Source organism: Thalassolituus hydrocarboniclasticus, assembly GCF_025345565.1.
Lineage (GTDB): Bacteria > Pseudomonadota > Gammaproteobacteria > Pseudomonadales > Oceanobacteraceae > Venatoribacter > Venatoribacter hydrocarboniclasticus.
In genome coordinates this window covers 1672490-1730160 of the sequence record NZ_CP054475.1, presented here as the reverse complement: position 1 = coordinate 1730160, position 57671 = coordinate 1672490, and the positions used below count along the sequence as shown (strand labels likewise).

Sequence of the window (57671 nt, the reverse complement as noted above, 5' to 3'; positions counted from 1 at the left end):
CAGCAACATTACCGCCATGTTCTGATTGTTAATAACCAGCTTGAAGCCGTCATTTTTGTTCATAAAGATCTGCAGTTCAGTAACCGTCAGTGGCTGACCGAATGCTTTGCCCAGAGCGAACTGAGCAGCCAGCAGCGCCGTGCTCTGCTTGCTGGCCAACCGGCTGATGCCCCGAATCATGGTGCCATTGTGTGCTCCTGCTTCCAGATCGGTGAAAAACAGATTATTCAGGCCATTAATAACGGTTGCGATAGTAGCGACGCACTGGGCAAGGCTCTGCGTTGCGGCACCAATTGCGGCTCCTGCATTCCCGAATTAAAAACCCTGCTGGCCAGCCACAGCGCCGGTAGCGATACACAACCTGCAGCCCTGTTCAGCGACGCGGCCTGCACTGCAGTGGAATTATAATGATGACAATACAGGCAAAAAATCCGGTAAAACGTGCGTCCTCTTTGCATGCATCCAAACTGACCAATCCACCAGGCAGCAAAGAGCAGAAAGGTTCAGGAAAAGTCTGGCTGGTCGGCGCCGGTCCGGGCGATCCGGAATTGCTGACCTTAAAAGCCATGCGGGTCATCGCCGAGGCCGACGTGGTGCTGTACGACAGCCTGATTTCTGACGATATTCTCGCCCTGCTGCCGCGCCAGTGTGCGCGTATTCATACCGGAAAACGCTGTGGCGCGCATAAAATGACGCAGCAGGATATTAATAAAGCCTTACTATCGGCAGCCGGAAAATACCAGCGCGTGGTGCGTTTAAAAGGCGGTGACCCTTTTATTTTTGGTCGCGGCGGCGAAGAAATGGAATACCTGCAACAGCGCGGCGTGGAAGTGGATATTGTCCCCGGCATTACCGCCGCCGGAGGCTGTGCCGCGGCAGCCGGTATTCCCCTCACCCACCGCGATTACGGCAATGCGCTGGTACTGCATTCCGGCCACAGCAAATTTAACGAATTTTCTCCGTGCCAGAATCCAACCCGGGTATTTTATATGGGCCTGCGCCAGGCCGGGCCGATTACCGCCCAACTGCTGCAGGAAGGCCTGCACGAATCCACCCCGGTGGCTTTAATCACCAACGGTACGTTAGCCAACCAACAGGTTTTTAAAGGCGTACTGATGGATCTTGCGTATCTGGCCGAACGTTATCTGAAAAGCGAGAGCGATGGTCCGGGGCTGATTATTGTCGGGGAAGTGGCAGCGATGGCACGCAGCAATAAAGAACTGCAGGCTGAGTTGAATGCACAGGCGGTAGCCTGAGGTATAAAAACCCTTTACTACCGCTGCCGTCCCACAGTTTGGAGTGACATTGTGACACTCCAATCTGTAGGACAGCAGCCCTGCTCTGCAGGGCTTTGTCTGGCATTAATCAATATAAGCGTAATGACGGGTGCTTAATTAAGCCCAGCAGCTGCCGCCCGCGCTGCATGCAGCTTTTTATAACTGGCTATCAAACGCAGGTGTTTATCCAGCCCTTCAAGCTGCATATTGGTTGGTGTTAAGCCGTAAAAACGCACACTGCCTTCAATGGAGCCGACCACAGCATCCATACGCTCGTTACCGTACATACGGCGGAAATTGCCGATGTAGTCTTCAGGTTCCAGTTCGTCATCAAGCACCACTTCCAGCATCACGTTCAGCGCCTGATAAAACAGCCCGCGCTCAACCGTATTGTCGTTAAACTGCAGGAAGGTTTCGGTCAGCTCTTTCGCTTCTTCCAGACGATCCAGAGCCAGATAAATCAGCAGTTTCAGTTCCAGAATGGTGAGCTGACCCCAGACGGTGTTGTCATCAAATTCAACGCCGATCAGGGTGATAATATCGGTATAGTTATCCAGACCGCTTTCTTCCAGTCGCTCCACCAGATCTTCCAGTTGCTCATCATCAAGGCTGTGCAGGTTAAGAATATCTTCACGGAAATACAGCGCTTTATTGGTGTTATCCCAGATCAGGTCTTCCACCGGATACACCTCGGAATACCCTGGCACCAGAATCCGACAGGCATTAACGCCTAAATCGTTATACACCGCCATGTAGCTTTCCAGCCCGAGTTTTTCCAGAATGGCGAACAGGTTGGCCGCCTCTTCTTCATTGGATTTTTCGTTATTGGCAGAAAAATCCCACTCAACAAAATCGACATCGGCTTTGGCACTGAAAAAGCGCCAGGACACCAACCCGGTTGAATCAATAAAGTGTTCAACGAAATTATTCGGCTCCTGCACGGCCTGACTTTCAAAGGTTGGCTGCGGCAGATCATTTAAGCCTTCAAAACTGCGGCCCTGTAATAATTCAGTCAGGCTGCGCTCCAGCGCTACTTCAAAACTCGGGTGGGCGCCAAAAGAAGCAAATACACCGCCGGTACGCGGGTTCATCAGGGTAACGCACATGACCGGGAAGCGCCCGCCAAGGGAGGCATCTTTTACCAGCACCGGAAAGCCCTGCTCTTCCAATCCCTGAATACCGGCAACAATACCCGGATATTTCGCCAGCACGTCTTCTGGTACATCCGGCAGCGCGATTTCATTTTCCAGAATTTCGCGTTTTACCGCGCGTTCAAAAATTTCGGACAGGCACTGTACCTGTGCTTCCGCCAGAGTATTACCGGCACTCATGCCGTTACTGAGAAACAGGTTTTCGATCAGATTCGAGGGGAAATAGACCGTTTCGCCGTCAGACTGACGCACATAGGGCAGCGAGCAGATACCGCGTTCAACATTGCCCGAATTAGTATCGTACAGGTGTGAGCCACACAGTTCGCCATCCGGGTTATAAATATCCAGACAGTATTCATCGAGAATTTCCTGCGGCAGTTCATCGTTCGGGCCGGGTTTAAACCAGCGCTCCTGTGGGTAATGAACAAAATCGGCATTGGCAATTTCTTCGCCAAAAAACTGATCGTTATAAAAGAAATTGCAGTTCAGGCGTTCAAGAAATTCGCCCAGCGCCGAGGCCAGCGCACTTTCTTTGCTCGAACCTTTACCATTGGTAAAACACATCTGCGAATCGGCATCACGGATATGCAGCGACCAGACATTCGGCACGATATTACGCCAGGAAGCGATCTCGATTTTCATGCCCAGATCGGCCAGCTTGCCCGACATATTGGCAATGGTCTGTTCCAGCGGTAAATCCTTGCCCGGAATATAGGTCGCCGCGTTGTCAGCCGGCAGTGTCATCAACAGCGCCTGTGCGTCTTCGTCGAGGTTGTCGACCACCTCAATGACAAACTCCGGGCCGGTTTGTACAACCTTTTTAACCGTACAGCGGTCAATGGAACGCAGAATACCCTGACGGTCTTTCTCGGAGATATCTTCCGGCAGCTCGACCTGAATCTTGAAGATCTGGTTATAACGGTTTTCCGGATCGACGATATTGTTCTGCGACAGACGGATATTCTCAGTCGGGATATCACGGGTCTGGCAGTACAGCTTCACGAAATAGGCCGCACACAAGGCTGAAGAGGCCAGAAAGTAGTCAAACGGCCCTGGTGCGGAACCGTCTCCCTTGTAGCGGATCGGCTGATCAGCCACCACGGTAAAGTCGTCGAACTTGGCTTCCAGACGGAGGTTGTCGAGAAAATTGACCTTGATTTGCATGCGGGAATACCAGAATAAGCGGGTTGCAGCCGGGCGTTCAGCCTGCCCGGATCAGAATGAGCGCTATTATCCAGTTTTTACGCGCGGAGTCTTGCCCGGAGTTTGCGTTGCCCCTCACAATCCGCTGGCCCACATTATTATGTAACCTGTTCATAACCCCATTAGCGGACGTTATACTGGCGGGCCAAGTCATCACCGAGCCGGAATATGGACGTTACACCCGAGATCAGGACATCACTGGAAGATACCCTGCAACGCTGGAGCAACACGCTGCTGAGCCGTAACAATACCCCATCAACATTCAGCAACAGCGCTGGCTGGCGGCAGCATTTCTTTGTCTTTGACGCCATTGATACCCAGCATGCGGTGATTACCTTCGATGAGCATGAGCAGGCTTTTATTGCCAGTTACTGTTTTAATCAGGAACATTTTATATCCGCTGCTTTTCCCACCGAGGCAGAAGCACTCGCCAGCAAGAGTTTTTCCCTGCGTAACAGCAATCTGCATCAGCATCAGGCGATTTACCTTGGCAAACAATGGCAGGTACTGAACAGAACCTGCGACAGCAGCACCTTCCCTGATGATGCCCCGAGTGCCTGTGACCGCTTTGTGCAGCGCGCTGGCAATAAAGTATGTGTCAACGATTACGACTGTCGTGAGACCAACAATATTGCTCTTTCTCTGGGCAATAAAACCTATGTGCAACCGTCTGATTGCAGCATCACCACCGAATCACTGCCTGCGCGCTCGTCACCCGCTATCAAAGGCGATATGGCCTTTATCATCTGTGACCTGCCCGATGACGATGGCAAAAATGTTGAAATACAATTCCGCCTGACTTTCGATTTTAAAACCAAAGGCAAAGCCTATCGGGCGCACAGCGTTGTCCGCTTTTACGAAACGGAAAATATCGGCTGGTATGAAATTCCGGCAAAAGACCAGCTTAAAGCACAGATACATCTCTTGCTGAAGAGCGCCATCCTGCACAACAAAACAGAACTCGAAAGAAAGTTTGGCGGCGCCTTCAGAGAGGGACCAGCCTTTCCCACGGACGACGAGAAGATTGGATTGTTAGCGGAGGATATGTGGAGCCGGATTATGATTGACTATATCTGACGGTTTATTTTGCTATTCAGGTCCTGTGCTCACCGGGCAAGAAGGTGACCGATGAGTACAGGCCTGTCTTTATCATGCGCTGAAATTCACCCCGTACTTCGCAGTGCTTTTTCAATTAAGTCCGCCTCCCGCTGTTTGCCCATCGCCCTGAGCTCACGGACAAAAACAGGCCATGGAGGAAAGTTAGCCATAAAAGGATTCGCGTCTGCGCCGGTGTACAGCCCACCGCCCGGACCAGCATAGAGGCCACCGCCCGGGCCAGTGTATAAACCACCGCCAGGCCCCATATATAAACCGCCTCCCGGGCCAGCATAAGCACCTCCGCCAGGCCCGGTATACAATCCACCGCCGGGGCCTTTATATGCCCCGCCACCCGGTCCGCGGTACAGGCCGCCGCCTGGACCGACAGAAGCACCGCCTCCTGGGCCACGATACATGCCTCCGCCGGGGCCGGAATACGCACCACCACCGGCGCCGGTATAAAGATTACGAACCCACATAGCCGGTTCACTCATAGCAATGTCCTTATCTTATGTTTCCGTCCGTTAAACGACTGTCAGCTCCATATGCAACAGCGGGTAAGGTTTGCCCTGTCCGTCCTGCGGCGAGCGTCCGATAACCGAAAAACCCAGATGCTGATAAAACCCCAGCGCCTGCTCATTCTGTTCGTTCACATCCACTCTGGTAGCCTGCTGACAACTGATGGCATAACAGGTAAGCAGCTTCCCCACGCCCAGCCCCCTGGACTCTGGCGCAATAAACAGCATTTCAATATTGCCCTCACTGACGCCGATAAATCCCAGAATCTGAGCATCAGTATCTTTTGCCACCGTTAATTCAACTGCAGCAAAATACTGCTCCAGAATCAGTGGTTTTAACTCAACCAGATCCTGCTCGGCTAAAAAATCATGAGTTGCCCGCACCGATGCTTCCCATAGTTCTATCAGCTGCGGATAGTCCGCCTGTGTTGCCCGTTCTGTATACACAATGATTTACCACTCAATCCGGATTGTTGTTCCGACGCTGACAAGATTCATAAACTCATCCATTTCTGCATCGGTAAGTGCAATACAGCCGTTTGTCCAGTTGAAATACTGCACAAGCGGTGCGAGCCATCCCAGTCCGTTACGCTGACCGTGCACCATGATAAAACCACCCGGAGCGATACCATTTTTCTCGGCTTCAGCAACATCTGCGGCGTTCGGATAGCTAATGTGCATAGCCCGATAATAAGCAGAATCTTCCTTTTTATAATCGAGTGTGTAATCACCCTCAGGGGTTCTTTCATCACCTTCCTGCTGCTTATGACCTTGCGGGTTTGCTCCCAGAGCCACACGGTATTCTTTAACGATTTTACCGCCCGACAGCAGGTACATTTTTCTTTCCGACTTATCGACCGTTACCAGATCAACGGTTTGCAAATCAGTCGCTAGCAAATCAGCACTTGCATCAACAGATGGCGTTGCAAGCAGACAACAGAAAAGACCACCACCCGCACTTTTAAAGAAAAATCTAAGTGAGAATTTTATGACTGAAAACGCCCGTAAAATTATCTGTCGCACCATAAACGCCCCAATCCTGTTATTACATCCACGCTCAGATAAACCGTTCAGACAGCTATCAGCGCAATCAATCCGCAACGTATATCCCAGTAATCTTGGCAGCCAGTCTGTATTGAGCTGAGTACTTAGTCAATAAACCACAAACCAACAACGCACGGCTAAGCCCCCTTAATTCATCAGCAACCGCTATCCGCAGAATTATTCCGCTGCCAATCCTGATAACTCTGCCCTAGGATATTCATCAAGTGATGAAAACAGGCAATCAGCATGGAACAGTCCCCTTCAGAGAACACCCACAGCAAAGGTCCGGATGCAGCACCCAACGCTGCAACAGCCGATGCTAAAAAAACACGCCGTGGCCGCCCATTGGGCGATTCCGATGCCCGTGAGGCTTTACTGGAAACCGCCCGTGAACTCTTTGCCAATCGTCCCTACCGCACCGTGACCCTGCGCGAAGTCGCCCGTTATGCCGGAGTCGATGCCGCACTGGTGCGTTACTACTTTGGCGGCAAGGCCGGCCTGTTTGAGGCGATGATGCGCGAAACCCTGGCACCGGTGCTGGATGCTCTGCGTAAGGCCGGAGCTGACACGACGACAGCAGGCCAGCTCCCTGCAGCACAACAACAGGCCGAGCACCTGATGCAGACCTATTACCGGATTATGGCGCGCCATCCGCATCTGCCGCGGCTGGTGTTCCGCATTCTGAACGAAGGCGATGATCTTGAGCCTTTTGCCATTCTCAGCCGCGTCTTCGCCGATGTTGTCCAGGCGTCCGACAGCTGGCTGAAACAGGCCCTGCTGCTGCCCGGTCAGTTTGATCAGAATGTTAATCCACAGTTTGCCCGGCTGTCGTTTATCAGCCTGATGGTATTCCCGCTGGTCGCGCCCCCTTTAATTTTGCGCCGCCTGGGCATCAGCATTAATCCCGACACTCTGGCAGCACTGGCCGGTCATAACAGCCGCCTGTTCAGCCAGGGCGTATTCACACCGCCAGAATCCGCTGCCGATCAGAACACCAGCGGGGAGAACCTGAAATGAAAACGCTATGGCTTACCCCCTTTTACCTGTTGCTGTGCGCCTGCGGCAGCGACGATTCATCCGTTGCTCTGGGCACGCTGGAACGCGACCGTATCAGCCTGAGCGCCCCGGTCAGCGAAGTCATCCGCACCCTGAACGTGACTGAAGGTCAGAGCGTTCAGCCCGGCGATATCCTGCTGACCCTCGACAGCACACTGGCTGAAAGCCGTCTGCAGCAGCGTCAGGCCGAACTCGACAGTGCCCGCGCCACGCTGGATGAATTGCTGGCCGGTGCCCGCCGCGAAGAACGCGCCGCCGCAGCAGCAGCAGCTGAAGCAGCGCGCGCCAGTCTGACCGAAGCCAGCCAGCGTCTGAACCGTAACCGTACCCTGTTTAAACAGCAGATGATTGGTCAGGCCGAGCTGGATAACGCCGTCGCCCAGCACGATGCCGCTGCTGCCCGACTCGATCAGGCCGAAGAACAACTGCGTCAGCTAACCAACGGTACGCGGCCGGAAAAAATCCGTCAGGCCCAGGCCGCACTCAGAGCCGCCGAAGCCCGTCTGGCCGCTGAACAGAAGAATCTGGATGACTTAACCCTGCGTGCACCGCTGGCAGCACGCATTGATCTGATTGCTGCCGAAGCCGGCTCTCGGGTGAATGCCGGTACGCCCCTGCTGACCTTACTGGCCGATGCCGAACCCTATGTGCGGGTGTATGTACCGCAAAGCAAGATCGCCGCGCTGAGTGTTGGCACAGAGGTCGAGGTACGGGTCGAAGGCCTGCCGCAAACACTGCATGGCCGGGTGCGGAATGTCCGTGCGCAGCCCGCCTATACCCCGTATTTCGCCCTGAATGAACGCGACCGCGCACGACTGATGCATCTGACGGAAATCGTACTGAGCGATATGCCCGCCGGGCTCGCCAGCGGTCTGGCGGTTGAGGTTTTACTGCCAGACGACGCTTCAGCACAGGGAAGCAAACCATGAGCGATCTGGCGATTAACGTACAGAAAATGACCCGCTGCTTTGGTAACAATATCGCGGTCGATCATCTCGACCTGCAGATTCCGCGCGGGACTATTTACGGTTTTTTAGGCCCCAACGGCTGCGGTAAATCCACCTCGATCCGCATGCTGACCGGCCTGCTGACCCCCACTTCCGGCGAGCTGGAAGTACTGGGCCAGCGCCTGCCGGAAGAAGCCGAAGCCCTGCGCCTGCGCATTGGCTATATGACGCAGAAATTCTCGCTGTACGACAACCTCAGCATCCGCGAGAACCTCAGTTTTGTTGCGCAGATTTACGGCTTTAACAGCCGTCAGAGCCGTGAGCGGGTCAACGAATTACTCGCCCTGTATGCACTGGATAAGCGCCAGACGCAGCTGGCCGGCTCACTCAGTGGCGGTCAGAAACAACGGCTGGCACTGGCAGCTGCCACCCTGCATCACCCGGATCTGCTGTTTCTGGATGAACCAACCTCGGCGGTCGATCCGGAAAACCGCCGTGAATTCTGGGAGCGGCTGTTCGACCTGTGTAACGCCGGCACCACCATTCTGGTCTCCACCCACTATATGGATGAGGCCGAACGCTGCCATGCACTGGCCATTCTGGAAAACGGTGTTAAACGCGCCGACGGATCACCGGCTGAATTAATGGCCACCATGGGCGCGCATGTGCTGGAAGTGGAAGGCAACGATCTGCGTACCCTGAAAAGCCAGCTGGTGCAATGCCCGCAGGTGCTGTCAGCCGCGCAGCTGGGCACCCGCCTGCGGGTACTGGTACGCGATCAGACCGAACAACCACAACAGTGGCTGCAGGCTCAGGTCAATGGCCGCCGTATCGAAGCGGTACGCCCCAGTCTGGAAGATGTGTTTGTTGCCTGCACCGGTCAGCACTCGGCGCCCCCCGCATCCGTCATCAGTCCGGCTGCTGAGCAGGGAGAACGCCATGTCTGAGCTGCGTATACAACACAATCCGCTGCTGGCCACCTGGCGCCGTGTAGCCGCCATAGTGGTTAAAGAAATCCGCCAGCTGGCACGCGACCGCATGACCTTTGGCATGATTGTGATGATTCCACTGGTACAGCTGCTGCTGTTTGGCTACGCCATCAACACCGATGTGCGCCATATACCGGCCGGACTGGTCGACCTGAGTCAGTCGTCTTACAGCCGCGAACTCATTGCCATTACCGAGGCCAGTCAGACCGTCGACTTTGTACGGGTCTACGCCTCAGCCCAGGAAGCAGAACAAGCCATTGTCCGCGGTGATGTTAAAGCCGTGCTTTACCTGCCCGCCAATCTCGGTCAGCGCCTGAGTGTGCATCCGGCCTTTAACCGCGACAGCGGCCGCAGTAACAGCCAAACCCTGCAGCCTGTTGGCCAGTGGCTGGTTGATGGCGGTGATACCGTGATTGCCGCCAGCATCCGCAGTCTGCGTCAGCTGCCGCTGGATACTCTGGCCGGGCGGGCATTAAAAGATAACGTCCCCACCTTTGAAGTGGTGCAGTTTTTTAATCCACAGCAGCGCAGCGTAGTCAATATTGTGCCTGGTCTGCTGGCCATTATTCTGACCATGACCATGATTATGTTTACCTCCGCCGCTATCGTGCGCGAACGCGAACAGGGCAATATGGAATTTCTGATTGCCACACCGGTAAAACCGATGGAATTAATGATCGGTAAAATCGTGCCTTATGTACTGGTTGGTTTAATTCAGGTCGGCATTATCTTAGGCATCGGACACCTGCTTTTTTCGGTGCCGGTACGGGGTGGTTTACTGACCTTACTGGTGGCTGCACTGCTGTTTATTTTCGCCAGTCTGACTCTGGGACTGGTTATTTCAACCATTGCCAAAACCCAGCTGCAGGCGATGCAGATGACGGTATTTATTTTAATGCCATCGATTTTATTATCGGGCTTTATGTTCCCCTACGAGGCCATGCCGCAGCCGGCACAGGTAATTTCTGAAGCGCTGCCGGCCACGCATTTTATGCGCATGGTACGGGGAATTGTCTTACGCGATGCCTTGCTCTGGGATTTACAGCGCGATGCCCTGTGGCTCGCAGCCTTCACTCTGGGAGGTTTGGTATTCGCGGCATTACGCTTTAAAAAGCGGCTCGACTGATGGCGGTGACTTTCAGTCACCGGTTGGTGTAATACGGAACTGCTGGATCGAATCCAGTGTTTCCAGTGTGGTGAATAAGCGGCCAACACTGCTGCGGTCTGAGGTACGCAACACCATACCGTGGCGCCGCATCTGTTCTTCACCATCCAGCCGGTAGCTGAAATTGGCAATGCTGAAGCCATGTTCTTTCAACAGCGCACGCAATGTTGCTTCCGTCATATCCGATGTACGCGCGACCTTAACATCAAAATGGTAATAGGCCTGACTGGGCATAAAGGCTTCCAGCCAGCGAAATAATGACAGCGTACCCAGCGTAAGAACGATGGAGATAAGCATCGGTACATAAAAACCGATACCGGCAAGAATACCGATGGTCGCGGTAATCCAGATAGACGCCGCCGTGGTTAAACCACGTACCGAAATGCCGTCTTTCATAATCACACCGGCACCTAAAAAACCAATGCCGGTCATAATGCCCTGCGCCATACGGGTCGGATCAAGACGGATTAAATCAACCGATGTGCGCAGCCAATGCGCTTCATAAACGGTGACCAGCATCAGCATACAGGACGCCAGACTGACCAGACCATGAGTACGGAAGCCCGCCGGCCGGCCACTGTAAGAACGTTCGTAACCAATCAGAACTCCCGCCGCCAGCGCCGTCAGTAAGCGCACCAGCATTTCGGTTTCATCACTGCTGAGTATCAAAGGTCTGCTCCTTTACCCGTCTGAAAAATACAACCTGTTATAAAAACTGGTTCATATCAGCCGGTTCGTCAAACCGCTGAGCACTGATAAGCGCGGTTGCTGACAGAAAAAGAAGACAGATAAAACGGGGATTATGGTGGTGCCTGAGCGCCATTTTTGAGCGCTACTTATGGGCACCACTTATGAGCACTGCGAATAAACGCCAGATTAAGGACAGACTTTCTGAATAACCGCCTCAGCAAGGGGCGCAATAATATATTCCTGCGCCTCACCAGCGCTGATATCCATACTTTCAAACACCAGCCCCGGCCCGCTGACGCTCACCGTTGCGGCGTGACAGTCGACCGTCACAGGAACCGACAATTCGCCGGATTTACCGCTGCGCTGCAGTGTCAGCCGTTCCGGCCGGGCGATATCGCCGTGCAGATACCATTCATCAAAATACGGGCCGCCGACTTCGTCCAGATACACAAATATAGTATCGTCAGCGCTGCTTTTTTTCTGAGCAAAACCAAACGGAGTAAGAGCCATCAGCAATGCGGCGGCCACGGATCTGCAGACGATCATCAGAGCATAATTCCTTTTAAATTGAATACAAAAATACAGCATAACCCGCTTCAGCGCTGGTTATCCGGATGACAGGGACAGTCGGTCATATGGTCGTTCACCAACCCCATACTTTGCATAAAGGCATAACAGATGGTCGGGCCAACAAAGGTAAAACCGGCTTTTTTCAGCGCTTTACTCATGGCTTTAGCGGCAGCCGTCTCGGCCGGAACCTCTTTCATACTGGCAAAACGGTTAATCACAGGTTTGCCGCCAACAAAACTCCAGAGCAATTCAACAAAATCGATACCCTGTTTTTCCAGCGCCAGCAAGGCCAGAGCATTTTTGCGGATGCCATACAGTTTTAAGCGGTTACGGATCAGTCCGGTATCGGTCAGTAATGTCTCAATCTGTTCATCCGTCATGCGGGCGATTTTTTGCGGATTAAAGCCGTAAAAACATTGGCGGTAATGGTCGCGCTTACGCAATACGGTAATCCAGCTTAAACCCGCCTGCTGACCTTCAAGGCAGAGTTTTTCAAACAGTTTCTGCCGGTCGTAATTAGGGATGCCCCATTCCTTGTTGTGATATTCAAGATAATCATCCCCTTTCGCCCAGGCGCAGGGAGTGAGTGCTTTTACAGCAGAAGACGATGTATCAGACATATTTTTGCAGCACCAGCAGACGGTTATTGGCGGGCATGGCGATATCTTTCAGCAGACGCAGTTTTTCTTTACGCGCCGCCAGCACGATTTGTTCAAAGTCTTTAATGCCCGAGTCCGGATCACGCTCACGCAGCCACTGATCCAGAAGGCGGTTACCGTCACTGGTGAACTGACCGCCGTAATTAAACGGGCCGTAAAAAAATGCCAGACCGGTATGCTTCAGCACCCGGCCGATACCCGCCATCATGGCACGTACTTTAGGCCAGCCGATAAAATGCACCACGTTGGCGCTGAATACCGCATCCACCTGTTTAACCGGCCACAGGTCCTGCGCCACATCCAGCACCAGAGGCGGCAGAAAATTACTGTTCTGCGCGCGTTCGCGCCAGGCATTGATACCGGCAATACGGTCAGCAAGCTCAGACGGTTGCCATTTAATACCCGGCAAACGGCGGCTGATAAAGGCAGCATGCTGACCGGTACCGCTGCCAATTTCCAACACAACAGAGTGCGGTGGCAGCTCCCGTTCCAGCATATCGGCAATGGGTTGTTGATTACGCAGGCAGGCTTCAGATACCGGTGCTTCAGCAGAAGCTGTAACCTGCTTTGCCTGCATATTGTGCGCCGCACTGTGCAAATCGTCGGCCTCCGCCATGACATCACCTTTTACACGGACGAATGGACCGCGAGTATGTCATAGCTGAGTGACTGCACAAGAGCCCTGCGGTGAATTTTATATGTCAGCCCGGCAACGAACAGACAGCTACCGGGGTAGCACATTACAAAAGCCGGCCAAATGGTAAATTGCCGCCGGAGCGCGCAAGCGATAAAATCGCGGCAATCTCCTCCTATTCACTCATGTGGAATCCAGACAAAGCTTATGCGCGCCACCGAATTTCTGATTGCAACCGAAAAAGAAACCCCGGCCGATGCCGTTGTCGTCAGCCATCAGCTGATGATGCGCTCCGGCATGATCCGCAAACTGGCCGCCGGCCTGTACACCTGGATGCCGCTTGGTCTGCGCACCCTGCGCAAGGTCGAAGCCATTGTGCGTGAAGAAATGAACCGCGCCGGCGCTCAGGAAGTGCTGATGCCCGCGGTACAGCCTGCCGAGCTGTGGGAAGAAACCGGGCGCTGGTTCCAGTACGGCGGCGAACTGCTGCGCGTAAAAGACCGCCACAACCGTGACTTCTGTATCGGCCCGACCCACGAAGAAGTGATCACCGATCTGGCCCGTAACCAGCTGTCGAGCTACAAGCAGCTGCCGGTTAACCTGTACCAGATTCAGACCAAATTCCGCGACGAAACCCGTCCGCGTTTTGGTGTGATGCGCGCGCGTGAATTCATCATGAAGGATGCTTATTCCTTCCATGCCGACGAAGCCAGTCTGCAGATTACCTACGACAAAATGCACGAAGCCTACTCGCGCATCTTTACCCGTCTGGGTCTGGATTTCCGTCCGGTTCTGGCCGATACCGGCTCAATCGGCGGTGCGTCTTCACACGAATTCCACGTACTGGCTTCTTCCGGTGAAGACGATATTGCCTTCTCCAATGAGAGCGATTACGCCGCCAACGTCGAACTGGCCGAAGCCGTAGCACCGGCGGGTGAGCGTCCGGCGGCCACGGCTGCGCTGACCAGCGTTACCACGCCGGCGATGACCAGCATCGAAGACGTTGCCAGCTTCCTCAAAGCCAGCCCGGCTCAGGTGCTGAAAGCCATCGTTGTACGTGGTGAACACACCGAAGAAAACGCGCTGGGCGAACCGGCTCCTGTGGTGCTGTTCCTGCGTGGCGACCACGAGCTGAACGAAATCAAAGCCGAGAAGATTGCCGGTGTCGCAGCACCACTGCAGTTTGCTTCTGAAGCTGAAATCGCAGCCATTGGCGGCGTCAGTGGTTTTGTCGGCCCGCAGGGCATCCAGGCCAAGTGCTATGTTGACCGTTCTGCGGCGCACATGGCCGACTTTATCTGTGGCGCCAATGCCGCTGACACCCACCTGACCGGCTTTAACTGGGAACGTGACTGCGAGCTGCCGGAAGTCCGTGATCTGCGTAACGTGGTTGCCGGCGACCCAAGCCCATGCGGCAAAGGCACACTGGAAATCAAACGCGGTATCGAAGTGGGCCATATTTTCCAGCTCGGTACCAAGTACTCCGAAGCCATGAAAGCCAAAGTGCTGGATGAGAACGGTAAAGACCGTACGCTGGTGATGGGTTGTTACGGCATCGGTGTCAGCCGTGTTGTTGCTTCAGCGATCGAACAGAACCACGACGACAAAGGCATTATCTGGCCGGATGCGATTGCACCGTTCAACATCGGTATTGTGCCTATGGCTTACCAGAAATCCGAAGCCGTCACCAAGACCACCGATGAGCTGTACGCTCAGCTGACTGCTGCGGGCTTCGACGTGTATCTGGACGACCGCGACAAGAAAACCAGCCCTGGGGTTAAATTCGCCGATATGGAACTGATGGGCCTGCCACATCGTATCGTGATCAGCGACCGTGGTCTGGAAGCCGGTAATGTGGAATACAAAGCGCGCCGCCATGGCGAAGCTCAGGATATCCCACTGGCCGACATCCTTGATTTTCTTAAGCAGCAGATTGGTTAAATGCTGACCTCTGTGCAGACTCCGAACCGGGACTTCACAGCTGAAACCAGTGGACGCCTTGTGCGTTCGCTGGTTTTTTTCGCTCTGCTGGCTCTGATGTTGATCAGCCTGCCCTCCTATAGTGCTACGCAGAGCTCTGCACAAAGTATTGATCCGGAACTGCGCAACGCATTAAAAGATGCGGTTAACAGCAGCGAATCCTTTGAAGATAAATACGATGCTCAGGTCTGGCTGGTCGATATGTCGGCACGCCTTAAACGCTATATCAAAAATGATAAACAACGGCTGGAATTACTCAGCCTGATTCATAAAGAAGCCAGCCGGGCAGGTTTATCACCGGAACTGGTATTATCGGTGATTCAGGTCGAAAGCGCCTTTGACCGTTTTGCCCTGTCTTACGTCGGCGCCCAGGGGTATATGCAGGTGATGCCCTTCTGGAAAAAAGAAATCGGCCGCACCGACGACAACCTGATGCACCCTGCCACCAACCTGCGTTACGGCTGTACCATCCTCAAACATTATCTCGATAAAGAAAAAGGCGACTGGATTCGTGCATTAGCACGCTACAACGGCAGCCTTGGCCGCACCAAATACCCGGAAAAAGTTATGCTGACCTGGGAACGGCACTGGTTTGTGAATTATTGAGCCACCAATAAGCTGACTCACCAATAAGTTATGCTACAGCCATTACAGGCAACCACTCAGGACGATGCTGGCCCGGAACGACGGCCCAGCGCAAAGCGTGAATCGCACCCCGGAAAACGCCAGAGTTTATAAGCGGCCCAATAATAACTTCCGGGAAAAATGCAGAAAAACGATAACCGTATAAAGGCCGAAGCCGGTGGACGAATAGCGAACGTCCCAGACAAGAAATACAACGCCGAATACAAAAGAAGCAATCGCGCGGCAACGGAATCGGAAACGCCGGTTACGGAACTCCCGCTGAAATCCGTTCGTATATTTTATCTTTTTTCACACTCTGATCATCACTGACAAACCTCCCGGTTATCAGGTCAGCAAACCAAACCCCAGTGCCAGCGGAATCAAGCCGATCACATTGAGTGCTTTCCGCCGCAGGGCAATAAAACCCGCAATAACAAAAACAGCATCGGCGCCACTCAGCAGACTTGAGCTGGCCACCGGTGTGACCAGTGTCGCCAGCAATAAGCCTGTAACCGCCGCATTCACTCCCGTTAAGGCGTGCTTTAAACCGGGTTTAACCAACCACTGCGACCATAACGGCTGCAGCGCAACTAACAGAATAAAACCCGGTAAAAATACACCCAGCGTTGCCAGTAAAGCACCGTTCACCCGGGCATCTGGCAATAATTCAGCACCTAAAAACGTGGCGAAGGTAAACATTGGCCCCGGCACCAGCTGTGCAGCGCCATAGCCGGTCAACAGGGTTTCGGCAGTCAGCAGCCCGGCAAACTGCTGCTGTACCAGAGGCAACACCACATGGCCGCCACCAAACACCAGACTGCCGGTCTGATAAAAGGCGGCGAAAATGCCCATTGCGTCTGCCGTCTCGTTCAGGCTGAACAGATGACTGAGTAAATACAGACCCGCCCAGAGCAGCAGTCCGATAATCAGCACCAGACGTTTGCCCGGATATGACTGAAACGGCTGCACCTGTTGCTCTGCCTGCCCGGCAGAATCTGCCAGTCTGCTGCCCTGCCAGCGCGCATATATCCAGCCGCCGAACGCTGCCAGACTCAGCAACAGCCACACCGGCAGCGGCGTCAGCCAGAGCGCAACGGCGGTAAGAAGCATCAATACCCGGCTGAAGGCGGTGCTGCAGAAGGTCTTCGCCATGCTCAGTGTGGCATCGGCCACAATCATCACGGCCAGCAATTTCAGGCCGTGAATCAGCGCCGGAAACCAGTGATAAGTCAGCAGGGTATGAAGACCGCCGGCCAGCGCCAGCATCAGTAAGAAAGACGGCAAGGTAAAGGCAATAAACGCGCTGATACCACCTGCCACTCCGGCCCGTTGCATGCCAATTGCAAAGCCGACCTGACTGGAAGCCGGCCCGGGCAGAAACTGCGCCAGCGCCACCAGCTGCGCATAATGCTCTGCACTCAGCCACTGCAGGCGCTGGACAAAGACACGCTGAAAATACCCGAGATGCGCTGCGGGCCCGCCAAAACTGATGCAACCCAGCCAGAAAAACCGGCGGAATACGTTCCATAATTGAATATGAAACGTTTCTGGCCTCTCTGTACGGAGGCCCGGGGAGGCCGTTACGGATTTTTTCGCTGGTGTTGTCATTGCTGTCTGCACTGAGAATATCGAAGCGCCGGATTATGTCAGAAGAAGAGGCGCTGAATGTCTGAATCCGCGCATTTCGCTACTTACCCGACCAAAGTCTAGGATCTCATGGAATATTGGTCATACCAATATATTCATCTTATTTCCGAAGCCTGAGCCCAGTAAAAATAAGGGCTGCAGCCATTTCTCCCTTCATGACACAAATTAGCAGGCCATCAGCATACTGGTAAAACTACTTACGCGCTGTTGCCAGAACTACTTACAAAACCGCAGTCCTGCGGATAGTCATCAACAGCCATGACTTGCACACTCGAAAAGTCAGGGTGTGCTGTGCCTTTTTACAGGTGCGCACAATCAATCTGAAACACTAAAAAGGATAATAACCATGATCCGCCTATCCCGCTTTAAACAGGTACTGGTAGCCGCTGCCTGCAGTCTGGCTATCTTTGGTACTGCTCAGGCAGACGAGAAAGTATACCGTCTGAAACTGGCCGAAAGCTGGCCGACGAACTTCCCCGTTTTTGGTGATGCACCGCGTAATATGGCTGCCATGGCTGAGAAAATGTCGAATGGCCGTTTGCAGATCACCATCGACTCCGCCAACAAGCACAAGTCAGCCTTTGGCGTGTTCGATATGGTGCGTGCCGGTCAGTACGATATGGGCCACTCAGCGTCTTATTACTGGAAAGGCAAAGTACCGAATACGCTGTATTTCACCACCATGCCATTCGGTATGACAGCACCTGAACAATATGCCTGGTTCTACTACGGCGGCGGCATGGAGCTGATGGAAAAAGTGTACGGTGAGTTCAATATCCTGAGCTTCCCGGGCGGTAACACCGGTAACCAGATGGGTGGTTGGTTCCAGAAAGAAATCAACAGTCTGGAAGACCTGAAAGGCCTGAAAATGCGTATTCCGGGCTTTGCCGGTGAGGTTCTGGCCAAACTGGGCGCCAGCCCGACCAATATCCCGCCAGGCGAGCTGTACACTGCCCTTGAGCGCCGCACCATCGATGCACTGGAATGGGTTGGCCCGTCTCTGGATCTGCGCATGGGCTTCCACAAGATCGCCCCTTACTACTATACCGGCTGGCATGAGCCTGCGACCGAACTGCAATTCATGATCAACAAGCGTTCATGGGACCGCCTGCCTGCGGATCTGCAGGAAATCCTGCGCGTCGCTATGCGTACCGCAGCCTACGATATGTATATCCAGTCGTACCACGAATCCGCCGAGAACATGGCCGTACTGGATAAAGACTATCCTAAAGTTCAGATCCGTACTTTCCCGGCTGACGTCATGAAAGCACTGGCTGAAGCCAACAGCGAATTGCTGGCAGAAAGCGCGGCAAAAGATCCGCTGGCTAAAGAAATTCTCGACTCGCAGGCGACTTATCTGAAAAAAGCCCGCCGCTGGACTGACATCTCTGATAAAGCGTACCTGAACAGCGCCGACTGATCAGGCCCCAATAACAACGACAGACGCCCCGCCGGACTTACCCAGTCCGGCGGGGGCAAACGGGAGTGCATTATGCTGATTAAGGCAGAACGGGCCATTAATCGCTTTTCCGATTTTCTCGGCACAGTCGCCGCTGTGCTTTTTATTCTGATGCTGATGAACGTGTTTATTGACGTTGTCATGCGTTACGCCCTGAACGAAGTTTCCATCGCGATGCAGGAAATGGAATGGCATCTGTTTGCCGCCATGTTCATGCTGGGTGTTCCTTACACGCTGCGGGCCGGTGGTCATGTGCGCGTGGATCTGGTGTATGAAAATTTATCCATCCGCCGCAAAGCCATTATTGATATTGCCGGCGGCCTGCTGTTACTGATCCCGTTTTGCCTGCTGGTCGGCTGGTACGGTATCGATTTTGCGCATGAAGCCTGGAACCTGGGCGAAACCTCCGGCGATCCCGGTGGCCTGAGCAATCGCTGGATTATTAAAGCCGTTATTCCATTTGCATTTTTTGCCACGGCTATATCCGGTATTGCAATGATTCTGAACAGCGTAATTGCCCTGAAAGATGAGCATGAAACCAAAATCGACCGGGGGCTTTTATGATCGGTATTATTATGTTTTTCGTCGCACTGCTGATGCTGATTTTCGGCTTCCCGGTGGCGTTTACCTTTGGCGGTGTCGCCCTTATTTTTGGTGTGTTTGCTGAAGGCCCGGACATTTTTGCTTTTATGCCTTTCCGCGTGCAGAGCATTATGGAAAACGTCACCCTGATGGCAGTGCCACTGTTTATCTTTATGGGTATCGTTCTGCAGCGTACCAAGCTGGCAGAACAGCTGCTGGAGGCCATGGGTAAACTCTTTGGTGGTGTGCGTGGTGGCCTGGCTATTTCCACGGTTCTTGTCGGTGCTTTATTAGCCGCCTCTACCGGCGTTGTTGGCGCATCGGTTGTTGCGATGGGATTAATCTCCCTGCCGGTTATGCTGAAATACAATTACGATAAATCCCTTGCCTGCGGCACTATCTGTGCCTCCGGAACACTGGGGCAGATTATTCCGCCATCCATTATTCTGATTATTCTCGGTGATGTATTAGGCATTCCCGTTGGCGACTTATTCCAGGCAGCATTAGCGCCCGGTCTGGTGCTGATTGGCTGCTACGTGGTGTATATCCTGATCTACACCTGGATTAAACCAGAAGCTGCACCTGCCCTGCCGATGGACGACGATTTAACCCATCGTCATGAGCAATATATCCGCGCATTAAAAGCGATTATTCCTCCTCTGGCTCTTATTCTGGTCGTGTTGGGTTCTATTTTCGCCGGTATTGCCACACCGACAGAATCGTCTGCACTGGGTGGTGTTGGCGCCCTGCTTCTGGCGGCTGTTTATGGCCAGTTTAACTGGAAAATGGTGTATGAAGCGTCGCAGGAAACGGTAAAAATTACGGCTATGGTATTTGCTATTCTGCTTGGTGCAACGGCGTTCTCCATGGCATTCAGTTATACCGGTGGCGATTATATTGTTGAGGAACTGCTGTCTGATATGCCTGGTGGCGCGATGGGCTTCCTGATTCTGTCGATGGTGGCCATTATGATTCTTGGCTTCTTTATCGACTTCGTGGAAATCAGCTTTATCATCGTACCGATTCTGGCACCGGTTGCTAATGCACTGGGCATTGCTCCGGTCTGGTTCGCCATTCTGATTGCCATGAACCTGCAGACATCTTTCCTGACACCGCCTTTTGGTTTCAGCCTGTTCTATTTAAAAGGGGTCGCACCCGCCGGTGTCCGCACTATGGATATTTATCGCGGCGTTATTCCTTTTATTTTAATGCAGGTCGGCGTGGTGATCTCCATCCTGCTGTTCCCTGAATGGTATGGCCTGCTCGACTAATACAAACCAGGCTTCTGCAACCGGACACGGTTGCAGAAGCCTGCTTATCAGCCCCGTTCAGCTAACAATAATAATGATAAGAAATACCATGATCAGCGAATCAACCCCCATGGTACAGAGCCATATCTGTACGCTATCTATCCGGGCTCACAGGCTCTAAGATGAGTAACATCTTAATTCCGCCACGGCCACCGGGTATGAATCTGACGTTAAAAGCCAAGATCCTGCTGCTTACCGTATTGCCACTGGTTGCACTCACCCTGACTATTACCTGGATAACCCAGCGTCAGGCACAGCAACTGGCACAGCAACAGGTGGCCATATTCGAAGAAAATGTACTGGCCAGTAAACGCAAAGCACTGGTCGATTATGTCAGCCTGGCCATGACATCGATTAATCCGGTTCTGGAAGAACTGGAATATGGCCTCGACCAGTCACGGGCAGAGTATGAAATCAAACGCATCCTGCAAGGGCTCACCTACGGCAACGATGGCTACTTTTTTGTTTACGACCAGAAGGGCACCAACCTTGTGCACCCGGCACAGCCGGATCTGGTCGGCCAACCCATGATCGATTTTCAGGACGATAACGGCCAGTATGTTATCCGCGATCTGCTGGCACTGGCGGGTAAAGGTGGTGGGTTTTACCGTTATATCTGGAATAAACCATCACTGTCCGGTCAGGAAAACAAGCTCAGTTACGTCGTCAATATTCCCTACCTTAACTGGATGATGGGCACCGGCCTGTACGTCGATGACATCGCCGCTGAAACCCGCTCACTGCAGAATAAAGTAAATACCAATGTACGCCGCACCTTTCTCGCAGCGTCCGTGTTGCTGGCCGTTACCCTAGCGCTGGTCGTTATCATCGTTATTATTATTAATATTCATGCCACCCAGCTGGCCGATCAGCGCCTGCAGGATCTGGCACACCGTTCGGTCGCCTTTCAGGTTATGCAGCGCCGGACCTTTGCCCGAGAGTTGCATGATGGCATTAATCAGATGCTGGTATCCGCCAAATTGCGCTTAAACCTGGCGGATAAAAAATGGCCCCATGAAGATGCCCGTGAACATCTGCATAAAGCCACCGACATGCTTAATATGTCGATTCAGGAAGTACGCCGGGTATCACACAATCTGCGTCCGGTGATGCTTGATGATCTGGGCCTTGAAGCGGCATTGCACAGTCTGCTCGACAATATCAGCGAGTCGGGAAAAATACGGGTAAAACGGCGTATCCGCCTGCCGGAAACCCGCCTGCCCGATGCCATTGAAATGACATTGTATCGTCTGGTACAGGAAGCCATTACCAATGTACAAAAACATGCCGAAGCGACTCAGGTCAGCCTGAATATCAGCCATAACCTGCAGAGCGTTCTGATTGAAATGGAAGACAACGGCTGCGGGTTTTCTCTCGAAGAAGATCAGAGCGGTATCGGCCTGATGAACATGCGTGAACGGGTCGAACTTGTAGGCGGAAAGTTTAGTGTCCGCAGCCGGCGCACACAGGGTACACTCATTCGCGCGGAATTTTTCCTTAATCCGGACGAGGCCAATCAATTATGAACAGCAAACCCATTCGCCTGATTATTGCCGATGACCACCCGATGGTGCGTGAAGGGCTTAAAGTCAGCCTCGAAAGCGAAGGCCTGAGCGTGGTCGCCGATGTCAGTAATGGTGAAGAAGCGCTGGCAGCTGCGGCAGAGCACCATCCGGACGTTGTCTTGCTGGATATATCCATGCCGGTCATGAACGGTCTCGAAGCCTGTATCGCCTTTCAGGAACAGATGCCGGACATCCGCTTGCTGATCATTACCATGCACGATGACCGCGAATACATTATGAAAGTGATTCAGGCCGGAGCCGCCGGTTACGTGTTAAAAGACGTGGCGCCGGAAGAGCTGATTCTTGCCGTGCAGACCGTACATCAGGGTGGTACTTACTTCAGCTCCAGCGTTGCCAAAACCCTGTTCAGCGAATTTGGCCGCCCCCGCCCCGCTGCCAGCGAAGATGTATTAAGCCCACGCGAAGAAGACGTACTGGCCCGCCTGGCCGAAGGACTGGGTAATAAAGAAATCGCCCGCGAACTGGATATTTCTGTCCGTACGGTGGAAGCGCACCGGCTGAAGATCAAACAAAAGCTGGGCATCGGTAATTCTGCCGGGTTAATCCGCTACGCGCTGGATCATGGGATTATCCGCCGCTGAACCGCGGCCGTTTTATGCTTATTGCAGACGAATTATCGCTGGTTGCCGCATCTCTGTTTTAAGCCAGTTTTCCCAGTGTGTTTTCAGCGCCTGGGAACCACCAATATAGTGTTCATCCAGTAAGTAAAACGCGCGCATATTCACCCCACGTTTATAATCCTGCAATAAACGCGTAATCAGACTACGGCCATAAGTGGTCGACAGCAGCATATACACCAGCTGCCCCGCCATCTGCTGATTGACCCCACGCCGGTGATTGGAATTACGCCAGTCGTCGCTGCGTACTTCGATAAATTTCAGCACGTCCATCGCCTTGTTTTTCCGGGCCAGAAAACTGCGGCGGTTACTGTCATGACTGCTGATTAAAAAGCCTTCCGGGCTATAGCTGAGTGTTTCCATTTGCTCGGCCATGCCTTCATTCAGCCAGTCCGGTAGTATCTGCGCCAGAGAATGCAGAATCGCATGACTGGCTTCGTGGCGGATGGTTCTGTAAGTGCTTTCAATTCCGCCCAGAGCATCATCGTGAATAAACACCGCAATTTCATGGGTTTTTGACAGATATACCCCCAGGGAATTGGCGGCCGAGTATCCGGAGATACGCTTCACAAAGGCCATATATTCACGCTGATCAGCCAGCAGATGAATTTTCACCGGCACCTGGCGGTAAAAATCAAAATAAATCACCTGATCGTAAAAGCGGTAAACCTCATTCACTTCACGCTGAATACGCGCCAGATCCAGCTGCTGGGCGGCTGAAGCCAGACTGCCCTCCTGAATAACGCGGATATCCAATGGCTGCCAGCCATTATTACCCTGCGTTTTCAGCTCCAGCACTTCGGCCTGTTTATGGGGCTTATCAGAAAAGTGTACCTGGCCGCGTTCATCAACCCAGCGGTACACGGCTGCCTGAGCAACGGAAGCGCTCAGCAGCCAGAAGATAACGAGCTTAATCGCGGCTGCGACTGCGTTCCGCCGGCACATAGAGCTGCTCCAGCAGGTAAGTTTTAAAGTCATCAGCAAAGGGCTGCTTCGCCGCTGCGACTTTCATGCACAGCAACCAGGCGTCGCGCTCCGCCGGACCGATAGGAAATGCCTGATGAAATTTAGGAATCGCAATCGGGCCGTATTTTTCGCTGAATAAACGCGGACCACCGAGCCAGCCACACAAAAAGCGCGTCAGTTTATCCGCCGAGGTTGATAAATCGGCCGGATGCATCGCGCGGATATGCGCCGCTTCCGGCAGGGTATCCATCGCCGTATAAAAATCATCAACCAGGGCTTTGATACCATCAAAGCCACCGGCTGCCTGAAAAGAGGCATCGCCCTGCCCATAAGGACGTTTTTCTTCTACCGAGTCATTCATCAGGCAAACTCCTCCATAAAGTCGAGCGCTGCCTGATGGCGGATGGTACGACGATGATTCGCCCACAACTCTTTGACTTTTTCCTGATTGCACTGCTGACGGTCAATCAGTACCCGGGTCTGCAGTTCACCTTTTTTCTGACCACCGGTCAGCGGTACTTTGGAGAACACAAACTGGTTGGAAATCAGATCCATAAACGGACCGGATTTACTGGTTGGCATAATAAACAACAGCTGCAGCCCCAGACTTTCAGTGAGGTAATTAATCACCTCTTTCGAGCGGGTTTCATCCATTTTCGAGAAGGCTTCATCCACCAGCACCACGCGCAGATGGGTATCCCCTTCGTTAAAGCGGAAGGCCGAGGTAATAGCCGCCGAGCGGATAATATAAGCCGGAGTTTCCAGCTGACCGCCGGAGCCGGTACCGTACTGGCTCAGTGCAATCGGCTCTTTATTGGCCGGTTGCTTGTAAATTTCGTAGGCACGGTAATTACGATAATCGGAAATCCGCTCCAGCTCACGCATGGCTTTCTGCTCATCATCGTCGAGCAGCATGGTCATCAGGTGATCACGCACACGCTTGGAGTTTTTCGACAGATCAGCGGTAAAGAGTGTCGCACCGTCGCCAAGGCTCGGATTTTTGATAATTTCTTCGAAGAACTGCCAGTATTCTTTGTACTCCGGCACCCACTGCCAATCGAACCAGTAGGTTTCCCGGTCAGCACCAAACTGATGGTGTGCCAGTTCTTTATTCAGGTCTTCAAGGATGCGCTTACCATCATTAATTGCCTGATAAATGGAGTGACACAGGTTGGTTACGAAAGCGTTATTAAAGCTTTCGCGCAGCTGCACCAGTTTGTCCTGTTTCTCCACCAGAATATTATTTTTCAGGCGGTTATAAACACGTTCGACTTCGCGCTCCAGACCACAAACGGTTTTAAAGAAGGCAATACTGTGTTCCTGACGATAATCCGGGGTATAGACAATGGCATCCATGGTCTGACAACGCAGATTATGTTCGGCAATATTGCGCTCGATTTCATAAGCCGTGGAATTAAGCTCCTGACTGATGCTTTTACGGTGATTTTCAATCGCTTCAGCCGGACTTTCCTGTGCTTCGGTATCTGCTGCTGCCAGCCGGGCTTCGGTATCGAACTCCGGCCAGACGCTGACAATATGGCGCAGGGCTTCTTCTTTGCTGTCCGCCACTTCCGATGTCTGTTCCTGCTGATCACTCAGATTTTTGCACTGCTTTTCGCTGTCATTCAGCTGTTGCTGTAAACGTCCCAGCTCACCATCAAGTTCTTTAATCTGGGCATCCAGATCATCGGCTTTTTCTTTCAGCGCATCGAACTGACTTTCAAGCTGCGAGAAGTCAGACAGATCCACATTGCTTAATGCCTGTTCGGCCTGCTGCATCTGATACTGGGTATCCAGCATCTGCTGCATCTGATCGGCAAAACTCACATGGCGCAGCAAATTAACCGCATCCAGTAATTGCTGTACCTGTTTCAGCTGGTAAGCCGCTTCGTTAGCCTGCTCAACCAGAGCCTCATATTCTGCTTTTTTCGCCGCCAGCGCGCGCTCACGGGCGCCCAGACCAAACACCAGTTCGGTATCGTCAAGGTCACAGCGATAAACCGAATAAGCACCGGAACCCAGGCCGTCTTTGGTGACACCACGACGGGTCATACGCAGCGCCTGTGCGTCGGCCACCTGCTCAACCGAACCGTAACTGGCCTCGAGGTAATAACGCGCGGTAGCGTGCTCAAATTCCATTAAATGAATAATGGATTTATCGGATAACTTCAGGCGTTCACAGTCTTTTTTCGCTTTTTCGCCCTGAATAACCCGCGCCCGGCTTCCGCCCGGAATAGAACGCAAAATATGCGCGGCTTCGGCTTCGAATACCGATTCCACAATAATGCTGAAACGGGCACCGCCGATATAACCTTCAATGGCGCTCTGCCATTGCGGGTCGGTAATTTCCACATAGTCGGCCAGTACGCGCGGATCAGCCTGCGGACATTCCCGGCGAATCGCTTCCAGTGCCTGACGGACAAAGCCCGGATAATTCAGCTGACGCGATTCCAGACTGTCGATATCCGCCTGCTTCTGCGCCATGCGGCCCTGAATCTGTTGCAGCTTCTGTTCGCGGCGATCAACCTGTTTGGCAATCTGATCGCGCAGGGAAATACCACTGCTTTCCAGTTCGGTGGAATGGAAACGCTCACGCCACTGGTTCACCAGCATCTGCTGTTGCTGGGCATCATCCAGATGCGCTTCCAGCGGTGACAGATCAACCCAGTCTTTACCCAGCAGCTTGCGGAAATCGACCGCGCCCTGATCTTTAATCGCCAGAACCTGTTTGGCCTGATCGATAATTTTCTTTTGCCCCAGAGTCGGAATTTCCAGACCGATGGAGGTTTTCTGCAGCGCGCCGTACACCAGTTCGGTAGCACGCAACGAGGCCTGTAATAACTGGTCCTGCTCCAGCAGCGGAATGGCCTGCTGCTGTAATTGTTTTTTGCCTTCGGCAATGGCTTGTTCGGCAGCGTCTTTATCCTGCAGCGCATCGATACCACGACGCTGGGCTTCCATGCTGATCAGCTGCTCACGCAACTGCTTGCGACGTTCCTGTGCGGTTTCCCGTTCTTTTTCCGCTTTATGCAGACGCTCACGGATGCCCTGCTGCTTTTCTTTAGCGGCCAGATATGCCCGCTGATCATTGATATAGCGGCTCTTGGCGGCGGTGTATTCCAGTACGTTGTAGTCGATCCACTGATCGATATAACGCTGTGAGGCACCTTTGGTATTGCTCAGAATGGCGATGGTTTCTGCCAGGGTATTGGCATCCGATTCCATCGCATAAATGGTTTTCATCAGATCGGATACGCTGCGGATTGCATCGCCCAGATCTTTGGCTTCAAGAATTTCATTGGCAACAAAACCGTTGATGCTTTTCACCGGTTTATACGCCATAAAGCGTGAGAAGGTACGCGCGGCATTCATTGCTTCGCGCTCACTCACCGCGTCGGTGCGGCCACGCAGTGCTCCGTACAGACGGCGCAGATATTGTTTTTTGGTATCGTATTTTTCGATATTGCTGGCATCCATGCGCCCTTTCAGATGACCGGGCAATTTATTCAGCTCGATCACATTGCGCTGACCGTCTTTATCGTCGTGCAGAAAATCCGACAGCGTCAGCTGTTCGGTGACGATATAAAACTGCAGATCATTCTGACGCGCCACCGGCTGACTGCCGGCACGATCGATGGATGCACTGACACCAATAATGGCGGTAAAAGGTTCACCACTTTCACCAGCACTGCCATCGGCACCAACGGTCGGATGAAAAACCGCAGCCAGATAACCCACAGCACCATTCGGGCGGGCATAACTGCCGTCGTCACAACCCAGTACATAAGACGCCAGGGTACGGACGTTTTTACCACGGCCACGCTGGGTCGCTTCATCCTGACCCGGGTTGTAATGAAACAGCGTATCGTGGGCGGCGGTCATAATGGTCTGAATCGCATCGGCTGCGGTGGTTTTACCGGAGCCGTTACCGCCAGACAGTAAATTAATCGGGCCGAATTCAAATTCGGTGGCCGGAATATTGCCCCAGTTAACGTAAATAAACTTCTTTAAAAACATGACAATTATTCCCCAAACAAACTGGCAGGTTGTTTTTTACTGTCGGCTGCCTGCTCTTCTGTTTCTTCCGGCGCCTGCTCTGCAGCAGTAGCCGTTGATTCTTCTGCCGTGGCTGCAGGCTCTTCGGCAGCGGTCGCGTCGCTCTCTGCTGTCATCACCGCATCGTCAGTCGCGGCTTCTGTTACTTCGGCGCTGTTATCAGCGGCTTCGTCAGCAACCTCTTCCGTCTTGTCGGCAGCCTCTTCTGTTACAGCCTCTTCTTCTGCTGCAGCCTGCAGAGACGCGTCCGAATCGTCAGTGCTGGCATTTTCTGCGGTTTCACCTGCCTCTGAAGAAACCGGCTGCCCGGTGGCATCTGCATTGTCCTGCTGCTCGTCTTCCATTAATTCCGACAGCACCTGATCGGAAACATAGCTCATAATCATCGGCCGTACACGCAGCCACATATCGCCGTCGGTTAAGGTATCTTCGTTGGCAATCTGCACCAGGCGTAATTGTTTTAAGCGGCGGAACAACGCTTTACGCTCAGTCAGGTTTTCCGGCAAGGTACGTTTCAGCAGATTTTTCATGGCAATGCTGAGCGCTTCCAGCGATACCATGACGCAGCCCTGTTCATCCACCATGCCTTCGCGCAGTGCTTTGTCATATTGCGCGCGCAGCACCAGAATCAACGCCACTTCGTTCTGATTTAAGCGGCTGCGGAATGCCTGGGCACCGCTGTTCTGCGGATCATCCACCATGCCGGGCACCTGGGCACCGGGCGGATATAAACGCACAAACTGAAAACGGCGGTCGTGCTGAATACGGATGCCCAGCAGCGACAGATAATCGCCGATTAATTCTTCCAGTCGCAGGTAGCGGTCGTACAGCTGCTGTTCAATCTGGCTTTCGTCACGGCAGACAACGCCATAATCCAGCAGGCGTACCAGTAATTCGGAAAAATCACGCTGGCTGAGGCCTTCTTTTTCTAACTCTTTTTCAATGATCTGCAACATATTCAGGACTCTTTCTGCACCAGCTCGAAGGTGAAGTGGTCTTTTTTCAGGAAATACGTGGCGCTGTTTTCAGCGCCGTCAGCACGCTCAGTATCGGCCTGCTCGTCGTATTCAATGCGGAATTCAAATTCACTGGATAAACCGTCAGCCGCACCCAGCCCGATGGCATGAGCAACGGCGAGAAAATCTTTGGCATTTTCAATCGGTAATTCACGGGTAGACACTTTACGGCCACTGCCCAGATGTTTCTGCATATAGGTTTTCAACGCTTGCTGATTCACCAGGAAGGCCTGATCCAGCACCTGCTGGATATAAATATCCTTGCGTGCATCCACATCAAAATCGCCCTGACCATCATCAACGGCGGCATCAATCATGCGCCGCTGGCGCGGTGCTGCAAGGCGCACCTGCCCCGGATCAACCAGTGCAATCTGTGGTACAGCCATACGCTCGGCGGCTTTATCCAGCAAGGCGTTCTGTTGTTTTTCCGGCATCGCTGCCAGACGCTTACAGACCGCCAGCACATCGTTGTGCTGCTGCGAGGCCAGATAACTCATCTGGCGGATAATAATATCGGCGCGCTTGGTAAAGCTTTGCAGCGCTTTGCGCAGGGCCGGCAACATAATGTCGGAGGCATTACGCAAACGCATTTCGATACCGTCAAGGATGGTCCAGAGTACCGATTGCCCTTCCTGCGCCAGATCCGGCAACAATTCGCGCAGACGACGCTCGGCATTGGCTTTAAAGGTTTTGTCGCGTTTGCGGATGCCATTAATCAACTGGCTGATCTGGTCACGGTGTTTTTCCACATTATCGGCCGATAAACGTACCGACAAATCCGGCTGAAAACGGTTTTCCATAAAATCAAAGAAGGCTTCACTGGCACGCTGTACCAGCAGCTGATCTTCCATTTCGCGCACCAGATCGCGTTTACGCTCTTCCAGTTCGGCGATCACATCGGTGAAATCGCTGATGATGCGCTCGGAATATTCATAGGCGTCCAGCAGATCGTAAATATCGCCGCGCTCCAGAAAGGATTCGAGCGAGTTACGGGTATTGCGCGTATTGCGGTGACGGGTGCGCGCCATACTGCGGCTTTCGGCCACAAAAGGCTCGGTAAACAGCCGGCCATAACGGCTGAAGGCAAAGGTGCTCTGCAGCGTGGCCTCGTCGACCTGTTTTTCAATCCAGCCATGTTCCAGCAGCTGATTCAGCACCCAGACGGCCTGATCGCGGCTGGTGCGGAAACGGCCTTCGCTGTTGTCGTCGGTACCCGGCGTGTCGTCATCACCGGCCGCGCCGTCATCGGCCAGCAGTGGCGCTCGCACCAGTGCCTCCTGAAAGATTTCAATCAGGGTATCGCGGGCCAGAGCCTGACCGTAATCGGCACTGCTGGAGCTGTACAGGCGCTGGTACAGCTCACGCAGGCTCTCCATCACCTGGGCGCGGTACTTGCCGGTCAACGGGCGGAAAAACTGCCCTCGTTCCTGTTCAAAAAACATACAAAACGTATCTGTAAGGCGGATTAAATGACCGGCTAGATTACTGAAAGCCTGAGCCAATGACCAGCGCCGCGACACATCCCCCGCCAACCCGCATCAGCGCTGACATTATGAAGGCGCTGACGGCATTTCCCCGTGCAAACAGCCGGGGTATACTGCCGCCGTAATAACTCAGGATGCACCCATTCAGGACGCCGCCACTATGCAGCCCCACCCGGAACAACAGCGCAAGGCCACCTTTTTTCAGGTCGGCACCGAGAAACTGATCGAACTGACTCTGGCGACCTTTGGTATCTACGCGCTGTTCTGGACCTACCGCAACTGGCTGCAGCTGCAGCGTCGCGGTCAGGCGGTCAACCCGCTGCTGCGCACTGTACTGGCGGTGATTTATCAGTACGACCTGTATCGCCGGGTACACCAGCGCGCACGGATTGAAAACGTGACACCACGCTGGTCGCCTTTACGTATTTATCTGTTGTTTCTGGTTTTCACCCTGGTGCCGCTGTGGTTACTGGCGACTGGCCATCCCTGGGGAATTCTGCTCCACCTGATGACCCTGCTGCCCAATTTGCTGGCGAACCAGAGCATCAACCAGATTCACGATAAACATCTGCATTTCTTTGCGCAGAACACCGAGCTGTCCGGCCAGAACTGGGCCGCTATTGTTGCCGGACTGGTTGGCTGGTTGACCCTGCTCATTCTGGCGCTCGCCTATAACCAGTAAACTTTCAGCGATCTGCATCGTCAGCATTCAAACTTTTTCATATTCAGGATGATTCCATGGCTAAAGCCAGTTGCGTGTTATTCCTTAGCCAGCCAAATAAACTGCTGCGCCTGTTCTCAGTATTTGTTGCGTTGTTAGTGACGACGTTTGCCGCAGAGGCAGCACTGGGTGAGGACAGCGCCCAGCAGGTTTCGGTACCGGTATTAAACCTGAATGCGCCCGGCGACTTCAGTATTGGCCGCCACAGCCAGTGGCTGGAAGATCCGCACCGCAGCCTGACACTGGATGCGGCAATGCAGACCGACAGCTGGCAGAACAGCGAATCCGACAGTCTGAATTTTGGCTTCAGCGATTCAGCCTTCTGGCTGCGCACACCAATCAGCACCGGCAGCCTGATCGACTGGTACCTGTGGAACCGCTATTCCCTGCTTGATCAGGTCGATATGTACCTGTGTCCGCGCCCTTACAAACAAAGCAGCGAATGTGTGCACAAACAGGCCGGTGATTTACAGCCGTTTGATATCAACCGCGATGTGTCGCACCCGAACACCATTATTCATCTGCCAACCGATAAGGGGCAGGACTACCTGCTGCTGTTGCGCGTTGAAACCCACGGCACCTATCAGTTACCAGCCAGCCTGGTCGATGGCCAGACGCTGCACAATGAACTGCTGACCAATAACATCCTGCGCGGCGGCTATTACGCCACCATGCTGGTAATGGGCCTTTATAATCTGTTTATTTTCTTCGCCACCCGCGAGCGCAGCTATCTCTACTATTCAACCTTTGTGCTGTCGTTCCTGCTGTTTCATATGACCTACGAAGGCTCGGCCTTCCAGTTCTTCTGGCCGGACCTGCCGATCATTAATAACACCGCATTTTTACTGGCTTTTTCGCTTAACCAGCTGATTCTGTGCTTCTTTGTGCCCAATTTTTTACGCCTGAAGCAACACAGCCCGGCGGCTTACCGCCTGTTCCGCGCCTATACCGCCATTACCTTTATCACCCTGCTGATGATTCCATTGCTGCATTACGAAGTGATGGTGCCGATTAACAATCTGCTCAGCATGTTAATTACCGCCTCGGCTCTTATTGTCAGCATCAGGGTCTGGATCGGTGGTGAATCAGCCGCACGCTTCTTTACCATTGCCTGGATGATGCTGATTGCCGGCCTGATTCTCGCCAATGCCCGCAGCCTGGGTCTGGTTCCGACCAATACCTTTACCCTGTATGCCTATCAGATCGGCTCCGTGATGGAAGTCCTGCTGCTGTCGCTGGCACTGGGGGAGCGTATTATGCGCCTGCAGAAAGATCAGCTGGCGGCGCGTAAAGCGATGCTGAAAAGTCAGGAAGACGCCATTCAGTATTTGCGTGACTACGAAGACCTGTACCAGAACTCGCTGACCGGTAAATTCCAGCTCGACGAAGAAGGGTTTTTCCTGAAATCCAATCCGGCCTGGCGCACCATGCTCGGTTACAGCGAGCAGAATCATTTCAGCAATGACAACCCAAGCTTCGACAGCCTGATTGCCGAAGCCGGCAAACGTCGTGAACTGTGGCGCAAACTACGCGACAGCGGACGCGTACAGGCCTTTGTCGTGGCGATGGTGCAGCCGTTGACCGGCGAACGCCTGATGGTGTCGCTGACCATCCGTAAACGCGCTCCGGGCGAACGCGCTGCCTGGATAGGTTCCGGCCAGAACGTCACCGAGCAATATCAGCAGGAGCAGGAGCTGATGCACCTGCAAAAAGAAAAGACCCTCGCACTGCGCCAGCTGGTAATGGGCATCGCCCATGAGATGAATACGCCATTGGGCAATATCCGTCTGGCCGAAAGCTTCCTATCCGAGCACCACGACGACTGGAGTGCGGAAGAATCCCAGCAACAACTGCAACAGGGGCTGGTGCATATTCACGATGGTATTGAGCGCCTCAACAGCCTTAACCAACTGATGAAAAACGCCGTGGTACTGGAAAACCAGTACGCCAGCGAAATCATCGAGCTGCGCCCATGGCTCGAACAATGGCGTAATACCAACAGCCAACAACATCCGCAGGTAAAACTGCGCACCGGCATTCACAGCTATCTGACCGAATGGCAAACCTACCCGGAAGCCCTGGACATTATCCTTAATCAGCTGGTTGATAACTCCTGCGTACACAACCAGGAACAGGAAGCCGAAGGCAAACTGCAGATCAGCGTTGATTTACGCGAGCGTGGTGAACAGCTGGAACTGCATTATCAGGATAATGGTAAAGGCATCGACGCCGAGCAGCGCGAAGCCATCTTTATGCCGTTCTATACCACCCAGCGTTCCTCTGCACGCAGCAAAGGTCTGGGTCTGTACCAGACGTATAATCTGCTCACTGAACTGCTGCATGGCCATATCGACTGGCCGGAAGATGCCGAAGGATTTTATCTGGTGGTGCGTTTCCCACTGCCGGCAGAACATAACGACAGCAGTGCCTGAAGCCTGATTTACACAACCTGATTCACAGAATAAAAAACCGGGCAAAGACCCGGTTTTTTTTATAGACATTCCCGGTCTTTACACATCAGACACCTTCTTTTCCTCGTTCCTACGCTCTGCGTGGGAATGCAACTGTGCCAGCAAAGGCTACCACGCAGAGCGTGGGAGCCAGGTGATAGACAATCCCCGCCTTTCTACATCAGACACCGGCTTAGTTATTGATCGTAAAATCAGCAGATCTTTATAATGAGTAATCATTATTTTCACGGCAGGCAGTATTATGAAACCAGCACTCTCCCTTATCGCTGCATCGGTATTTGTTCTCAGCGCCTGTGGTGGAAGCAGCAACGAAAGCAGCATTCCGGGGCTGAAGTCCGATACCAATGTTGCCCTGCTCTCTCGCGGAGCCAGCGCCAGCAGCAGCCATAACAGCAACGATGCCAACAACCTGATCGATGGCAACAGCAATACCAGCTGGACCAGTGAGCCTGACACACCGATCATCATTAGCCTGAAAAAAGAAGAGGCCATCAAGAGCATTAAGCTCACCCGACTTGCTGAAAGTGCTTCAACCGGAGACAATCCAGACATCCTGATTGAGCTATCTATCAATTCTGTCTTTATTCCCATCAATAAAAATAACAACACAGTAAGTTGTAGCAATACCCAAACACTCATTACCTGCAATATGGATCCGCGACAAACCAACGCAATTCGTATCACCTCAAAAAATGGCCGCTCATACCTCTTTTTTGAGCTGGAAGCATTTGCCACCAAATAAAAATCAGAATAAAAGCAGAGCAACACTGCCAGGGGAAATCAGCATTATCCGGCCATGTGCTTATAGCTGTGCTGATAAACCGCAACCATAAAAAAACGCCGCATTAAGCGGCGTTTTTTATTCACTGAAAACCAACCCGATATTACAGGCTGGCCGCCAGTTCGCTGGCCAGTTTGATGGCGCGCTTGGCGTCCAGCTCACCGGCAAACTCAGCACCACCCACCAGATGCAGACCAAAGCCTTTGCTTTCGTCAGCTTTCAGGGTTTCGTGCAGTTCGTTAACCGATACCTGACCGGCACAGATAACGATGTGATCAACGTCGAGTACGCGCTGGCTGCTCTCTTCACCTTTGGTGATGGTGATGTGCAGGCCCTGTTCGTCGATCTTGTCGTAAGACACACCGCCAATCATTTCCACGCCTTTCATTTTCATCACGGCACGGTGTACCCAACCGGTGGTTTTGTTCAGGCCTTTACCCAGTGACGAAGCCTTACGCTGCATCATGTACACTTTGCGTGGTGATGGGTGAATTTCGGCTTTTTTCAGACCACCGCGGGTGCTGTTGCTTTCGTCCACGCCCCACTCTTTCATCCAGGCGTCTTTATTCAGCGTGGTGGATTCACCTTCGTGGGTCAGGTATTCGCTGATATCGAAACCGATACCACCCGCACCCATCACGGCAACGCTTTTACCCAGTTGCAGTTCTTTATCCAGCACTTCCTGGTAAGACACCACTTTCGGGCTGTCGATACCCGGAATATTCGGCATACGCGGTGCAACACCGGAGGCGATCACCACTTCGTCAAAACCACCGGCTTTTAATTCATCGGCCGTTACGATGTGGTTCAGCTTCAGATCAATATTGTATTTTTTGATCATGGTGGTGAAGTAACGGATGGTTTCTTTAAATTCTTCTTTGCCCGGAATTTTCGAGGCGTAATTGAACTGACCACCGATTTCGCCACGGCCTTCAAACAGAGTGACTGCATGGCCACGCTCAGCGGCCGTAACCGCACAGGCCAGACCCGCAGGACCAGCACCAACAACGGCTACTTTTTTCGCCTGTTTAACCGGGATGTACACCAGTCTGGTTTCGTTACAGGCACGCGGGTTGACTAAGCAGGACGCGCGTTTGTTTTCGAACGTGTGATCCAGACAAGCCTGGTTACAGGCGATACAGGTGTTGATTTCGTCAGCGCGGTCTTCTTCAACCTTTTTCACCCAGTACGGGTCGGCCAGTAACGGACGCGCCATCGACACCATATCGGCTTTGCCGTTGGCGATAATATCTTCCGCCGTTTCCGGCATATTAATACGGTTAGAAGCGACCACCGGAATATTGACCTGCGCTTTTACCTTGGCGGTCACATCGGCGAACGCTGCACGCGGAACAGAGGTTACGATGGTCGGAACACGGGCTTCGTGCCAGCCAATACCGGTATTAATAATGGTGACACCGGCTTTTTCCAGTTCTTTCGCCAGATGGATAACTTCTTCCATATCAGACGCTTCTTCCACCAGATCCAGCATCGACAGGCGGAACATGATGATGAATTCTTCGCCTACAGTCGCGCGCATTTTGCGGATCACTTCCAGCGGGAAACGGATACGGTTTTCGTAAGAACCGCCCCACTCATCACTGCGCTGGTTGGTGCGCTTGTTGATCATCTGGGTGATGAAATAACCTTCAGAACCCATCACCTCAACACCATCGTAACCGGCTTTCTGTGCCAGCTTGGCGGCACGGGCATACTGGTCGATGGTTTTATAAATCTGTTTGCTGGTCAGTTCTTTTGGTTTGAACGGTGTAATCGGCGATTTAATCGCAGAAGGTGCAACGTTCAGCGGGGTGTAACCGTAACGGCCGGCGTGCAGAATCTGCAGCAGAATTTTGGAACCGTTTTCATGCACGGCATTGGTAACTTTTTTGTGGAAAGGCACCTGCCAGCTGCTCATCATTTTGGAGCCAAACGGCAACAGGTCACCGGCACGGTTCGGCGAGAAACCACCGGTTACCAGCAGGCCAACACCACCACGGGCACGCTCGGCAAAGTATTCTGCCAGCTCACCAAAGTGCCACGGACGATCTTCCAGGCCGGTGTGCATGGAGCCCATCATCACGCGGTTTTTCAGAGTGGTGAAGCCAAGATCCAGTGGCTGCAGAATATGGGAGTACTTGCTCATGGTTGCTTTCTCACAAATCGGTTGTGTTGGCACAGGTTATTATCATCGGCTGCCGGACAAGCCGGCATCCTGTATTGCTTTATGGCGAACCAGTTTACCCGGCTTTACTGACAGGTAAATGACCAAACATAGCATATGAATGATCATTCTTAACACCAGACACTGTAAGCCGGGCCCGAGAGCAGAACCCAGAAGCCAGACTGCGGAAGCCGGGATTTTAAGGCAAGCAGCCTGCTCGTCTGCAAGCTACCTGCCTGCCATCACTCGTCAGCAATCTCAATAGATGGCATCGCCTGCGCCGCAGCGGCCTGACGCGCCAGTGCCACCGCCAGACGGCGTGAAGCATGGCGGTACATCATAGAGACTTCCGAGCAATCGTCCGCAGCCACCACCGGCGTACCGGCATCGGACTGCTCGCGGATATATTTGGATAACGGCAGCGAACCCAGTACCGTGGTGTTGTAGGTTTCCGCCAGACGCTCGGCACCGTCTTCACCAAAAATATGTTCCGCATGGCCACACTGCGAACAGATATGCATGCTCATATTTTCAATCATGCCCAGCACCGGAATATTCACTTTGCGGAACATTTCCACGCCTTTTTTGGCGTCGGCCAGGGCAATATCCTGCGGCGTGGTAACAATCACTGCACCGGATACCGGGAATTTCTGGCTCAGGGTCAGCTGAATATCACCGGTGCCCGGCGGCATATCAATAATCAGATAATCCAGCTCGCCCCACTGGGTCTGGGTCAGAATCTGCATCAGCGCCCCGGCAACCATCGGCCCGCGCCAGACCATCGGCGTGCTTTCGGTCACCAGATACGCCATCGACATACTTTTCAGGCCATGAGCTTCAACAGGCACAAACCATTTGTTGTCAATGGTTTCCGGGCGGGTGCCGTCTTCGACCCCCAGCATAATGCCCTGACTCGGGCCGTAAATATCGGCATCCAGCAGGCCGACTTTGGCGCCGTCTTTGGCCAGCGCAATGGCCAGGTTAACCGCGGTAGTGGATTTACCCACACCGCCTTTACCGGACGCCACCGCAACAATATTTTTTACCTGAGTAATGGCTTCAACGCTGTTCTGGCTTTTATTTTCCGCCACCGACCAGCTGATGTTCACCGCCGCAGCGCTGCAGCCATCGATATTTTCCAGCGCCGTTTGCAGCATCTGCGCGATGCCGCCTTTGAGAAATTCAGACGGGTAATCGAGATGAATATCCACCTCAACCCGGCCGCCATCGATACGGATATCACGCACGCAACCGGCGCTGAGCAGATCGGATTCCAGATAAGGATCGGTATAACCGGCCAGAGCGGCCTCAACCTGAGAACGGGAAATCTGTGACACAAGACACTCCTGCACAAAAGGGCGACAACAAAGAATGGCAGGATTTTACGCCCCGGCGGCAGAATTACCACCGCCAGAGTGTCGGGTTATTCAATACTGCGCTGGCGCCACTAAACCGGGCTGACTGGTACCGAAGCCAGCAGGCTGCGGGTGTAGTCGTGCTGCGGTGCGGTCATTATCTGCTCGGTATTGCCCTGCTCAACGATGACGCCGTCTTTCATCACCGCCACGCGGTGCGCCAGATGCGGAATAATCGACAGATCGTGGGTAATAAACAGATACGACAAGCCCATTTCCTGCTGTAATTCCTGCAGCAGCTGCAACACCTGACCACGAATAGAAACATCCAGTGCGCTGGTTGGTTCATCACAGATAATCAGCTCAGGCTCCACCGCAATAGCACGGGCAATGGCCAGACGCTGGCGTTGGCCGCCGGAAAACTCATGGGGAAAACGATCAAGGTGCGCGACTTCCAGCCCGACCCGCTGCAGCAATGCCTGCAGGCGTTGTTCGCGTTTTTCCGCATCCGGCTCAACCTTTAAAGCGATCATGCCTTCGGCCAGAATATCGCGCACATTCATACGCGGATTCATCGACGAAAACGGGTCCTGAAAAATCACCTGAATGCGTTTGCGCAACGGTAAAAACTGACGCTGGCTGAGCTGATCAATGCGTTCGCCGGCAAAATACAGCTCACCACCGGCCAGCGGTTCCAGACTCAAAATAGCGCGCCCGGCGGTCGATTTACCCGAACCACTCTCGCCTACCAAAGCCAGTGTTTCACCCCGGCCAATACTCAGACTGATGCCGTCCACCGCTTTAGTGTGGCCAACCACCCGCTGCAGAATACCTTTACGCTGGGCAAACCAGACACGCACATCCTTTAACTGCAACAAAGGCTCGCTTTGCGCCGGAGCAGATAAAAAATGGCGGCGATCGGGTAATGAGTGAATCAGCGCACGGCTGTATTCATGTTTTGGCGCGGCAAAAAATTCGCGGGCAACGGCCTGTTCAACAATTTCGCCATAGCGCATCACCGCCACACGATCGGCCATCTGTGCCACCACGCCCATATCGTGGGTAATTAACAGTACGGCCAGCTGGCGTTTGCGGCGTAATTCGTTAAGTAATTCCAGAATCTGTTTCTGGATGGTGACATCCAGTGCGGTGGTCGGTTCGTCGGCAATCAGTAATTGCGGCTCGCAGGCCAGCGCAATGGCGATCACCACCCGCTGCTTCTGACCGCCGGACAGCTGATGCGGATACCAGCCTAAACGCTGCTCAGCATCGTTAATGCCCACCTCGTGCAGCAGACTGATGATTTTTTCGCGCAGCGCGGCACCGCTTAACCCTTTATGCAGACGCAGCACTTCGCCAATCTGCTGTTCAATAGTCTGCACCGGATTCAACGAGCTTTGCGGCTCCTGAAATACCATCGCCGCCATGCGTCCGCGTACCGAGTTCATCTGCGCTTCGGTCAGATCAAACACATCGGTTCCGGCCAGTTGCACCCGGCCACTGCGGATCGCCAGCGCCTCCGGCAGCAGGCGCATTAACGCCAGTGACGTCAGCGATTTACCCGAGCCACTCTCGCCTACCAGAGCCAGAATTTCTCCGGCGTGAATACTGAAACTCACCGGTTTAACCAGCAAACGCCCCGCCTGCTGATATTTGCCCGGTAATAATTCAATACTGAGGTTTTCGACCTGTAATAATTCCATCACTTTCTCCTCAGGCCGACCGTGGATCGAAGGCATCACGGACGCGGTCGGAGAATAAATTCGCCGCCAGCACCAGCACAAACATCAGCACAAAGGCCGCCGCAACCGACCACCACACCACCGGATCACGGGATAACTCAGACCGTGCTTCGTTAATCATATTGCCCCAACTGGCCATCGACGGATCAACGCCGACGCCGATATAAGACAACACGGCTTCGGCCAACACAAAGACGCTGAAATCCAGCACCAGAGCAATCAGAATAATATGGGTAATATTGGGCAGAATATGGCGGTAAATAATACGGTTATGGCCAACACCAAAGGCATGAGCCGCCTGCACATAATCCAGCTGGCTGACTTTTAAGGTTTCGGCGCGCAATAAGCGGCACAGGCCGGTCCAGCTGGTCATGCCTAAAATAAAACACAGTGCCAGGAATTTAAAATCGGCCCGCACAGCTACCAGATTAAACTGCTCCGGATGAGTCTCGATATACACATCAATCAGCAGCACCGATGCGGCAATTAACAGAATGCCCGGAATAGAACTTAATGTGGTGTAAATATACTGCACCACATCATCAACCCAGCCTTTGAAGTAGCCAGCACTGATACCCAGCACAATCGCCAGCGGCAGCGTCAGCAACGTTGCCAGGGTACCGATTAACACCCCGGTGCGGATGGCTTTAATACTCCAGTAGAGAACATCCTGCCCGACTTTATCGGTACCCAGAATGTGATACACCTTACTCAGCTCCAGCACCCAGCAACAGGCCAGCACCAATAAAGACAGCGTCAGATAAATGGTTCCCCAGGGCAATGTCTGCTGAGTGGTCAGCCCCCTGCTACACTGCTGACGCTGTTGACGCTTACGCCAGGCGATATGCAAACCGATAATTACCGCGCTGATAAAGGCCGCCACCAGCAATGCCTTCATAGAGCGGACAAAGATATCCTTGCCATGATCAGCCTCATCGGCAAGATGCTGCCCGGCATTCGCTAAGCGCGGAAAATCGCGGTACACCACACCGTCGTCGGTTTGCATATTTTCTTTGGCGAAAGAATAAATTGCGAACGGTGCCGAATAGGTTTTTTCATCTTTATTGCGCAGCTCAGTCAGCACTACATCCAGAACGCTTTGCACTTCCTGACTGTAATGTACTTCCTCGCTGCCTTCGGTTTTTTCCAGAGGTGCGCGGTAATGCAGGGAATCCAGCAAGGCAATCAACAGATAAAACAGAATAACGATAAACGAGGCGACACCGGCACGGGAGTGAAACACCGTACGCCAGCGCTGACGCGCCAGCGGGTTTTTACTTAACTGGTAAAAAAACAGTCCGAGACTGGCCACCAGAATATAAATAAGCACATCGCTCCACAACACGACAGGCTTGATGCTCAGTAATTCATTCATAACAGACGTCAATTCATTCATATCAGGTCACTCATATCAGGACAGCCTTACCCGTGGATCGACCAGGGTGTAAGAAATATCCGTCAGAATCAGACCGAGGATATAAAGTACGGAACCAAGAAACACCATGCTGCGCACGATGGCAAAATCCTGCGCCTGAATAGCATCCAGGGTGTAACTGCCAAGGCCGGGAATGCCAAAGAAAGATTCAATCAGCAGGCTGCCCATAAATAACGATGGGATCACCACTACCACACTGGTGAGAATCGGAATCAGGCCGTTAGGCAGAATATGACGGAACAATACCGCGGTTTCCGACACCCCTTTGGCGCGCGCAGTGCGTACATAATCTTTATTGGCTTCTTCCAGAAATAACGTGCGGTACAACCGCGTACCACCACCGATACCGGCGACCACGCCGATAATCACCGGCAAGATCAGAAAACGAATAGCATCGGTGCCGGCCAGATAGCCGGAAATCGGCACCAGATGCCAGAGTTTGGCAAAGAAATACTGCCCGCCCAGAATATAAAACACCCCGGATATCGACAGCAGCACGACGCACAGCACCATCGCAGCGGTATCAAACGCACTGGCGCGGAACATCACCACAAACAGCGCGAATACAATATTGACGCTGATGCCGATAATAAAGGTCGGCAAGGCAACCGCCAGACTCGGCCACATCCTTTCACTGATATCGGCACCAATGACCCGGCCTTCATCCGATTTGCCAAAATCAAACACGAACAGCCGCGCTGATTTTTCAAAAAAGATGGTATCGGTCAGCAGCCCTTCGCTGTTTTCAGCGGTGTTAATAAATAAGGGTTTGTCATAACCGCGCTGGGCTTTCCATTGCTCTATGGCTTCTTCTGAGACATGTTTATCACCCAGCTGCACCCGCGCCATCTGATCCGGTGTATTCACCATAAAAAACAGGGCAAAGGTCAGCAGGTTCACACCGAGAAGAATCGGCAGGGCGTAGGCTAAACGACGGATAATATAAGCCAGCATATCAGCCCTCCTGCTCTGCTGAATGGATTGTCTGCCCGTTGCCGATACGGCGCTGCTGGCGCCGGCGGAAGGCACGGTAACCCGGCAGCAACGCAATCAGCAGAATTCCGGCGACGACAAAAATGGGCCATAACACCGGTGCATTCCAGGCCGCCTGTGCCTGACTGCGCTGTTCAACATCAACGGCAAAATATTTAAGTACACTCTTGCTGATGCCATGGGCCTTAACATTACGAACCCAATGATTATTCAGCACATAGGAATGCGGATGCCAGCCGGATGCCCACACCGCATCGCGCTGCAGAATGGCAATCATGCGGCGGATAATCTCCATGCGCTGCGGCGAATCTTCCATCAGCTGCATCTGGTCAAACAGGCGGTTGTATTCGGCATTGTTGTAATTAGTGGAATTTACCCCACTGCCGCCGCTGATCACCTGACCGTTATTACCGTACTGTAAAAACAGGAAGTTTTCGGCATCCGGATAATCAGCCAGCCAGCCCCACTGGAATAACTGGGCATTACCGGTCTGCATTTTTTCTTTAAAGCGGTTGTAGTCTGTACCACGGATATTGAGCTGAATATTCAGCTTTTTAAATTGTTTGATCATCCAGTTCTGCATAGCGCTGCCGCCACTGCCACCGGTCGGCGTATCCAGATTCAGCACCAGCGGCTCACCGGTTTTAGCATGGCGGCCGCCCGGGTAACCGGCTTCGGCCAATAACCGTTTAGCTTCTTCCAGCGATTTACGCTGTGGTTTGCCATCCACCCAGTCAAACACATAAGGGTTAATGCCCTCTTCGCCACTCTGATAACCGAAAATACCCGGCGGTATCGGGCTCATCGCTACTTCGCCACGACCATTGGCAAAGATGGAAATCATTTCCTGCTGATCGTAAGCAATGGCGATCGCCTGGCGCAGCTTGCGCGCACGTTCGCGGCTTTTGGCATCCCCTTTATCGCCGACCACCGGGTCGAGCATATTAAAGGCAAGATAATAACTGCCCAGCACCACTTCTTTTTCCAGCGTTACGCCTTTGGCCGTCATTTCCGGGCTCAGGCCAATGCCATCGCTGCTGACACGGATCGCCTGATCAAAGCTGTCACTGGCAATACCAGAGCGGTCGTAATAGCCCTGCATAAACTTGGTCCACAGCGGGATGGCTTCTTTTTCCAACCGGTAAACCACTTTATCCAGTAATGGCAATTGCTTTCCGGCGTCATCCAGTAAACCGGCCGCAACATCCTCAGGCGAACCTTCAGCAGGATAATAATCGGCGCGGTAGTTCGGGTTCTTTTCCAGAATAATGACTTCGTTGGGGTTATTGCGCGTCATCATAAAAGGGCCGGTGCCCACCGGGTGCCAGTTCAGCACAATATTGCGGTCGGCCAGCCCAGGCTGATGGTAAAAACGATCAACCTCCCAGGGAATGGGAGCAAAAAAGTGAAAGGCCAGCCAGTATTTAAACTGCGGATATTTGCCTTTTAAGCGGATGGTAAAATCGTAACGGCTCTGGGCTTCAACACCGGCCATACTGAGCTCGCGTAAATCCAGCCAGGCCTGCTTGCCTGCTTTTTCTTCCAGTGCTTTACGCGTATCACTCGCAATCTTGCTGAACTCCGTCATGCCGACAATATAATCGCTGAGCAGTGCGCGTACCGGCGACAGCAATTTAGGGTCGGCCAGGCGTTTAACCTGATACACATAATCCTCGGCCACCAGTTCACGGCTGCCCTGCTCAGTAAAGTCGTCGAGACTGCGGTATTGCTCTGATTCGGCGGCCGAGGCAAACAGATAGCGTGATTCACCGTTTTCGTTCAGGGCAAAGGCCGGATGCGGCTGATAACGGATGCCGGGTTGCAACTGAAAGTGGTAGGTAGAAAAGGCAATGTTTTCACTGTCGGCATCCACCTCATTGCCATCGGCATCGCTGTAACGGATATCCGGCATCGCCGTCAGGGTGTTGGGGATCAGCTCGTAAGGGCGTTTAAGGTAGTCGTAAGCCAGAGGCGGCTCGTAAATCTGATCAATAAAGCGCGATTCATCCGAACTGTAAGAGCGGGCCGGATCAAGGAATTTGGGACGTTCAGAAAAACTGGAATAGAGAATATTGGCGCTGGCTTCGGATTCCGGATGCGGATTGTTCCAGGCCTGATCGCTGCACCCCGCCAGCAACAGCGCACCTGCCAGCCATAGCCCTGCGCCGCCAAAGCGCCCGGTAACTGCGCTTACAGCCTTCAGCCAGCCAGACTTTTGCAAACCAGCCTGCAGACGACCAGTAAACCCGCCGCAGCGCATCTTCCCCAAAACAACAGTGTTCATCAGCAGCTATCCATTACAACTCCGGCAGTCAGCCCCTCACTGCGGCTCCCTCTTACAGCGAAGGCGACCTGAGAGCAGCTGGCACAACGCCAGTCCGATGCAGAGATTTATTATTGTGTTTGCCTGCCCAACCACCTCAGGGGCAGACGGATATGACAGCAGAGTGTGCCAACATTTCCCGCCGGTGCAAGCTTTCCTCATTCAGGATATGTCAGTGTCCGCTGTGTCGGACGCTCTGGTGGTTATATTTTAAACAGAAGGGGCAATCAGGCTGCCGCTGCAGGCTCTGTTGCAGACTCCATAACGGAGATCGGGCGCGTTATCAGCATAGGCGCCTTGTCTATTCTAAGAACTATAACGCCTCAATAACCGGCGCAGCTTTGCTGTGCTCGGTATCGTAGGCGCGTAGTTGATTGACTTGTTATGCATTAGTCTACATCTGCAACCCAAAGCATGGAATCTAGCTGCTTACCAACTTTAACCATCAAGCCCGTATCAATCGTTGCACCCGTGATAGGTGTGAAAGACCATGCATTCTCACCATTAGAATATGGAACATTACTATTAGTGAAAAACCGAGCCTGCTTATCTTGAAGCGCCATAAATTCCTTTGCCAACTCTCTGGCACTAAGCTTAGTCATGACTTCATTTTTGTAACAAAGATCGGTCGATAGAACATCTATAAGTAACTTTTCCGCATCTTTAAATTTCACTTCTGAAAGTGTAAGAATATCGGAATTAATAAAGCCAACCTCTCTTAATCCTTCATATCTTTTGGCCCAACTTACATTTTGAAAAGAATAGAAGAATGCTCTTCCACCAGTTTTCTTCTTAAGCTCTTCTTCAAAGTTCATGATATCGACCTCCTGGATGCATAACGCCCGGCTCAGGCGCAATCAGCCAGAGCGGGATTTGTGCCAAAATTGGCGCTCGCGCCGTTGGCGCAAATGACGTGGCGGTTGGTTGTCGTTTGGAGCCGTTTGTTATGTCCGACAACCCATTCATGGTACTAAGTGCAATCTACCAACTGTATTGAAAGCCATGGCCCTTCTTCGTCAGCGACGCCACTATTTTCAATGTACTCCCTACACAGCTCCGCGGATTCAAGCGTCTCACACAATCCCGTTTTAGGTATTACTTGGCCGGTCGCGTGGGCGCATTTTTCAATAAGACCATCTTGCACCATCCAAGATTCGCCAAGCATACCAGACGAGCATTCGACCAGCTCATACCCTAACGTTGGCCAATTTTCAGGAACTCGATTACCCAAAAACAGCATCTTTAGCAGTGCACGTTCTCCAATAGAGGGGTCATCACTGCCTGGTGTCCAACCATCGAGAAACTCAGTTGAATCTTGAGCTGAAAAACCTAAGGCAATCACTCGAATAGACGGGTCATTTCTAAAAAACACATGCTTTGCTTCTTTGGCATCACTAAGCTCGTAGAATACGCAAGCCCAACCGAACTTGATCTCAAATGCGCTTTGGGCCCACTCTTTAATCTCTGTGTAACGTTCTATAGGAATACCAGACTCGACTAAATACTCTTCTTGTTTACGATTTGCAAAGTCATTCCACCAAAACCCTGCCTCTCCTGGAAACTGTGGACACACATCTGGAGAAACGCTGACACAATGCTCCAAACCAGAGCTATCTGGGCTTACTTTTACGATTACAAAACCGCCTAATATCAAATCTTGGTTTGCCATAGCAACCTCAGACATAACGCCTGCCAGCAGGGTGCGGTTCCGGCCCCCTGGCTGGCTTTGTTAGATTTTCTCTTTAATATTTAAAACCATCCCCATTGATCCATCGGTAAAGATATCTTCGTAATCAATGGGGTTTAAAACAAATAGCGAACCTGAAGGAGCATCTGAAGGAATAGCAATTAACGCATGCAATTGATTTTTCGCCTCTTCTGTAAACTCAATCCTAATTGAGCTATCCATACTGATTCTTGTTGTCGATCTCGTACAGATCAGATCAACATTTTCACAAATCCCGTCCAAAATAATACTATTTTTAGACGAAACCTTAGACTTCTTAATAGCTCGAGCCAAAGCAGAAAACTCTTTAGGTGTACCAGCTAGCTCAATGAATGTATCCGTTATTTCTAATAATTCCATAATAAAAATCCAACACTCATACTAACCGGCGCAGCTTACTGCATCCTAAGTTTGAGCGCATTACTATAGCTCCGAGTGCTTTGACTTGTTAAGCCACATATTTTTTCACCAACTCTTCATTCAATACTTGATCGAATGACAGTCGTTCTAATGACGAAATATCAAATGCTTTAAGAGTTTTTATATATTTCTTTATTTCAATTGGTACAGACTGATAATAAAGATAGTAAGCATCCCCCTCCATTCTCACCTTATGCTTTTCTAGAATTGGTTTTACAGAATCCCAACCCCCTATTGCCATATCCTCAACTTTTTTAAACAGCTTTCTCGGTGCCAACTCCTTCCTTCCAATCAGCAGTATATCGACTGGAGGTATAATTGATGGAATTGCGTCGGGCCATACACATGCTGTTACTGCGCGACCTTCATAATTCAGAAGAATAATAGAAGGCACAAAAACATCATCTGTAACGTGTTCTTGTTGGGATTCTTTGTTCTTGTTCCATGCCCAACAGTCTTCCAGTTTTTTAGTTGGAAGACAGAAAACTTCTGGATGGTCCTTTAGAATGGATTGATAACCAAATTCATTTCCGTGAAGCCACCCACCCCTGAATTTATCTACGTTGAAATCGCCTGAACCCATTCCATTAGTTTGAGGATCATCTACTTCCAGATCGAACTTTGAAATAAAATCAATGACTTCCGACTCAGCTTCTTTGACAAAGTATGTTGGCCTGAAGTAGTTCATATTGAAAGCAATAGGATAATAGTCAGGTTCGTCATCTTCAGATTCCTGATACTCAAAAACAAAATATACGCCTGTTGCATCGTTTTGATACCAAGCTTGTGATCCTTCTAAGTTATATCTATCACGACCTTGAAAATACGAGTCGAACTGCTGTTTTGAGAGATCGCCACTCTTTGGCTTTAAAAACAGGTCGTAACTCATGAACATTATCCTTATTTTGGCTTAACAGCTTATTAGTGCGCGTGCGCATTTATTCCGGGCGACTCCTTAGAGAAACCCCGCATAGCTTATTGACCGAGCTGAGAAATCGTCCATAACTCAAAAATCCCTTCCAGAAAAACGCGCACGCCTGTTAATTCCGGTTTTCTGTGCAGCTAACTTTACACTCCAGCCTGTAAACCGAAGCGCAATCTATTGACTCATTTGGCATTTACGTTACTACCCTCTGGCAAAACGGGCAAGCACGAATGCAAAGCGTGCAAATATCGCGGCTGAAAGCCGCTCCCACACTGTGCTTGCCGGGTGAGCTGAGTCTTCTGATTTTGTCGCGGATAAGATCCGCTCCTACGAACGTCACCTGATTTAATATGCGGGGTTGCAGGCAGTCGAATACAACATCCATTGCAAATATCGCGGCTGAAAGCCGCTCCCACACGGTGCTTGCCGGGCAACTTGAATCTTCTGATTTTGTCGCGGATAAGTTCCGCTCATGCCTTCTGCCTTTCACTTCAAAATAACCATCCGGTTATATCCTTGACCCGCATCAGTACCTTCCCCCAGCAGGCCGCTATCATCCCCGGCAGGCATGCCAATAAGGCGGCCGTTACAAGCCATAGACGTAACAACCACTAAGCTTATTCCAAACGGTGCTTAGAACCGAAAAAAACCTTCTTGTCCGAAATAACACAGTTTTGGGATAATGCGCGCCCATTTTTTAATATCGACGGTACACATGTGCTGCGGAGCCATTGATGACTGACTATCTGCTGATTCTGGTAAGCACCATTCTGGTCAACAATTTCGTGCTGGTGCAGTTCCTCGGTCTCTGCCCTTTTATGGGTGTATCCAACAAGCTGGAAACCGCCATCGGCATGGGCGCGGCAACCACCTTCGTGCTGACGCTGGCATCGGTGTGCAGCTATCTGGTGTACACCTACCTGCTGATTCCGCTGGATCTGGCCTACCTGAAAACCATCAGTTTTATCATGGTGATTGCCGTGGTGGTGGGCTTTACCGAGATGGCCATCCGCAAAACCAGCCCGCTGCTGTACCGCGTGCTGGGTATCTTTTTACCGCTGATTACCACCAACTGCGCGGTACTGGGTGTGGCCCTGCTGAATATCAAACGCGACAACAGCCTGGTCGAATCCATTCTTTATGGCTTTGGTGCCGCCGTGGGTTTCTCGCTGGTGATGGTACTGTTCGCCGCCCTGCGTGAACGTGTGGCCGTCGCCGACGTACCCAAGCCTTTTCAGGGCTCGGCCATCGCTATGCTCACTGCCGGATTAATGTCGCTGGCGTTCTTAGGCTTTACCGGTCTGGTCAGTATTTAGGAGTTTTCATGTCAGCTGCACTCTGGACCATTGTTATTGCGGTCGGCCTGCTGGCCGTTCTGGCGGTTATTTTTGGTGCCGTTCTGGGTTTTGCCGCCATCCGCTTTAAAGTAGAAGGCAACCCGATTGTCGATCAGATCAACAACCTGCTGCCGCAGACCCAGTGTGGTCAGTGTGGCTATCCGGGTTGTAAGCCCTACGCCGAAGCCATTGCCGGCGGTGAAAAAATCAATAAATGCCCGCCCGGCGGCGAAGGCACGATTCAGTCGTTGGCTGATCTGCTCGGCGTAGAACCTGAGCCGCTGGACGCCGAACACGGCGCCGAAAAAGCCGTGCCCACCGTTGCCTTTATCCGTGAAGACGAGTGCATTGGCTGCACCAAGTGCATTCAGGCCTGTCCGGTCGATGCCATTCTCGGTGCCGCCAAGCAGATGCATACCGTCATCGCCGATGAATGCACCGGCTGTGACCTGTGTGTGGAGCCCTGCCCGGTTGACTGTATCGATATGATTCCGGTCAGCGTCGATAAATCCAACTGGTACTGGCAGGCCCCGACCTCAGGCGTTGAACTGATTGCCACCGACCGTCATCACCACCTGGCCGGAGACGCCGCATGACCAACCTGATTCGCCTGCACAATTTTGATGGCGGTATTCATCCGGCAGAAAACAAAGCCCAGTCCACCGCTACGCCGATACAGCAGGCCAGCCTGCCAGCCGAGCTGGTACTGCCGCTGCACCAGCATATTGGTGCCGCCGCCAAGCCACTTGTGAAAGCCGGTGACCAGGTATTAAAAGGCCAGCTGATTGCCGCCGCCGATGGTTTTGTCTCGGTGCCATTACACGCGCCAACCTCAGGCACCGTCGCAGCCGTTGAGCCACGCGCCGTGCCGCACGCTTCCGGTCTGCAGGAAGACTGCATCGTGATTATTCCCGATGGTGCCGAGCGCTGGACTGAACACCAGAGCCTGTATCAGCAACTGGGCCTTGAGCATCTGAGCGATATCAGCCCGCGCCAGCTGACCGAGCATATCCGCCAGTGCGGTATTGCCGGTATGGGTGGCGCCGGTTTCCCCACCGCGGTTAAGCTGAGCACCGGCCAGCGCGAGATTCTCACCCTGATTCTGAACGGCGCCGAGTGTGAACCTTACATCACCGCCGATGACATGCTGATGCGCGAACGCGCGGCTGAAGTCATTCAGGGCGCACAGATTCTGCTGCATATTCTTGGCGCCAAAGGCTGCATGATCGGCGTTGAAGACAACAAACCGCAAGCCATTGCCGCCCTGAACAGCGCGCTGGTTGAGCTGGGTGAAGAACACCATATCGACGTGGTGACCATTCCCACCAAATACCCGTCCGGTGGTGAAAAACAGCTGATCAAAATTTTAACCGGCGAAGAAGTTCCGGCCGGTGGCATTCCTGCCGACCTCGGTCTGGTGTGTCAGAACGTCGGCACCGCGGCCGCCATTTACCGCGCTGTTGCCTTTGGCGAACCGCTGATTTCGCGCATCACCACCTTAACCGGTGATGCGATGCAGCAGCCCGGTAACTGGGAAGTCTTAATCGGCACCCCGGTCAGCCACTTGCTGCAACTGGCCGGCTACCAGCCACAAAAGCGCGAACGCGTGATTATGGGTGGACCGATGATGGGCTTTGCCCTGCCCGGTCTGGATCTGCCGATCACCAAAACCAGCAACTGTCTGCTGGCACCGACCGAAAAAGAATTACCGCCCAACGATATCGCCATGGCCTGTATCCGCTGTGGCATGTGCGCCGATGCCTGTCCGGCCGACCTGCTGCCTCAACAGCTGTACTGGTTCAGCAAGAGTCAGGAGTTCGACAAAGCCGAACAGCACAATATTTTTGACTGCATCGAATGCGGTGCCTGCTCTTACGTGTGCCCGAGCCATATTCCGCTGGTGCAGTATTACCGTTACGCCAAAGGCGCCATTCGCGAAGAGCGTGCCGCCCAGGCCAAGGCCGAACGCGCGCGCCAGCGCTTTGAAGAGCGTCTGGCCCGTCAGGAACGCGAAGTCGCCGAGAAAGAAGCCAAGCGTAAAGCCCGTGCCGAAGCAGCGGCTAAAGCTCAGGCCGCCAAGCCTGCCGTCCCCGCAGACAGCGAAGCCGCTACAAATACAGCTGACGGCAACGCCGAACTGGAAAAACTGCAGAAGCAGTTCGATGCCGCGCAAAGCGCACTGGCGAAAACCAAAGAAAAACTCGAAGCCGCCCGTGCCGATGAAAGCATGGCCGACAAGGTGCCGTTATTTGAAAGCGCGCTGAACAAAACCCAGGACAAAATCAAAGATCTGGCCAAACAGCTTGCAGCTGCGAAAAAAGCCGCCAAAGCCGCACCGGCAGCTGCTGCGACCGACACCGATAAAGGCGATCCGAATTCACCGGAGCGCTTAAAGCGTAAATGGGAAACCGCTCAGGCACGACTGGATACCGCACTCAAGCGTCTGGCCGAAGCCAAAGAACAGGGGCTGGATACCGTTGATGCGCTGCAGACCGGTGTCGACAAACAGCAGGAACGGGTGAATGAAGCCAAAGCGGCTTACGATGCCTCTGTCGCTGATGGCGCTGCGGCCGGTGCGACTGTCGGTGGCAGTGCTGCGCCTCAGGCAACAGGCGCTCAGACTGCTGATAATAACGCCGCCGATCAGGCCGCCAATATCGAAGCGCTGAACAAGAAGATCCTTGCCCAGCAAGACCGGGTGGCAAAAATGCAGGAGCGTCTGGATATGGCTAAAGCCGAAGGGCTGGACACCGTGGATGCCCTGACACTCGGCGTACAGAAACAGCAGGATAAACTATTGCAACTGCAACAGGAGCTGGCCGCCCTTGCGCCGGCCGGCACAACATCGAACGAGGCGTCCTGACCATGGGTTTGCTGACCTTATCTTCACCCCACACCCACGGCCCGAACAGCACCAGCAAGGTGATGGCGACGGTGATTCTTGCCACCCTGCCGGGTCTGGCGGTAATTACCGCCCTGTTTGGCTGGGGCACCTTTATTAATGTGCTGCTCGCCAGTGCCACCGCGGTTGCGAGCGAAGCGGCCATTCTCAGTATCCGTAAGCGTCCGCTGGCGTTTTTCCTGAAAGACAACACCGCACTGTTAACCGGTGTGTTGATTGGTCTTGCCCTGCCGCCTTTTGCCCCCTTCTGGATTACGCTGGTTGCCACGGCTTTTGCCATCGTCTTTGCCAAGCAGCTGTACGGCGGTATGGGCAACAATCCGTTTAATCCGGCGATGGTCGGTTATGCGTTGGTACTGGTGTCGTTCCCGGTACAGATGACCACCAGCTGGGCGCTGTCAACGCAGATGTCCGGTCAGGCGACGCTGGACTTTGCCGATACCCTGCAGGTGATTTTTGCCGGTTCCGCCAGTCTGGCCGATGGTTTCAGTGGCGCTACGCCACTGGATGCTTACAAACACCTGATTGCCAAAGGCACCGCCGACAGCGTGCTGGCCGAAGCCACCTTTAACGGCTGGCTGAACGGCGGCTGGGAATGGGTCAACCTGGCATTTCTCGCCGGTGGTCTGGTGCTGATCTGGCGCCGTATTATCAGCTGGCACATTCCGCTGGCGATGCTGGTATCGCTCAGTCTGTGCTCGCTGATGCTGGGCTGGGATGAAGATATGTACACCCCGCTGTCACTGCATCTGCTCAGTGGTGCCACCATGCTCGGGGCCTTTTTTATTGCCACCGACCCGGTGTCGGCCTCTACCACACCACGCGGCAAACTGATTTACGGTGCCGGTATCGGTATTCTGCTGTATGTAATCCGCACCTGGGGTGCTTACCCGGATGCCGTGGCCTTTGCCGTGCTGCTGATGAACTTTGCTGCACCCTTTATTGATGCCTACACCCAGCCGCGGACCTATGGTCACGCCAAAGCCAAACGCGGCCTGCCGCCAAAACAACGCTGAGGAGCGGCCATGAACGATTTACTGCAATCTGTCCGTCGCAATGCCATTGGCCTCGGCCTGTTTGCCATGGTCACCGCCGGAGCCATCGCGGTGGCTCAGGTCGGCACCAAAGAGCGCATTGAGCACAATATCCGTATGGCTCAGGCCAAAGCGCTGAATGAAATTGTGCCGGCCGGCAGCTACGACAACGACCTGCTGACCGATGTCATCACCGTCGATAAACGCTTTAACCAACAGTTGCTTGGCCCCCTGCCGGACGATGCCCAGATTCATCTGGCGCGCACCAACGGCCAGGTTAACACCGTGATTTTGCCAGTGGTTGCTCCGGATGGTTACACCACCCAGATTGCTGTACTGGTTGGCGTGCATGCCGACGGCAGCATTGCCGGTGTACGGGTTATCGAACATAAAGAAACACCAGGACTGGGCGATAAAATCGACCGTAAAAAATCCGACTGGGTACTGGGCTTTAACGAGAAAAGCCTGAATAACCCGAAAGCAGAACGCTGGGCTGTAAAAAAAGACGGTGGCGATTTTGACCAGTTTACCGGCGCAACCATTACCCCGAGAGCGGTTGTTAAAGCGGTAAAACTGGCGCTGAAATTTTTTGAATTACATAAAAACGAACTGCTGGGACAACGCCTGAGCGAACCCCAGTATTCAGGCAGCGGAGAATAATGATGGCAACGAAATCCCTGCGCGATATCAGCCTCGACGGCTTATGGCATAACAACCCGGCTCTGGTGCAGTTACTGGGTCTGTGCCCGCTGCTGGCGGTAACCGGCTCAGTGGTGAACGCCCTTGGTCTGGGTCTGGCGACCATGATGGTGCTGGTAGGCTCGAATTTTTCTGTGTCCTTAATCCGCAACCACGTACCCGATGCCGTGCGTCTGCCCGCCTTTGTGATGATTATTGCCTCCTTTACCACGGTGGCCGAGCTGGTGATGCAGGCCTTTACCTACGAGTTATACGAAGTGCTGGGTATCTTTATTCCGCTGATCGTTACCAACTGCGCGATTCTTGGCCGTGCCGATGCCTTTGCCTGTAAAAACCCGATAATTCCGTCGGTGGTTGACGGTTTTACCATGGCGCTGGGCTTTACCATTGTGCTGATTATTCTCGGCGCGATGCGCGAAACTCTTGGTCAGGGCGTGATTTTCTCCGATATGCAGTTACTGTTCGGACCGGCCGCCGCCAGCTGGAAAATTGAACTGGTAAAAGACTACCCCGACTTTTTATTCGCCATTCTGCCACCCGGTGCTTTTATGGCGATGGGGCTGTTAATTGCACTGAAAAATATCATCGACGATAAGCTGAAAGAAAAAGCCGAAGCGCAGAAAGCACCGGTTGAAGCCGGCAGTAAGCGGGTGCGGGTGACTGGTAAAATCAGCTGAGGCTGAAAGCCTGCAAAGTAACGCACACCTAAAAAAACACCGCCATTGCGGTGTTTTTTTATGCTTTCTCGTTCCTTTCTCCTCCCTATGCTCTGCGTGGGAATGCAACTGTGCCCGCAAGGACTACCACGCTGAGCGTGGGAGCCAGGTGACGCCGGTGTTTTTTTCTCGTTCCTACGTTCTGCGTAGGAATGCAACTGTGCCAGCAAGGGGCTACCACGCTGAGCGTGGGAGCCAGGTGAAATGCTCTGCGCAGCAGTGTTGTTTAAAACGACATCCCCTCACACTCACCTTCCGGCCAGGAAGCCTGCTGCATAGGTAAAAATTCATCCTCACCCACTGTCCCATACAACAGATCACTGAAAAACGCGCTATGCAGCCACAGCTGCTCCTGCTGCCAGCGCAAGCCACCGGGTAAGGTAACGGCATCCTGCAACGCCAGCCACTGGCATTCGCCGTCTTCATAAACCTGCAGCTCCATGCTCCGGCCCTGAAGCCGGATATAAACCCGGGTCTGTTCGGCACTCTGTAGCTGCCAGACACCCTGAAACTGCTCGCGCAGGAGTGCCAGCGGCAGGTTACTGTTCCAGTGCCCGGCCGCATTCAGACGCCAGATAACCTCTGGTGAATTCTGCCGCTCAGAGTTGTTGCGCAACCGCCCGTTCAGCTGGCGTATAACCCGGCCGTACTGGCGCATCGTCAGCTGAAAACGGATACCGGCAGCATCAACAGCCTCTGCTGCCGCTTCGGCAACAAGCTGCAGCGCAATACGGTAATCACCCGGCGCCAGCTGATAGTCGATATGCAACCGCTGACGAACCACGGAGTGCTCACTGGCGTCAGTCTGCTCCAGCCAGACAGGAAGGGTTTCTGCAAAGGGATGGGTCGGGCGGATAATTTCGCCGGAAGGTGCCATCAGCCACAACTCGGAAGCGGTACTGCCCTGCCAGGACAATTCAATGATCACGGCGTCATTATGCCCGGCAACAGAAGAACTGACAGCGCTCGCAAGAACGCTGACACTCAACAGTAAAAACAGGCAACCAAAGCAGGCCGAACGGTAATATCGCAGGCTAATCAATCGCACAGGTCACTCCTTTGCCGGTACGAAGCACTCTTGCCGAACTTAGCCTGCCTGCGCAATGGTCGCTATTGGCTGCGATTAATTTCAACCAATATTCCTAAGCCTGCCTTAATAGCAGGCTTAATGGCCACCCAATGACGGTCTGACAGCAACGCGCCATCAGACAGCCAGAGCAAAGTCCGCCGTACTGGGCAGGCCGCACGATTCCGGTATAATGCCGCCCGCTTATTGCCACTCACGGCAACGGGCTTTGATATTCGACCGTACTTTTCACCCCTGCACCGGATTTACGTTCCGGCCAGCCGAGGACATTATGAACACTCCTGCTACAAGCCCTTACGTCGTTTGTGCGATGTATAAATTCGTCACCCTGGATAACTTCGAAGACCTGCGCCAGCCACTGCTGGATGAAATGCTGCGTCTGGATGTAAAAGGCACCCTGTTACTGGCCACCGAAGGCATTAACGGTACCGTGGCCGGTTCGCGTGAAGGCATCGACGCCCTGCTCGATTACCTGCGCCGCGATGAACGCCTGAAAGACATCGATCATAAAGAATCCTACGACGATGACATGCCGTTTTACCGCACCAAGGTAAAACTGAAAAAAGAAATCGTAACGCTTGGCGTAGAAGGCATCGACCCGAAACGCGTGGTGGGTACTTACGTAAAACCAGCCGACTGGAACGCCCTGATTTCTGATCCGGACGTGGTGCTGGTCGATACCCGTAACGACTACGAAGTGGAAATCGGTACTTTTAAGGGCGCCCTCGACCCGCGCACCAAAACCTTCCGCGAATTTCCGCAATACGTGAAAGAAAATCTCGACCCGGAGAAAAACAAAAAGGTTGCGATGTTCTGTACCGGCGGTATCCGCTGCGAAAAATCCACTGCGTATTTAAAAGAGCAGGGTTTTGAAGAGGTGTATCACCTCGAAGGCGGCATCCTGAAATATCTGGAAGAAATTCCGCAGGAAGAATCCCTGTGGGAAGGCGAATGCTTTGTGTTCGATAACCGCGTCACGGTGAATCATCAGCTGGAAAAAGGCGATTACGACCAGTGTCACGCCTGTCGCCGGCCCATTACCGAAGCCGATAAAGAACACGAGCATTATGTGCCCGGTGTCAGCTGCCACCACTGCCATGATGAATTCGACGACGCTCAGCGCGAACGTTTCCGTCAGCGTGAACTGCAGATGCAATTAGCCAAACAGCGTGGCGAAGAGCACCTCGGCAATGATCTGGCCTCCGTTATTGAAAAGCGCCGCCAGGAAAAACTGGCCTTAAAAGAACAGCAGCGTAAGCGCAGCTGAATACTCTGCACAGGGCCGCAGAATATTCTTCTGCGGCCCTGCCTGTATTTAACCGTTATTTATACCAGCGGTTGTTCCGCAACCTGTTCTTCCTGCTGCTTACCGTCACTCTCAATTACCTCAAGACGCAATGTCCGCGCAACAGCCACCATGGCTTCCAGCGCCGGAATCACTTCTTCCCAGCGGCGGGTTTTCAGGCCGCAGTCCGGGTTCACCCAGAGATTTTTCGCAGCAACAACATCAAGCGAGTCACGCAGAATAGTCAGCATCGCGTCAGTGGCCGGAATATTCGGACTGTGGATATCGTAAACCCCCGGGCCAATGCCATTGTTGTACGGCGAGCTTTTAAGGGTTGCGAGTAATTTACTGGCCGAGCGCGCGGTTTCCAGCGTAATGACATCGGCATCCATGCCCTGAATAGCCGGCAGAATATCGTCAAAGTCGGCGTAACACATATGGGTATGAATCTGGGTGGCTGCGGCCACACCGGTCACACTGAAACGGAAACTGTTCACCGCCCATTGCAAATACTGCTTATGCGCCGCTTTACGCAACGGCAGGCCCTCACGCAGCGCCGGTTCATCCACCTGAATAATACGGATACCGGCACGTTCCAGATCCTGTACTTCGTCACGCAACACCGCCGCCAGCTGATACGCCGTAGCTGACCAGGGCTGGTCATCGCGCACAAATGCCCATTTTAAAATAGTGACCGGACCGGTGAGCATGCCTTTCATGCGCTTATCGGTCTGGCTCTGGGCAAATTCACTCCAGCGCACGGTCATCGGTTGTGGACGTTCAATATCGCCATAAATAATCGGTGGTTTAACGCAACGCGAGCCATAACTCTGCACCCAGCCGTTGGCCGATACTGCAATGCCCTCCAGCTGCTCGCCGAAATATTCCACCATGTCGTTGCGTTCGGCTTCGCCGTGCACCAGAACATCCAGGCCAATCTGTTCCTGCACCCGGATGGCATGGACGATTTCGGCTTTTAAACCATCTTCATATTCCGCCAGTGTCAGCTCACCCTGTTTAAAACGACGACGTAACTGGCGGATACCACTGGTCTGCGGAAAAGAACCAATAGTGGTGGTCGGGAACAGCGGTAATTGCAGCAATTCCTGCTGTAATGCCGCGCGTTCGTTAAAAGGTAAATCGCGCTGCCAGTCGAACGCTGCGGCATCGGCGGCCCGTTGTTTTACCGCGGCTTTATGCACCGCGGTTGAGGTACGGCGCGCCTGA

49 protein-coding genes (2 of these 49 running past the window's edge) are annotated in these 57671 nt (G+C 53.0%); 24 read left to right on the top strand and 25 right to left on the bottom strand.

Annotated features, from left to right (window positions below; translation table 11 throughout):
- A protein-coding gene (locus HUF19_RS07610; RefSeq protein ID WP_260999217.1) for a nitrate reductase crosses the window boundary here: on the top strand, positions 1–408 show its end. The gene continues 2349 nt to the left of window position 1, outside the view; 408 of the gene's 2757 nt are visible here — the last part of the coding sequence; the start codon falls outside the window, past its left edge; the stop codon is at positions 406–408.
- Positions 408–1256: a uroporphyrinogen-III C-methyltransferase gene (gene cobA, locus HUF19_RS07605; RefSeq protein ID WP_225691932.1), complete on the top strand. Its 849-nt coding sequence runs from the start codon at positions 408–410 to the stop codon at positions 1254–1256. Before HUF19_RS07610 ends, cobA begins: the two co-directional genes overlap by 1 nt.
- 134 nt (positions 1257–1390) lie before the next feature.
- On the opposite strand, the gene HUF19_RS07600 is transcribed toward cobA, so the two are convergent.
- On the bottom strand, positions 1391–3592 hold the full coding sequence (locus HUF19_RS07600) for an OsmC domain/YcaO domain-containing protein (RefSeq protein ID WP_260999216.1): 2202 nt from the start codon (positions 3590–3592) through the stop codon (positions 1391–1393).
- Positions 3593–3799: 207 nt separating this feature from the next.
- On the opposite strand from HUF19_RS07600, the gene HUF19_RS07595 reads away from it, so the two are divergent.
- Positions 3800–4708: a hypothetical protein gene (locus HUF19_RS07595; RefSeq protein WP_260999215.1), complete on the top strand. Its 909-nt coding sequence runs from the start codon at positions 3800–3802 to the stop codon at positions 4706–4708.
- A gap of 545 nt (positions 4709–5253) precedes the next feature.
- On the opposite strand, the gene HUF19_RS07590 is transcribed toward HUF19_RS07595, so the two are convergent.
- Positions 5254–5694 carry an acetyltransferase gene (locus tag HUF19_RS07590; protein WP_260999214.1) on the bottom strand — a complete coding sequence of 147 codons (441 nt, stop codon included), beginning with the start codon at positions 5692–5694 and terminating at the stop codon, positions 5254–5256.
- Positions 5695–5700: 6 nt separating this feature from the next.
- Complete coding sequence (locus HUF19_RS07585) at positions 5701–6273, bottom strand: L,D-transpeptidase family protein (RefSeq protein ID WP_260999213.1); 573 nt, start codon at positions 6271–6273, stop codon at positions 5701–5703.
- Positions 6274–6537: 264 nt separating this feature from the next.
- Between HUF19_RS07585 and HUF19_RS07580 the strand changes: the two genes are divergently transcribed.
- The 4 genes from HUF19_RS07580 to HUF19_RS07565 are packed head-to-tail and all read left to right on the top strand — an operon-like array spanning position 6538 to position 10409.
- Positions 6538–7308, top strand: a complete 771-nt coding sequence (locus HUF19_RS07580; protein WP_260999212.1) for a TetR/AcrR family transcriptional regulator — start codon at positions 6538–6540, stop codon at positions 7306–7308.
- Entirely contained in the window at positions 7305–8276 is a 972-nt protein-coding gene (locus HUF19_RS07575; RefSeq protein WP_260999211.1) for an HlyD family secretion protein, read from the top strand. Before HUF19_RS07580 ends, HUF19_RS07575 begins: the two co-directional genes overlap by 4 nt.
- Positions 8273–9241, top strand: coding sequence for an ABC transporter ATP-binding protein (locus tag HUF19_RS07570; RefSeq protein ID WP_260999210.1), 969 nt, complete (start codon positions 8273–8275; stop codon positions 9239–9241). The genes HUF19_RS07575 and HUF19_RS07570 overlap by 4 nt, the downstream gene beginning before the upstream one ends.
- Positions 9234–10409: an ABC transporter permease gene (locus HUF19_RS07565; RefSeq protein ID WP_260999209.1), complete on the top strand. Its 1176-nt coding sequence runs from the start codon at positions 9234–9236 to the stop codon at positions 10407–10409. Before HUF19_RS07570 ends, HUF19_RS07565 begins: the two co-directional genes overlap by 8 nt.
- 12 nt (positions 10410–10421) lie before the next feature.
- Here HUF19_RS07565 and HUF19_RS07560 read toward each other — a convergent pair whose 3' ends face one another.
- The 4 genes from HUF19_RS07560 to HUF19_RS07545 all read right to left on the bottom strand — a co-directional run bounded on the left by HUF19_RS07560 (position 10422) and on the right by HUF19_RS07545 (position 12983).
- A complete protein-coding gene (locus HUF19_RS07560; protein ID WP_225691923.1) occupies positions 10422–11117 on the bottom strand; it encodes an MgtC/SapB family protein in 696 nt (231 codons plus the stop codon).
- A 207-nt stretch (positions 11118–11324) separates the two neighbouring features.
- Positions 11325–11684 (bottom strand): hypothetical protein, encoded by a 360-nt coding sequence (locus HUF19_RS07555; protein ID WP_260999208.1) that lies wholly within the window; start codon positions 11682–11684, stop codon positions 11325–11327.
- Between the two features lie 50 nt (positions 11685–11734).
- The gene (locus tag HUF19_RS07550) at positions 11735–12328 is read right to left on the bottom strand and encodes a DNA-3-methyladenine glycosylase I (RefSeq protein ID WP_260999207.1); all 594 of its coding nucleotides are present in this window, start codon (positions 12326–12328) and stop codon (positions 11735–11737) included.
- Positions 12321–12983 carry a DUF938 domain-containing protein gene (locus HUF19_RS07545; protein ID WP_222428549.1) on the bottom strand — a complete coding sequence of 221 codons (663 nt, stop codon included), beginning with the start codon at positions 12981–12983 and terminating at the stop codon, positions 12321–12323. The genes HUF19_RS07550 and HUF19_RS07545 overlap by 8 nt, the downstream gene beginning before the upstream one ends.
- A 225-nt stretch (positions 12984–13208) precedes the next feature.
- Between HUF19_RS07545 and HUF19_RS07540 the strand changes: the two genes are divergently transcribed.
- Both HUF19_RS07540 and HUF19_RS07535 read left to right on the top strand, forming a co-directional pair.
- Positions 13209–14942 carry a proline--tRNA ligase gene (locus HUF19_RS07540; RefSeq protein WP_225691920.1) on the top strand — a complete coding sequence of 578 codons (1734 nt, stop codon included), beginning with the start codon at positions 13209–13211 and terminating at the stop codon, positions 14940–14942.
- Positions 14943–15038: 96 nt separating this feature from the next.
- Complete coding sequence (locus HUF19_RS07535; protein ID WP_225692020.1) at positions 15039–15587, top strand: lytic transglycosylase domain-containing protein; 549 nt, start codon at positions 15039–15041, stop codon at positions 15585–15587.
- A gap of 363 nt (positions 15588–15950) precedes the next feature.
- Here the strand turns inward: HUF19_RS07535 and chrA are convergent, their stop codons facing one another.
- Positions 15951–17213, bottom strand: coding sequence for a chromate efflux transporter (chrA, locus tag HUF19_RS07530; RefSeq protein WP_260999206.1), 1263 nt, complete (start codon positions 17211–17213; stop codon positions 15951–15953).
- A 385-nt stretch (positions 17214–17598) separates the two neighbouring features.
- Between chrA and HUF19_RS07525 the strand changes: the two genes are divergently transcribed.
- From HUF19_RS07525 to HUF19_RS07505, 5 genes are all read left to right on the top strand, one after another.
- Positions 17599–18672 carry a TRAP transporter substrate-binding protein gene (locus HUF19_RS07525; RefSeq protein ID WP_260999205.1) on the top strand — a complete coding sequence of 358 codons (1074 nt, stop codon included), beginning with the start codon at positions 17599–17601 and terminating at the stop codon, positions 18670–18672.
- Between the two features lie 72 nt (positions 18673–18744).
- Complete coding sequence (locus HUF19_RS07520) at positions 18745–19275, top strand: TRAP transporter small permease subunit (protein WP_366516549.1); 531 nt, start codon at positions 18745–18747, stop codon at positions 19273–19275.
- Entirely contained in the window at positions 19272–20564 is a 1293-nt protein-coding gene (locus HUF19_RS07515; RefSeq protein WP_260999204.1) for a TRAP transporter large permease, read from the top strand. The genes HUF19_RS07520 and HUF19_RS07515 overlap by 4 nt, the downstream gene beginning before the upstream one ends.
- Before the next feature lie 161 nt (positions 20565–20725).
- A complete protein-coding gene (locus HUF19_RS07510; protein ID WP_260999203.1) occupies positions 20726–22129 on the top strand; it encodes a cache domain-containing protein in 1404 nt (467 codons plus the stop codon).
- A complete protein-coding gene (locus tag HUF19_RS07505) occupies positions 22126–22770 on the top strand; it encodes a response regulator (protein WP_260999202.1) in 645 nt (214 codons plus the stop codon). Before HUF19_RS07510 ends, HUF19_RS07505 begins: the two co-directional genes overlap by 4 nt.
- A gap of 18 nt (positions 22771–22788) precedes the next feature.
- On the opposite strand, the gene HUF19_RS07500 is transcribed toward HUF19_RS07505, so the two are convergent.
- Genes HUF19_RS07500 through HUF19_RS07480 form a run of 5 tightly spaced genes read right to left on the bottom strand, consistent with a single transcriptional unit; the run spans position 22789 to position 30286 of the window.
- Entirely contained in the window at positions 22789–23751 is a 963-nt protein-coding gene (locus tag HUF19_RS07500; protein WP_260999201.1) for a DUF4124 domain-containing protein, read from the bottom strand.
- Positions 23717–24133, bottom strand: coding sequence for a group II truncated hemoglobin (locus tag HUF19_RS07495; protein ID WP_260999200.1), 417 nt, complete (start codon positions 24131–24133; stop codon positions 23717–23719). Before HUF19_RS07495 ends, HUF19_RS07500 begins: the two co-directional genes overlap by 35 nt.
- A complete protein-coding gene (locus HUF19_RS07490) occupies positions 24133–27789 on the bottom strand; it encodes an ATP-binding protein (protein ID WP_260999199.1) in 3657 nt (1218 codons plus the stop codon). The genes HUF19_RS07495 and HUF19_RS07490 overlap by 1 nt, the downstream gene beginning before the upstream one ends.
- A gap of 5 nt (positions 27790–27794) precedes the next feature.
- Positions 27795–28784: a DUF4194 domain-containing protein gene (locus HUF19_RS07485; protein WP_260999198.1), complete on the bottom strand. Its 990-nt coding sequence runs from the start codon at positions 28782–28784 to the stop codon at positions 27795–27797.
- A 2-nt stretch (positions 28785–28786) separates the two neighbouring features.
- On the bottom strand, positions 28787–30286 hold the full coding sequence (locus HUF19_RS07480) for a Wadjet anti-phage system protein JetA family protein (RefSeq protein ID WP_260999197.1): 1500 nt from the start codon (positions 30284–30286) through the stop codon (positions 28787–28789).
- Positions 30287–30488: 202 nt separating this feature from the next.
- On the opposite strand from HUF19_RS07480, the gene HUF19_RS07475 reads away from it, so the two are divergent.
- From HUF19_RS07475 to HUF19_RS07465, 3 genes are all read left to right on the top strand, one after another.
- Entirely contained in the window at positions 30489–31010 is a 522-nt protein-coding gene (locus tag HUF19_RS07475) for a hypothetical protein (protein WP_260999196.1), read from the top strand.
- 56 nt (positions 31011–31066) lie between these two features.
- Positions 31067–33481 carry a sensor histidine kinase gene (locus tag HUF19_RS07470; protein ID WP_260999195.1) on the top strand — a complete coding sequence of 805 codons (2415 nt, stop codon included), beginning with the start codon at positions 31067–31069 and terminating at the stop codon, positions 33479–33481.
- Positions 33482–33761: 280 nt separating this feature from the next.
- Positions 33762–34262 (top strand): discoidin domain-containing protein, encoded by a 501-nt coding sequence (locus tag HUF19_RS07465; RefSeq protein WP_260999194.1) that lies wholly within the window; start codon positions 33762–33764, stop codon positions 34260–34262.
- A 142-nt stretch (positions 34263–34404) separates the two neighbouring features.
- Here the strand turns inward: HUF19_RS07465 and HUF19_RS07460 are convergent, their stop codons facing one another.
- The 10 genes from HUF19_RS07460 to HUF19_RS07415 form a co-directional block, all read right to left on the bottom strand.
- A complete protein-coding gene (locus HUF19_RS07460; RefSeq protein ID WP_260999193.1) occupies positions 34405–36447 on the bottom strand; it encodes an NADPH-dependent 2,4-dienoyl-CoA reductase in 2043 nt (680 codons plus the stop codon).
- A gap of 260 nt (positions 36448–36707) precedes the next feature.
- Positions 36708–37802 carry an iron-sulfur cluster carrier protein ApbC gene (apbC, locus tag HUF19_RS07455; protein WP_260999192.1) on the bottom strand — a complete coding sequence of 365 codons (1095 nt, stop codon included), beginning with the start codon at positions 37800–37802 and terminating at the stop codon, positions 36708–36710.
- A gap of 110 nt (positions 37803–37912) precedes the next feature.
- The gene (locus tag HUF19_RS07450; RefSeq protein ID WP_260999191.1) at positions 37913–39523 is read right to left on the bottom strand and encodes an ABC transporter ATP-binding protein; all 1611 of its coding nucleotides are present in this window, start codon (positions 39521–39523) and stop codon (positions 37913–37915) included.
- A 10-nt stretch (positions 39524–39533) separates the two neighbouring features.
- Positions 39534–40958, bottom strand: coding sequence for an ABC transporter permease (locus tag HUF19_RS07445; protein ID WP_260999190.1), 1425 nt, complete (start codon positions 40956–40958; stop codon positions 39534–39536).
- A 15-nt stretch (positions 40959–40973) separates the two neighbouring features.
- Entirely contained in the window at positions 40974–41951 is a 978-nt protein-coding gene (locus HUF19_RS07440; RefSeq protein WP_260999189.1) for an ABC transporter permease, read from the bottom strand.
- A gap of 1 nt (position 41952) precedes the next feature.
- Complete coding sequence (locus HUF19_RS07435; RefSeq protein WP_260999188.1) at positions 41953–44274, bottom strand: ABC transporter substrate-binding protein; 2322 nt, start codon at positions 44272–44274, stop codon at positions 41953–41955.
- Between the two features lie 428 nt (positions 44275–44702).
- Positions 44703–45128: a hypothetical protein gene (locus HUF19_RS07430; RefSeq protein WP_260999187.1), complete on the bottom strand. Its 426-nt coding sequence runs from the start codon at positions 45126–45128 to the stop codon at positions 44703–44705.
- Positions 45129–45283: 155 nt separating this feature from the next.
- On the bottom strand, positions 45284–45982 hold the full coding sequence (locus HUF19_RS07425; protein WP_260999186.1) for a hypothetical protein: 699 nt from the start codon (positions 45980–45982) through the stop codon (positions 45284–45286).
- Between the two features lie 60 nt (positions 45983–46042).
- Positions 46043–46399, bottom strand: coding sequence for a hypothetical protein (locus HUF19_RS07420; RefSeq protein WP_260999185.1), 357 nt, complete (start codon positions 46397–46399; stop codon positions 46043–46045).
- An 88-nt stretch (positions 46400–46487) separates the two neighbouring features.
- Entirely contained in the window at positions 46488–47348 is an 861-nt protein-coding gene (locus HUF19_RS07415) for a hypothetical protein (protein ID WP_260999184.1), read from the bottom strand.
- 770 nt (positions 47349–48118) lie between these two features.
- Here HUF19_RS07415 and rsxA point away from each other — a divergent pair.
- The 6 genes from rsxA to HUF19_RS07385 are packed head-to-tail and all read left to right on the top strand — an operon-like array spanning position 48119 to position 54033.
- Positions 48119–48700, top strand: a complete 582-nt coding sequence (gene rsxA, locus HUF19_RS07410; protein ID WP_145468997.1) for an electron transport complex subunit RsxA — start codon at positions 48119–48121, stop codon at positions 48698–48700.
- A gap of 8 nt (positions 48701–48708) precedes the next feature.
- On the top strand, positions 48709–49317 hold the full coding sequence (gene rsxB / locus HUF19_RS07405; protein WP_230331935.1) for an electron transport complex subunit RsxB: 609 nt from the start codon (positions 48709–48711) through the stop codon (positions 49315–49317).
- Positions 49314–51584, top strand: coding sequence for an electron transport complex subunit RsxC (rsxC, locus tag HUF19_RS07400; protein ID WP_260999183.1), 2271 nt, complete (start codon positions 49314–49316; stop codon positions 51582–51584). The genes rsxB and rsxC overlap by 4 nt, the downstream gene beginning before the upstream one ends.
- Positions 51585–51586: 2 nt before the next feature.
- A complete protein-coding gene (rsxD, locus tag HUF19_RS07395; protein ID WP_260999182.1) occupies positions 51587–52639 on the top strand; it encodes an electron transport complex subunit RsxD in 1053 nt (350 codons plus the stop codon).
- 9 nt (positions 52640–52648) lie between these two features.
- Positions 52649–53317: an electron transport complex subunit RsxG gene (gene rsxG, locus HUF19_RS07390; RefSeq protein ID WP_260999181.1), complete on the top strand. Its 669-nt coding sequence runs from the start codon at positions 52649–52651 to the stop codon at positions 53315–53317.
- A gap of 2 nt (positions 53318–53319) precedes the next feature.
- The gene (locus HUF19_RS07385; RefSeq protein WP_260999480.1) at positions 53320–54033 is read left to right on the top strand and encodes an electron transport complex subunit E; all 714 of its coding nucleotides are present in this window, start codon (positions 53320–53322) and stop codon (positions 54031–54033) included.
- Positions 54034–54298: 265 nt separating this feature from the next.
- On the opposite strand, the gene HUF19_RS07380 is transcribed toward HUF19_RS07385, so the two are convergent.
- Complete coding sequence (locus HUF19_RS07380; RefSeq protein ID WP_260999180.1) at positions 54299–55120, bottom strand: hypothetical protein; 822 nt, start codon at positions 55118–55120, stop codon at positions 54299–54301.
- A gap of 310 nt (positions 55121–55430) precedes the next feature.
- Between HUF19_RS07380 and trhO the strand changes: the two genes are divergently transcribed.
- Positions 55431–56426, top strand: a complete 996-nt coding sequence (trhO, locus tag HUF19_RS07375; protein ID WP_260999179.1) for an oxygen-dependent tRNA uridine(34) hydroxylase TrhO — start codon at positions 55431–55433, stop codon at positions 56424–56426.
- Between the two features lie 59 nt (positions 56427–56485).
- Here the strand turns inward: trhO and metE are convergent, their stop codons facing one another.
- Positions 56486–57671 carry the 3' portion of a 5-methyltetrahydropteroyltriglutamate--homocysteine S-methyltransferase gene (metE, locus tag HUF19_RS07370; protein WP_260999178.1) on the bottom strand. It continues 1139 nt past the right edge of the window, so only the last 1186 of its 2325 coding nucleotides appear in the window; the start codon falls outside the window, past its right edge; the stop codon is at positions 56486–56488.

Coding starts and splice junctions, on each gene's coding strand:
- cobA (WP_225691932.1), top strand. CDS start 408: ATGATGACAATACAGGCAAAAAATCCGGTAAAACGTGCGTCCTCTTTG.
- HUF19_RS07600 (WP_260999216.1), bottom strand. CDS start 3,592: ATGCAAATCAAGGTCAATTTTCTCGACAACCTCCGTCTGGAAGCCAAG.
- HUF19_RS07595 (WP_260999215.1), top strand. CDS start 3,800: ATGGACGTTACACCCGAGATCAGGACATCACTGGAAGATACCCTGCAA.
- HUF19_RS07585 (WP_260999213.1), bottom strand. CDS start 6,273: ATGGTGCGACAGATAATTTTACGGGCGTTTTCAGTCATAAAATTCTCA.
- HUF19_RS07580 (WP_260999212.1), top strand. CDS start 6,538: ATGGAACAGTCCCCTTCAGAGAACACCCACAGCAAAGGTCCGGATGCA.
- HUF19_RS07575 (WP_260999211.1), top strand. CDS start 7,305: ATGAAAACGCTATGGCTTACCCCCTTTTACCTGTTGCTGTGCGCCTGC.
- HUF19_RS07570 (WP_260999210.1), top strand. CDS start 8,273: ATGAGCGATCTGGCGATTAACGTACAGAAAATGACCCGCTGCTTTGGT.
- HUF19_RS07565 (WP_260999209.1), top strand. CDS start 9,234: ATGTCTGAGCTGCGTATACAACACAATCCGCTGCTGGCCACCTGGCGC.
- HUF19_RS07555 (WP_260999208.1), bottom strand. CDS start 11,684: ATGATCGTCTGCAGATCCGTGGCCGCCGCATTGCTGATGGCTCTTACT.
- HUF19_RS07550 (WP_260999207.1), bottom strand. CDS start 12,328: ATGTCTGATACATCGTCTTCTGCTGTAAAAGCACTCACTCCCTGCGCC.
- HUF19_RS07545 (WP_222428549.1), bottom strand. CDS start 12,983: ATGGCGGAGGCCGACGATTTGCACAGTGCGGCGCACAATATGCAGGCA.
- HUF19_RS07540 (WP_225691920.1), top strand. CDS start 13,209: ATGCGCGCCACCGAATTTCTGATTGCAACCGAAAAAGAAACCCCGGCC.
- HUF19_RS07535 (WP_225692020.1), top strand. CDS start 15,039: ATGTTGATCAGCCTGCCCTCCTATAGTGCTACGCAGAGCTCTGCACAA.
- chrA (WP_260999206.1), bottom strand. CDS start 17,213: ATGACAACACCAGCGAAAAAATCCGTAACGGCCTCCCCGGGCCTCCGT.
- HUF19_RS07525 (WP_260999205.1), top strand. CDS start 17,599: ATGATCCGCCTATCCCGCTTTAAACAGGTACTGGTAGCCGCTGCCTGC.
- HUF19_RS07520 (WP_366516549.1), top strand. CDS start 18,745: ATGCTGATTAAGGCAGAACGGGCCATTAATCGCTTTTCCGATTTTCTC.
- HUF19_RS07515 (WP_260999204.1), top strand. CDS start 19,272: ATGATCGGTATTATTATGTTTTTCGTCGCACTGCTGATGCTGATTTTC.
- HUF19_RS07510 (WP_260999203.1), top strand. CDS start 20,726: ATGAGTAACATCTTAATTCCGCCACGGCCACCGGGTATGAATCTGACG.
- HUF19_RS07505 (WP_260999202.1), top strand. CDS start 22,126: ATGAACAGCAAACCCATTCGCCTGATTATTGCCGATGACCACCCGATG.
- HUF19_RS07500 (WP_260999201.1), bottom strand. CDS start 23,751: ATGTGCCGGCGGAACGCAGTCGCAGCCGCGATTAAGCTCGTTATCTTC.
- HUF19_RS07495 (WP_260999200.1), bottom strand. CDS start 24,133: ATGAATGACTCGGTAGAAGAAAAACGTCCTTATGGGCAGGGCGATGCC.
- HUF19_RS07490 (WP_260999199.1), bottom strand. CDS start 27,789: ATGTTTTTAAAGAAGTTTATTTACGTTAACTGGGGCAATATTCCGGCC.
- HUF19_RS07485 (WP_260999198.1), bottom strand. CDS start 28,784: ATGTTGCAGATCATTGAAAAAGAGTTAGAAAAAGAAGGCCTCAGCCAG.
- HUF19_RS07480 (WP_260999197.1), bottom strand. CDS start 30,286: ATGTTTTTTGAACAGGAACGAGGGCAGTTTTTCCGCCCGTTGACCGGC.
- HUF19_RS07475 (WP_260999196.1), top strand. CDS start 30,489: ATGCAGCCCCACCCGGAACAACAGCGCAAGGCCACCTTTTTTCAGGTC.
- HUF19_RS07470 (WP_260999195.1), top strand. CDS start 31,067: ATGGCTAAAGCCAGTTGCGTGTTATTCCTTAGCCAGCCAAATAAACTG.
- HUF19_RS07465 (WP_260999194.1), top strand. CDS start 33,762: ATGAAACCAGCACTCTCCCTTATCGCTGCATCGGTATTTGTTCTCAGC.
- HUF19_RS07460 (WP_260999193.1), bottom strand. CDS start 36,447: ATGAGCAAGTACTCCCATATTCTGCAGCCACTGGATCTTGGCTTCACC.
- HUF19_RS07450 (WP_260999191.1), bottom strand. CDS start 39,523: ATGGAATTATTACAGGTCGAAAACCTCAGTATTGAATTATTACCGGGC.
- HUF19_RS07445 (WP_260999190.1), bottom strand. CDS start 40,958: ATGAATGAATTGACGTCTGTTATGAATGAATTACTGAGCATCAAGCCT.
- HUF19_RS07440 (WP_260999189.1), bottom strand. CDS start 41,951: ATGCTGGCTTATATTATCCGTCGTTTAGCCTACGCCCTGCCGATTCTT.
- HUF19_RS07435 (WP_260999188.1), bottom strand. CDS start 44,274: ATGAACACTGTTGTTTTGGGGAAGATGCGCTGCGGCGGGTTTACTGGT.
- HUF19_RS07430 (WP_260999187.1), bottom strand. CDS start 45,128: ATGAACTTTGAAGAAGAGCTTAAGAAGAAAACTGGTGGAAGAGCATTC.
- HUF19_RS07425 (WP_260999186.1), bottom strand. CDS start 45,982: ATGGCAAACCAAGATTTGATATTAGGCGGTTTTGTAATCGTAAAAGTA.
- HUF19_RS07420 (WP_260999185.1), bottom strand. CDS start 46,399: ATGGAATTATTAGAAATAACGGATACATTCATTGAGCTAGCTGGTACA.
- HUF19_RS07415 (WP_260999184.1), bottom strand. CDS start 47,348: ATGAGTTACGACCTGTTTTTAAAGCCAAAGAGTGGCGATCTCTCAAAA.
- rsxA (WP_145468997.1), top strand. CDS start 48,119: ATGACTGACTATCTGCTGATTCTGGTAAGCACCATTCTGGTCAACAAT.
- rsxB (WP_230331935.1), top strand. CDS start 48,709: ATGTCAGCTGCACTCTGGACCATTGTTATTGCGGTCGGCCTGCTGGCC.
- rsxC (WP_260999183.1), top strand. CDS start 49,314: ATGACCAACCTGATTCGCCTGCACAATTTTGATGGCGGTATTCATCCG.
- rsxD (WP_260999182.1), top strand. CDS start 51,587: ATGGGTTTGCTGACCTTATCTTCACCCCACACCCACGGCCCGAACAGC.
- rsxG (WP_260999181.1), top strand. CDS start 52,649: ATGAACGATTTACTGCAATCTGTCCGTCGCAATGCCATTGGCCTCGGC.
- HUF19_RS07385 (WP_260999480.1), top strand. CDS start 53,320: ATGGCAACGAAATCCCTGCGCGATATCAGCCTCGACGGCTTATGGCAT.
- trhO (WP_260999179.1), top strand. CDS start 55,431: ATGAACACTCCTGCTACAAGCCCTTACGTCGTTTGTGCGATGTATAAA.